Origin of the sequence: uncultured Flavobacterium sp. (assembly GCF_937967675.1) — a bacterium.
Classification (GTDB): Bacteria; Bacteroidota; Bacteroidia; order Flavobacteriales; family Flavobacteriaceae; genus Flavobacterium.
In genome coordinates, this window is sequence record NZ_CALBSN010000068.1 from 1 (window position 1) to 52863 (window position 52863).

General features: G+C 32.6%; 46 protein-coding genes and 1 pseudogene. 24 read left to right on the top strand and 23 right to left on the bottom strand.

The genetic code is table 11. The features are described from left to right. Together Q0075_RS04645 and Q0075_RS04650 are read right to left on the bottom strand one after the other, a co-directional pair. A pseudogene (locus Q0075_RS04645) lies at nt 1–493 on the bottom strand (transketolase); the annotation flags it as partial. Between the two features lie 183 nt (nt 494–676). Then, nucleotides 677–3496, bottom strand: a complete 2820-nt coding sequence (locus tag Q0075_RS04650) for an aminopeptidase (RefSeq protein WP_366798173.1) — start codon at nt 3494–3496, stop codon at nt 677–679. A 163-nt stretch (nt 3497–3659) separates the two neighbouring features. Here Q0075_RS04650 and Q0075_RS04655 point away from each other — a divergent pair, with 163 nt between their 5' ends. Beyond that, nucleotides 3660–5657 carry an endonuclease gene (locus Q0075_RS04655; RefSeq protein ID WP_297868496.1) on the top strand — a complete coding sequence of 666 codons (1998 nt, stop codon included), beginning with the start codon at nt 3660–3662 and terminating at the stop codon, nt 5655–5657. 34 nt (nt 5658–5691) lie between these two features. On the opposite strand, the gene glmM is transcribed toward Q0075_RS04655, so the two are convergent. Next, on the bottom strand, nt 5692–7089 hold the full coding sequence (glmM, locus tag Q0075_RS04660; protein WP_297868497.1) for a phosphoglucosamine mutase: 1398 nt from the start codon (nt 7087–7089) through the stop codon (nt 5692–5694). A 137-nt stretch (nt 7090–7226) separates the two neighbouring features. Between glmM and Q0075_RS04665 the strand changes: the two genes are divergently transcribed. From Q0075_RS04665 to Q0075_RS04690, 6 genes are all read left to right on the top strand, one after another. Further along, nucleotides 7227–7823: an acyl carrier protein phosphodiesterase gene (locus Q0075_RS04665; RefSeq protein ID WP_291108848.1), complete on the top strand. Its 597-nt coding sequence runs from the start codon at nt 7227–7229 to the stop codon at nt 7821–7823. After that, nucleotides 7810–8475, top strand: coding sequence for a DNA alkylation repair protein (locus Q0075_RS04670; protein WP_297868498.1), 666 nt, complete (start codon nt 7810–7812; stop codon nt 8473–8475). The genes Q0075_RS04665 and Q0075_RS04670 overlap by 14 nt, the downstream gene beginning before the upstream one ends. A gap of 53 nt (nt 8476–8528) precedes the next feature. Next, nucleotides 8529–10346, top strand: a complete 1818-nt coding sequence (locus tag Q0075_RS04675) for a chloride channel protein (protein WP_297868499.1) — start codon at nt 8529–8531, stop codon at nt 10344–10346. A 483-nt stretch (nt 10347–10829) separates the two neighbouring features. Continuing rightward, a complete protein-coding gene (locus tag Q0075_RS04680) occupies nt 10830–11792 on the top strand; it encodes a Fic family protein (protein ID WP_297868500.1) in 963 nt (320 codons plus the stop codon). 82 nt (nt 11793–11874) lie between these two features. Then, a complete protein-coding gene (uvrA, locus tag Q0075_RS04685; protein WP_297868501.1) occupies nt 11875–14706 on the top strand; it encodes an excinuclease ABC subunit UvrA in 2832 nt (943 codons plus the stop codon). An 88-nt stretch (nt 14707–14794) separates the two neighbouring features. Continuing rightward, a complete protein-coding gene (locus Q0075_RS04690) occupies nt 14795–15520 on the top strand; it encodes a TIGR00730 family Rossman fold protein (protein WP_291108857.1) in 726 nt (241 codons plus the stop codon). A gap of 33 nt (nt 15521–15553) precedes the next feature. Here the strand turns inward: Q0075_RS04690 and Q0075_RS04695 are convergent, their stop codons facing one another. Next, on the bottom strand, nt 15554–16417 hold the full coding sequence (locus tag Q0075_RS04695) for an alpha/beta hydrolase (RefSeq protein ID WP_297868502.1): 864 nt from the start codon (nt 16415–16417) through the stop codon (nt 15554–15556). Between the two features lie 156 nt (nt 16418–16573). Here Q0075_RS04695 and Q0075_RS04700 point away from each other — a divergent pair, with 156 nt between their 5' ends. From Q0075_RS04700 to Q0075_RS04725, 6 genes are all read left to right on the top strand, one after another. Then, nucleotides 16574–17392 (top strand): M48 family metallopeptidase, encoded by an 819-nt coding sequence (locus Q0075_RS04700; RefSeq protein WP_291108861.1) that lies wholly within the window; start codon nt 16574–16576, stop codon nt 17390–17392. Nucleotides 17393–17457: 65 nt separating this feature from the next. Then, on the top strand, nt 17458–18747 hold the full coding sequence (locus tag Q0075_RS04705; RefSeq protein WP_297868503.1) for an MFS transporter: 1290 nt from the start codon (nt 17458–17460) through the stop codon (nt 18745–18747). A gap of 150 nt (nt 18748–18897) precedes the next feature. Next, entirely contained in the window at nt 18898–21360 is a 2463-nt protein-coding gene (gene lon / locus Q0075_RS04710) for an endopeptidase La (protein WP_297868531.1), read from the top strand. A gap of 129 nt (nt 21361–21489) precedes the next feature. Then, nucleotides 21490–22509 (top strand): type IX secretion system protein PorQ, encoded by a 1020-nt coding sequence (porQ, locus tag Q0075_RS04715; protein ID WP_297868504.1) that lies wholly within the window; start codon nt 21490–21492, stop codon nt 22507–22509. Nucleotides 22510–22732: 223 nt separating this feature from the next. Continuing rightward, on the top strand, nt 22733–23416 hold the full coding sequence (gene cmk / locus Q0075_RS04720) for a (d)CMP kinase (protein WP_297868505.1): 684 nt from the start codon (nt 22733–22735) through the stop codon (nt 23414–23416). Nucleotides 23417–23434: 18 nt separating this feature from the next. Next, nucleotides 23435–23899 (top strand): hypothetical protein, encoded by a 465-nt coding sequence (locus tag Q0075_RS04725; protein WP_297868506.1) that lies wholly within the window; start codon nt 23435–23437, stop codon nt 23897–23899. A 44-nt stretch (nt 23900–23943) separates the two neighbouring features. Here the strand turns inward: Q0075_RS04725 and Q0075_RS04730 are convergent, their stop codons facing one another. The 7 genes from Q0075_RS04730 to truA all read right to left on the bottom strand — a co-directional run bounded on the left by Q0075_RS04730 (nt 23944) and on the right by truA (nt 32304). After that, complete coding sequence (locus Q0075_RS04730; protein WP_297868507.1) at nt 23944–24921, bottom strand: MlaD family protein; 978 nt, start codon at nt 24919–24921, stop codon at nt 23944–23946. 8 nt (nt 24922–24929) lie between these two features. Next, nucleotides 24930–25676 carry an ATP-binding cassette domain-containing protein gene (locus Q0075_RS04735; protein WP_297868508.1) on the bottom strand — a complete coding sequence of 249 codons (747 nt, stop codon included), beginning with the start codon at nt 25674–25676 and terminating at the stop codon, nt 24930–24932. Between the two features lie 2 nt (nt 25677–25678). Continuing rightward, entirely contained in the window at nt 25679–26464 is a 786-nt protein-coding gene (locus Q0075_RS04740; protein WP_297868509.1) for an ABC transporter permease, read from the bottom strand. Between the two features lie 423 nt (nt 26465–26887). Beyond that, nucleotides 26888–28009, bottom strand: coding sequence for a hypothetical protein (locus tag Q0075_RS04745; RefSeq protein ID WP_297868510.1), 1122 nt, complete (start codon nt 28007–28009; stop codon nt 26888–26890). 94 nt (nt 28010–28103) lie between these two features. Next, nucleotides 28104–29492, bottom strand: coding sequence for a dihydrolipoyl dehydrogenase (lpdA, locus tag Q0075_RS04750; protein WP_297868511.1), 1389 nt, complete (start codon nt 29490–29492; stop codon nt 28104–28106). A gap of 240 nt (nt 29493–29732) precedes the next feature. Further along, nucleotides 29733–31553 carry an ABC transporter ATP-binding protein gene (locus Q0075_RS04755; protein ID WP_297868512.1) on the bottom strand — a complete coding sequence of 607 codons (1821 nt, stop codon included), beginning with the start codon at nt 31551–31553 and terminating at the stop codon, nt 29733–29735. Continuing rightward, the gene (truA, locus tag Q0075_RS04760) at nt 31546–32304 is read right to left on the bottom strand and encodes a tRNA pseudouridine(38-40) synthase TruA (protein ID WP_297868513.1); all 759 of its coding nucleotides are present in this window, start codon (nt 32302–32304) and stop codon (nt 31546–31548) included. The genes Q0075_RS04755 and truA overlap by 8 nt, the downstream gene beginning before the upstream one ends. Before the next feature lie 118 nt (nt 32305–32422). On the opposite strand from truA, the gene Q0075_RS04765 reads away from it, so the two are divergent. After that, entirely contained in the window at nt 32423–32917 is a 495-nt protein-coding gene (locus Q0075_RS04765; RefSeq protein ID WP_194096676.1) for a metallophosphoesterase family protein, read from the top strand. A 107-nt stretch (nt 32918–33024) separates the two neighbouring features. Here Q0075_RS04765 and Q0075_RS04770 read toward each other — a convergent pair whose 3' ends face one another. Then, nucleotides 33025–33435, bottom strand: coding sequence for a DUF4293 domain-containing protein (locus Q0075_RS04770; RefSeq protein ID WP_291109900.1), 411 nt, complete (start codon nt 33433–33435; stop codon nt 33025–33027). A 185-nt stretch (nt 33436–33620) separates the two neighbouring features. On the opposite strand from Q0075_RS04770, the gene rho reads away from it, so the two are divergent. Beyond that, nucleotides 33621–35399: a transcription termination factor Rho gene (rho, locus tag Q0075_RS04775; RefSeq protein WP_291109898.1), complete on the top strand. Its 1779-nt coding sequence runs from the start codon at nt 33621–33623 to the stop codon at nt 35397–35399. Nucleotides 35400–35501: 102 nt separating this feature from the next. Here rho and Q0075_RS04780 read toward each other — a convergent pair whose 3' ends face one another. The 6 genes from Q0075_RS04780 to Q0075_RS04805 all read right to left on the bottom strand — a co-directional run bounded on the left by Q0075_RS04780 (nt 35502) and on the right by Q0075_RS04805 (nt 39799). Then, on the bottom strand, nt 35502–36197 hold the full coding sequence (locus Q0075_RS04780; RefSeq protein WP_297868514.1) for a hypothetical protein: 696 nt from the start codon (nt 36195–36197) through the stop codon (nt 35502–35504). A gap of 23 nt (nt 36198–36220) precedes the next feature. Then, nucleotides 36221–36613, bottom strand: coding sequence for a DUF1801 domain-containing protein (locus Q0075_RS04785; protein ID WP_297868515.1), 393 nt, complete (start codon nt 36611–36613; stop codon nt 36221–36223). A gap of 136 nt (nt 36614–36749) precedes the next feature. After that, the gene (gene tpiA, locus Q0075_RS04790; RefSeq protein WP_297868516.1) at nt 36750–37499 is read right to left on the bottom strand and encodes a triose-phosphate isomerase; all 750 of its coding nucleotides are present in this window, start codon (nt 37497–37499) and stop codon (nt 36750–36752) included. A gap of 110 nt (nt 37500–37609) precedes the next feature. After that, on the bottom strand, nt 37610–38110 hold the full coding sequence (locus tag Q0075_RS04795; protein ID WP_297868517.1) for a TlpA disulfide reductase family protein: 501 nt from the start codon (nt 38108–38110) through the stop codon (nt 37610–37612). Between the two features lie 3 nt (nt 38111–38113). Continuing rightward, nucleotides 38114–39199, bottom strand: coding sequence for a MauE/DoxX family redox-associated membrane protein (locus Q0075_RS04800; protein WP_297868518.1), 1086 nt, complete (start codon nt 39197–39199; stop codon nt 38114–38116). A 60-nt stretch (nt 39200–39259) separates the two neighbouring features. Further along, complete coding sequence (locus Q0075_RS04805; protein WP_291109881.1) at nt 39260–39799, bottom strand: DUF1599 domain-containing protein; 540 nt, start codon at nt 39797–39799, stop codon at nt 39260–39262. Between the two features lie 89 nt (nt 39800–39888). Here Q0075_RS04805 and folP point away from each other — a divergent pair, with 89 nt between their 5' ends. Then, entirely contained in the window at nt 39889–40710 is an 822-nt protein-coding gene (gene folP / locus Q0075_RS04810; RefSeq protein WP_297868532.1) for a dihydropteroate synthase, read from the top strand. A gap of 3 nt (nt 40711–40713) precedes the next feature. Further along, nucleotides 40714–41451, top strand: coding sequence for a hypothetical protein (locus Q0075_RS04815; RefSeq protein ID WP_297868519.1), 738 nt, complete (start codon nt 40714–40716; stop codon nt 41449–41451). Nucleotides 41452–41514: 63 nt separating this feature from the next. Here the strand turns inward: Q0075_RS04815 and rlmH are convergent, their stop codons facing one another. Together rlmH and Q0075_RS04825 are read right to left on the bottom strand one after the other, a co-directional pair. Beyond that, nucleotides 41515–41988: a 23S rRNA (pseudouridine(1915)-N(3))-methyltransferase RlmH gene (gene rlmH, locus Q0075_RS04820; RefSeq protein ID WP_297868520.1), complete on the bottom strand. Its 474-nt coding sequence runs from the start codon at nt 41986–41988 to the stop codon at nt 41515–41517. Nucleotides 41989–42042: 54 nt separating this feature from the next. After that, a complete protein-coding gene (locus Q0075_RS04825; protein ID WP_297868521.1) occupies nt 42043–43518 on the bottom strand; it encodes a TonB-dependent receptor in 1476 nt (491 codons plus the stop codon). A gap of 116 nt (nt 43519–43634) precedes the next feature. Here Q0075_RS04825 and Q0075_RS04830 point away from each other — a divergent pair, with 116 nt between their 5' ends. Genes Q0075_RS04830 through Q0075_RS04840 form a run of 3 tightly spaced genes read left to right on the top strand, consistent with a single transcriptional unit; the run spans nt 43635 to nt 46401 of the window. Further along, a complete protein-coding gene (locus Q0075_RS04830) occupies nt 43635–44399 on the top strand; it encodes an MBL fold metallo-hydrolase (RefSeq protein WP_297868533.1) in 765 nt (254 codons plus the stop codon). Nucleotides 44400–44404: 5 nt separating this feature from the next. Further along, nucleotides 44405–44899 (top strand): hydrolase, encoded by a 495-nt coding sequence (locus tag Q0075_RS04835; protein WP_291109867.1) that lies wholly within the window; start codon nt 44405–44407, stop codon nt 44897–44899. Nucleotides 44900–44913: 14 nt separating this feature from the next. After that, complete coding sequence (locus Q0075_RS04840) at nt 44914–46401, top strand: aminotransferase class V-fold PLP-dependent enzyme (protein WP_297868522.1); 1488 nt, start codon at nt 44914–44916, stop codon at nt 46399–46401. An 18-nt stretch (nt 46402–46419) separates the two neighbouring features. Here Q0075_RS04840 and Q0075_RS04845 read toward each other — a convergent pair whose 3' ends face one another. Continuing rightward, entirely contained in the window at nt 46420–47301 is an 882-nt protein-coding gene (locus Q0075_RS04845) for a lysophospholipid acyltransferase family protein (protein WP_297868523.1), read from the bottom strand. Nucleotides 47302–47380: 79 nt separating this feature from the next. On the opposite strand from Q0075_RS04845, the gene Q0075_RS04850 reads away from it, so the two are divergent. Together Q0075_RS04850 and Q0075_RS04855 are read left to right on the top strand one after the other, a co-directional pair. Further along, a complete protein-coding gene (locus Q0075_RS04850; RefSeq protein WP_297868524.1) occupies nt 47381–48007 on the top strand; it encodes a rhomboid family intramembrane serine protease in 627 nt (208 codons plus the stop codon). Between the two features lie 56 nt (nt 48008–48063). Then, nucleotides 48064–48756: an SIMPL domain-containing protein gene (locus Q0075_RS04855; RefSeq protein WP_297868525.1), complete on the top strand. Its 693-nt coding sequence runs from the start codon at nt 48064–48066 to the stop codon at nt 48754–48756. A 133-nt stretch (nt 48757–48889) separates the two neighbouring features. On the opposite strand, the gene Q0075_RS04860 is transcribed toward Q0075_RS04855, so the two are convergent. Both Q0075_RS04860 and Q0075_RS04865 read right to left on the bottom strand, forming a co-directional pair. Beyond that, nucleotides 48890–49459, bottom strand: coding sequence for a hypothetical protein (locus Q0075_RS04860; protein WP_297868526.1), 570 nt, complete (start codon nt 49457–49459; stop codon nt 48890–48892). Between the two features lie 14 nt (nt 49460–49473). Then, entirely contained in the window at nt 49474–50010 is a 537-nt protein-coding gene (locus Q0075_RS04865; protein WP_297868527.1) for an outer membrane beta-barrel protein, read from the bottom strand. Between the two features lie 321 nt (nt 50011–50331). Here Q0075_RS04865 and Q0075_RS04870 point away from each other — a divergent pair, with 321 nt between their 5' ends. After that, the gene (locus Q0075_RS04870; protein ID WP_297868528.1) at nt 50332–50913 is read left to right on the top strand and encodes a transposase; all 582 of its coding nucleotides are present in this window, start codon (nt 50332–50334) and stop codon (nt 50911–50913) included. A gap of 129 nt (nt 50914–51042) precedes the next feature. Next, a complete protein-coding gene (locus Q0075_RS04875; RefSeq protein WP_297868529.1) occupies nt 51043–51906 on the top strand; it encodes a transposase in 864 nt (287 codons plus the stop codon). Nucleotides 51907–52863 lie beyond the last annotated feature (957 nt).

A 52863-nucleotide genomic window follows, 5' to 3' on the forward strand; every position in this document is an offset into this window, starting at 1 on the left:
AAACATTTCTGTATATTTTTGAAGCTTGAGCCAATCCTAACAAACGCGGCATTTGTCCGGCAGTAGGAGAGATGTCAGAACTAGAATTTTTTTGTTGGGTTAAATTTTTCCAATTTCCGTTTTCGTCTAATGAATGCGTTGCGAAGTGACCGCCCATTTGACGTCCAGCACTCATTGGATCAAAATTAATATCGGTATGGCCATATAATCCAGCGAAAAATTGCTCGATGTTCATAGCTCCAATTGCCATCATAAACGTTTGGTCACGATAATATCCTGAACGGAAATCTCCGTTTTGAAATGCTTTTGCTAATGCTAATTGAGGTACTTCTTTACCATCGCCAAAAATTCCGAATTTGGCTTTACCCGTAAGTACTTCTTTTCTTCCTAGAAGGCTACATTCTCTACTAATTCGGGCGATTTTATAATCGTTAATGACTTCTTTTTTAAAATCTTCAAAAGAAACTACTTCCGATGTTGTTGCTGTTTTCATAAGACGTTTGTACGAAATTGATAATTCAACAAATTTAATTAAAACGACTTATAAAACAATACAAGGTGTAATATTTTTTTAATTATTATTAAATTATCAATGATTTTGATTTGAAAAACGCAATGAATTCATTGAAAAACGATTTTTAATTATTGAATTGTTAAATAAATGAACAAAAATCTATTAAAACCATTTTCTTGTAAATAGTGAAACTAATGTTTTAGGACTTAGAGTAACAACAAAACGAATTTGTTGTCCATAATTTGTATCATTCAATGCATAACCGTTTGAGGAATAAACAGGTAAGAACAGTTCAAAATAATCAGGAACTAAGTTTAAATGAAATCCAGAATCAAAAACAAATTTTGGATCGGAGTATTTGTTTTTAAACATTCCAGCATCACCATAAATTTGAATCCAATTCCATATATTGAATGTTCCATTAATAGTAGTCATCCATTGGTTTGCAAATCGGGTATCTAATTTAGATTTGAATCCACCTTCTGCGTAAACGTATTGTTGACTGTAAATTCCTGTTATTTCACTTCTTCCTAATAAATTGTAATCGAACATATAATCGTTAGGTCGATCTAATCCAAAACTGAAAAAGTCGGAATTAGTGCTTCTGAACATAAAAGCTCCTGCGAAAAGGCGTAGACTTATTTGGCGATTGTTTTCAAATAGTTTTCGGAAATGCACTTCGGTTGCAACTTTTCCAAAGGAATTTGCTATTTGTAAATCATTTAAAATGGAAAAATGTTTCGTACCTTCAGATTGATAATTTCCATATTTCGCGTTGAAGATATTATAGTTTTCTGTTTTCGTATCAATGATTAGATTCGATTTGTCTCTCTGAACGTATACTTGTCTTAATTGAATAAATTCATTTTTATTAGTTCTGAAGTTTCTATCTCTAAATTTAAATTGGATTACAGGACTTATATTGGTGTAAAAGGCATCACTTGTGTAATGAAAACGATTTCCTGTAATAAGATATCTTATGTGATATAACTTTCCATCTTCTCTAATATTATCATCAACAAATGCAGTAAATTTTCCAACAATAGTCCCTGTATTACTTGAATACATTGGGGTTGTACTAAAAGTAAATGGTTTGTTAAGTATGGATTTGTTGTGTAATCTCATTCCTACAGCCACTCCATCATAAATATTGAATTCTACTTCTGGAACGTAAAAAATTTGATTGTAATGGGGATCTTCTAGATCTTTTAGAAAAATAAATTTGAAAGGTCTATTGTTAAAATAGAATCCTTTTAATGATTTCCAATTGTTTCTGAGGTTATATTCTGGTATTTCATTATTATAATTTAGTGTTAATTTATCAGCGTCTAATCTTGGAATAACAATTGTTGAGTCTGTTGAAATATTGGTTATCCAACTTTTTTTGATAATCTCATTGTTTTTCAAATGGTACAATGAAATAGGTACATTAGTTCCTGTTTTATTAATAATTTTTACAGATAAAGAATCGTTTGATTTTTTTACTTTACCAAATTTAAAATCAATTAATTTACGAGTTTCTACAACGGTACGGAAAAACCAATCAATATTTTTTGGACTATTTTTTTCTAAAACTGTTTCCAATTGTCTTGAGTTTGTTCCAAAATTTTGATTTTCTTGAATGAACTCTTGTATAGAATTTTGAACAATTTCATTTCCTAAGTAATCATCTAAATATTTTAAGCTCAAACCAGCTCTATATTTACTAGCAATATGTTCATTGAATTTGATGAGTTTGTTTTTAGGTTCATTTAATGGTTGATCAAGATTTTTTCTTGCCATTAGAATATACAAATAATTGTATTGCTCATTGAAATTAAGATTGATAAAGTTGTATGATTTGAGTAGTTTAATATTTGCTAAATTCCCTGTCATTTTTAAATCAGGATAATATTCCTCAATATATTTCATCATCAAAAAAACTTGAACTCCATCATAAACCCAATAGTCTCTTCTTTGATTCAAATTGAAATTTTCTTTCAAATAAATTCCTAAATAAGTTTTTAAAAATTTTAATTCAAACATTAAATCATTTGGAAAAGGACTTAAAAAACTAGGAAGCTGATTTAATCCATAAAATGGCTCTCTATTGTAATCTTCTTGATTAAGTATTATTTTTGGAGCAATCGGTAATCCTAGTTTAGATGCGCTAAAACGAGCAACTTTATCAAAAATTAAAGCCTTAGAAATATTGGTAATTTTATTATCTTCAATTCCACAACTAACTTCAATGATTTCATTTTTAAAATTTTGATAGGTGTTTTCCAGTTCTAAAGCTATTATGGCATCACTTTTATTTTTAGATTTTAACGTAATTCTTTTGTTTGCATCAAGTTCAATTGTACTAATTTCTTCAAGATTACTATGTACATAATATTTTTTTGGTAATTCTAATTCAATTTCAAAATCGGAAAAAGCATTAGGGATATCATCTAAATTTTCATTACTATATTGAATAAATTGTTTGTATTCGTATCTAGAAGGGTTTAAATACCAGTTTTTTAAGACTATTTTTCCGAAATTTGTATAACCAAACTTTGTGAATTTTGCATCCGGAATTTTTACAACATAGGTTAATGTAAAAGTTTGCTTTGAGCATGGTAAAATAGGTTGATTTAAATCTAATTTAACTAAATCAATTTTACCATTAGGTCGCTGCCATGATATGAATTGAAATTTTTCATCTGTTATATTTTTTATATCAGTGAAACCTCTTTCCTTGTAGCCAGCCAAATGAAAAGATCTATTGAATTCGTCTGAGAATCTTCTTGCTAGTGCTGAGGATTTTGAGGAAAAAGCATTGTTCCAATCGTTTAGAATAATGTGTTTGAGGGTATCGTTGCTAGAATTATTATAAGTTAATTCTTGTTTAATCAATAGTGTTTTCTCTTCTGTATTTATTCTAACAGATATCCTTGAGGAATGCTGAGAATACATAAGAATTGGGAAAAGAAATAAAACTATTTTGATTAAATGCTTCAAATGGATTCTATTTTATTACTACAGATGCTATTAAAGCAAAAAAGTTGCTTAAATATCGGCAAAATATAAAATTATTATTACAGTTAGCTTAATTTTTAATTAAAAAAAATAAGTAATATGTAAAATAAGATAAATATTAGTAAATTTGATAAATTTAGATATTATGCCCCAAAAAATATTTACAATATTATTCCTTTTAGTGGGAATGTTTTCTCATTCACAAATTGTTATTAATGAAATTGATTCAGATACCCCAGGAACAGATCAATTGGAATTTGTCGAATTAAAATCTGATACTCCTAACTTTTCTTTGGATGGTTATGTTTTAGTTTTTTTTAATGCAGGAAGTACTGCTCCTTACTCAAACTCTGTTAGTTATTATGCAATTGATTTGGATGGATATGAAACAGATTTTAATGGGATCTTTCATATAGGAAATAATTCAGTTTCACCAGCACCTTTAAAAATTTTTCCCAATAGTACTGTTCAAAATGGACCAGATGTTGTAGCATTGTATTTGGGAAATGATAACGATTTCCCGCTTAATACGACAGCAACTACAACAAATTTGATAAATGCATTGGCTTACTCAGGTAATTCTACACAGCCTAGTGCTATGATGACCACTTTAGGCATTACAGTTTGTACAAATGAAAATATTAATGGTTTGGTTACTTCTCAATCTATTCAAAGAAAAAATGATGGAACTTATGAAGTAAAAGCGCCAACTCCAGGAATGAATAATGATGGAAGTGGTATTACACCAAATTATATAACCGTTTCTACTTCTCAATCTAGTTATAATGAAGGGGATAGTTTTAATTTTATTTTTACTACAAGTCAACCAGTTCAAAACCAGAATTTGATAATGAATTTTACTTTAAATAATGGTAATTTTACAATGTCTGATTTCTCAGGAGGTTTAACAGTTATGATTCCTGTTGGAGAAACAACTGCTCAAACGGGTATTATATTAATTAATGATGGAATTGATGAAGGTGATGAAGAAATGAAATTTGTTTTACAATCGCTACCAATAGGGTATGTCTCTTATAATAACAATACCATTTTCAGAGTTTATGATGCTAATTTCACAACAGACCCATGGGGTACACCTTTAAATCCTACTTATAATATTGTAGCACCAACTATTCCAATAGGATATTATGATTCCTTAGAAGGTTTGGCTGGTAATGCATTAAAACAGGAATTGCAAAATATTATTGCTAATCCAACAGTGGTAAGACTGCATAGTTATGCTGATATTTGGGAAATTTTAAAGAGTTCAGATAGAAATCCACAAAATAATAATCAAGTTTGGTGTATTTATACAGAAGTTCCATATGCTAAATTAGACCAACAGAATACAAGTAGTATAGTTGGGAAATGGAATAGAGAACATATCTTTTGCCAATCAAGAGGTGGTTTTGAAGTGGCAAATGGAGATACTGCTGATGGGATTAATGTATGGTTGCCCACTAGTGCTTCTAATACAGTTGATGGTGTCTCTGACGCGCATCATATAAGAGCGGTTAGCGGTCAAGAGAATTCATCAAGAAACAATAAAAATTATGGTTCTGTAAATACATCTACTGTTTATGCAGGTCCAGATGGAACTCAAGGTTCTTGGCGTGGAGATGTAGCTCGATCTTTATTTTATATGGCCGTTCGTTTTGAAAGTTTGAATGTGGTTAATGGAGATCCAATAGAGCTTAGTAGTGGAAATCCATCCTATCAAATAGGCGATTTAGCCACTTTATTAACTTGGAATACTTCAGACCCAAGAGACGATTTTGAAATGAATCGTAATAATTATATCTACACTTGGCAGATGAATCGTAATCCATTTATAGATTATCCTAGTTTAGCAGATTATATTTTTGGAGCTAATTTTGGTCAGCCTTGGTCACGAACTTTATCTACTCAAACTCCAATTGAAAATAGAGTAGCTGTTTATCCAAATCCAGCTTCTGAATTCTTAATTATTTCTGGATTAGAAGGAACTTCAAAAGTAGAAATTTTTACGGTTACTGGGCAGTTACTTCAGACAGAAAATTTTGAAAACGAAACTCGTGTTAGGTTAGACTTAAGTGCAGGAATGTATTTAGTAAAATTATCAAATGGAACTCAAACTACAACAAGAAAGATAATTGTAAAATAAAAAAAGGTCAGATTTAAATCTGACCTTTTTTGTTTTATATTCCTGCTATTTCTTTTAATTCTTTGACAAATCTTTCTGCTAAAACATCCGCTTCTGATTGTGTTGGAGCTTCGGTATATATTCTGATAATCGGTTCTGTGTTTGATTTTCTTAAATGTACCCATTCTGTTGGGAAATCAATTTTTACTCCGTCAATAGTTGAGATGTTCTCTGTTTTGTATTTTTCGGTTAGCGTAGCTAAAACATTATCAACATCAATTTGAGGTGTTAACTCAATTTTGTTTTTACTCATATAATATTGTGGAAAACTAGCTCTAATTTCAGCAATCGTTTTATCTTGATTGGCTAAATAGGTCAAAAACAAAGCAACACCCACTATACTATCTCTACCATAGTGCGATGATGGATAAATAATTCCTCCATTACCTTCACCACCAATGATTGCGTTAGTTTTCTTCATTAATTCTACCACATTTACTTCTCCCACAGCACTTGCTTGATACGTTCCGCCGTGTTTTTCTGTAATATCGCGCAGAGCACGAGAAGACGACATATTAGAAACTGTATTTCCAGGAGTTTTTGATAAAACATAATCAGCAACAGCTACTAAAGTATATTCTTCACCAAACATTTCACCATCATTTGAAATGAAAGCTAAGCGATCTACATCAGGGTCAACTACGATTCCGAAATCAGCTTTTTCTTCTACAACTAATTTACAAATATCACCTAAGTGTTCTTTTAAAGGTTCTGGATTATGTGGAAAATGACCGTTTGGTTCGCAATATAATTTTACTACTTCAACGCCCATTTGTTCTAATAAATTTGGGATAATAATTCCACCTGAAGAGTTTACACCATCCACAACTACTTTGAATTTCTTAGTTTTTACCAAATCAGCATCTACCAAAGGCAATTCTAACACTTCATCAATGTGAATATCCATGTAAGCATTGTTTTCAGTAACCTCGCCTAAATTATCAACCTCTGAAAAATTAAATGCTTCGTTTTCTGCAATTTGTAAAATCAATTCACCTTCTTTTCCACTTAAAAATTCACCTTTTTCGTTTAATAATTTAAGTGCGTTCCATTGTTTTGGATTATGAGAAGCGGTTAAAATAATTCCACCATCTGCCTTTTCCATTGGAACTGCAATTTCAACTGTAGGAGTAGTGGATAAACCTAAATCGATAACATCAATTCCTAATCCAACCAATGTATTCATAACTAAATTGTGAATCATGGGTCCTGAAATCCTTGCATCTCTTCCGATTACTACTTTTAAGCGTTCGTTACCTTTTGAAGCGTGTCTTATTTTTAAAAATGTTCCATAAGCCGATGCAAATTTTACCGCATCAACTGGTGTTAAATTTTCGCCAACACCACCGCCAATGGTTCCACGAATTCCTGATATTGATTTTATTAAAGTCATTTTTTTGTTTAAAAGGTTATAGGTTTAAAAGGTTAATAGTAAACCAAATTCAACACAAATATAAAAAGTTCAGCATTGGTATGCTATAAAACTTGTAAAGATTTTTATATATTTACGGAAACAACTATTAGTTCTAAATGAATTTTCTCGCTCATATTTATTTGTCTGGTGAAAATGATTTTGTCAAAATTGGCAATTTCATGGCAGATAGTATTCGCGGTTCCCAATATTTAGATTATCCAAATTCCCTTCAAAAAGGGATTTTGTTGCACCGGCATATTGATAGTTTTACGGATTCACATCCAATTTATCGCAAAAGTAAACATCGTTTACATGAAAAATACGGACATTATTCCGGTGTTATTATGGATATTGCTTACGATCATTTCTTAGCGAAAAATTGGAGTAAATATTCCAAAGAAAATTTAGAAGATTACGCTGCTGATTTTTATCAATTGATGCAAGATAACTATGAAATTCTCACCGAAAGAACAAAAGGAATGTTACCTTATATGATTGGACGAAATTGGCTAGTAAGTTATGCAACAATCGCAGGGTTGGAAATGATTCTTTTTCAAATGGATTATAAAACCAAGCATCGTGCACACATGCAAGAGGCTATTGTGGAAATTCAAGATTTTTATACTGAATTTGAATCGGAATTTTTTCAGTTTTTTGAAGAATTAGTATTTTCGTGCCAACAAAAATTAAAGGAACTCAATGAAATTTTGTAGTGATTTAGAAGCTGATTTTCGAAAAGCATCCAATAGCGAATTGGCAATTCCAATGGAAAATTACATGAAGAATAATTTTACCTATTTTGGAATTAAAACCGAGAATAGACGAGCAATTTTCAAGTCAAATTACGAACAAAATAAAGCAGAAGTAAAATCTAACTTTAGGGCAATTGCTTGGGAATTGTTCCAAATGAAAGAACGAGAATTTCATCAAACAGCAATTGATTTATTGGTAAAAGAGTTCAAGAAAAGCTTTGTTTTAGAAGACATTCAATTGATTGAAAAACTGATAATTACCAATTCTTGGTGGGATTCAGTTGACACAATTGCAAAATATTTATTGGGTGGTTATTTGTTACAATTTCCATCGGAAACTTTAAAAGTAGTTGAGCGTTTTTCCAATTCCGAAAACATGTGGTTAAATCGAAGTTCTATTTTATTTCAATTGAGTTATAAAGAAAAAAACAATTTCGAAATTTTAAAATCGGAGTGTGAAAAACACAAAGATTCCAACGAGTTTTTCATTCAAAAAGCAATTGGTTGGGCCTTACGAGATTATAGTAGATTCAACCCAAAAGGAGTCGAATCTTATGTAAATTCTACCAATTTGAAACCATTAAGTAGAAGAGAGGCCTTACGTTTGCTCTAATTTTGTTTCATTTTTCAGATTAAAGATTTACCTTCGTAAAATACTTCAAGACAATGCCAAGAAAGAAATCTTTTTCCTTAAAAACGTTTTTACATAAAACTTTCCGACGTTTAGAGCGATTTGTTTTTCTTTTGAAATCGTTACTAACACCACGGCAGTTTATTTATTTTTCGTGTGTTTTAGTTGGAATTTCATCGGCATTAGCGGTAATTATTCTAAAAACATTTGCGCATTGGGTTTATAAATCGGCTCAAAGATTAGATGATATTTTTCATCTTCCTTACAGTAATAGTACGTTACCAATTATTGGAATTATAATAACAGTAATTATTGTTAAAAAGGTTTTGGATGGATCTATTGAAAAAGGAACTTCTCAAATTATGTATGCTGTCGCCAAAAAGCGCGGAATTATGCCTAGAAAACAAATGTTTGCCCAAATCATTACAAGTTCGTTTACGGTAGGTATGGGTGGAAGTGCAGGTTTAGAGTCGCCAATTACCGTTACGGGGGCTGCTTTTGGGAGTAATTATGCGCAAAATTATCGTTTAAGTTACAAAGATAGGACGCTTTTGTTAGCCTGTGGTGTCGCTGCCGGAATTGGTGCTGCTTTCAACGCCCCGATTGCTGGAGTATTGTTTGCCATTGAAGTGGTACTAGCTGAAATTAGTATTACAGCCTTTATTCCGATTATGATTAGTGCAGCAACAGGTGCTTTGGTTTCAACGGTAATGTTGAATGAAAACATCTTGTTTTCGTTTAAAAAAGTACAATTTTTCGATTATCATAATTTACCCTATTATATTTTACTAGGCGTTTTAAGTGGCCTAGTTTCCATAAATTATGCGAGAACTTTCAGAAAGATTGAGCATTATTTCAGTGGACTAAAATTTAATATCATCAATAAAGCATTGTTTGGAGCCGGAATTTTAGGTGTCTTGATTTTCTTGTTCCCTTCTTTATTTGGTGAAGGATATGAAAGTATTAAAACGCTAGCTGATAGTAATCCTGAGGGGTTGGTTCAAAATACTATTTTTGAACGTTTTCAAGAATCCAAATGGATTCTGTTGTTGTTTGTTGGAGCTACGATGTTGATAAAAGTTTATGCTACAAGTTTGACATTAGGTGCTGGTGGAAATGGTGGAAATTTTGCACCTTCACTTTTTGTAGGTTCGTATTTAGGATTTTGTGTGGCTTATTTTTTCAATATAATTGGTTTCGCCAAGTTACCAATTGGAAACTTTACTCTTGTAGGAATGGCTGGAATATTGAGCGGATTATTTCACGCACCACTAACCGCAATTTTCCTTATTGCTGAAATTACGGGAGGTTATAATTTGATGGTTCCTTTAATGATTGTTTCTTCGGTAAGTTTTGCAATTTCAAAACGTTTTGAGCCTTATTCCTTCGATATTAAAAATTTAGCAGATAAAGGTGAAGTCTTTACGGATAATCGTGATGCTAATATTTTGAATTCTATTGATGTAGCTAAATTAATTCAAACTGATTTCAAATCCATTTCGGTTAGTAATAATTTGGAAGAATTAGTTGAGAAAATCCAACAATCAGATGCTGATATTTTTCCTGTCTTGGATGAAAAAAATACGCTTTTAGGCTTGATATTGTTAGATGAAATCAGACCAATTGTTTTCTCACAATTCAAAGTAAAATACACTTCAACATATGAAGTCATGCAACCTCCAAAAGAAATTATTTTCTATGATGAAACTTTAGAAACCATTATGGAGAAATTTGATACATCAGGTTGTAAAGTCTTACCAGTTTTAAAAGATGGCATCTTCCTTGGATTCATATACAAACAACTTATTCTAGAAAAATACAGAATGCGTTTGAAATCGATGATTATTGAATAAATTATGAAAAATATAACCATATCAATATTATTAATTCTAGCGGGAATATTTATTCTCTTTATCACTTTAAAAGATAACAAATCTAGAAAACCAGAACTAACAACATCTTACATCATGCATCTGAAAGGATTTATTGGTGGCTTTGTTTTAATTATAATTGGGATCTTAATTTTATTAAAATAATTTTAATTCTAAACCTAAAAACTTTATCTAGATTTTAAAATGATGTTATGAATGATTATTCTAATCATAAAATATTATTTATTTGAAAAACAATTCCAATAAATTTCTTAGTAGGAATGTCCCCTTGAGGGGACTTTAGGGGTGTTTATTACTTTTTGGAATACATATTTTAGAAATTACAGAAATTTTAAGAATCTTTCATCTAAAATCTAATTTCTATTATTAAATATTTAAATATCGGATAAAATATTTTTTTATTCTATCCGATATTAATACCTTTGTGTTGAGAATAAAATAAATATGTGGAATATTGATTTATCCTATCGAGAAGAATTTCAATCAACATTCGAAAGATTGTATGATAAATTGGCTGTGCTCAATCAAAATAGGCCGCTGCCATATTCTGCTATATCAAAAATTAAAGAGTCGCTTTCAATTGAGTGGACTTATAATTCGAATAGTATTGAAGGAAATACACTATCCCTTCGAGAAACACAAATGGTACTTCAAGATGGAATTACCGTGAAAGGAAAATCATTGCGAGAACATTTTGAAGCTAAAAATCACGAGCATGCGATTAATTATTTATATCAAATCATCAATGATAATTATTTGTTAAGAAGTATTGATATTTTATCGCTTCATGGTTTAGTTTTGCGCACCATTGAAGATGATTTTGCAGGAAGAATTAGAAATGCTGGCGTTCGAATCACTGGAGCAAATTTTGTTCCGCCAAATGCAAATAAAGTTTCAGATTTGTTAGATGAATTAATTCAATTTGTAAATGAAAATCCGTTGCAATTGAATGATATTGAATTAGCTACTATTTTTCATCACAAATTAGTTTGGATTCATCCCTTTTTTGATGGAAATGGAAGAACCGTTCGTTTAGCAATGAATTTATTACTCATGCGAAGAGGTTTTCCGCCAGCCATCATCTTAAAAAATGACAGAAAAAAATATTACGATGCTTTAAATCAAGCTAATAATAATAACTATCAAAAGTTAACGTTATTAATGTGTCAAGCTCTAGAAAGAACGGTTAATATCTATTTAACTTCAATTCCAAGTGATAATGATGATGAATATCAATCTATTGCTAATATTGTAAGCGAGCCTAATACTCCATACAGTCAAGAGTATGTTAGTTTATTGGCACGCCAAGGAAAAATTGATGCTTATAAAGAAGGAAGAAATTGGGTTACCACAAAAAAAGCTATTAACGATTACATCAATAATAGACAAAGAAAGCGTTTATTATAGCGCTTTCTTTTTTTAATTTCTTCACATTTGTCTACCACAAAAATTGAATTGAAATCAGTATCTTTGCGTTTTGCCAAAAAATATGCAACACACAGAAGAAACAATCGAAATTATTGGAGCAAGAGCCCATAATCTTAAAAATATTGATGTTACAATTCCACGAGAAAAACTAGTGGTTATTACAGGTTTGTCGGGTTCTGGAAAATCTTCATTGGCTTTTGATACGATTTATGCCGAAGGACAACGAAGATATATAGAAACGTTCTCTGCTTACGCTCGACAATTTCTTGGAGGATTAGAACGACCTGATGTGGATAAAATCGACGGACTTTCGCCTGTGATTGCTATTGAGCAAAAAACGACTAGTAAATCGCCTCGTTCTACTGTAGGAACGATTACTGAAATTTATGATTTCTTACGTTTGTTGTACGCTCGTGGTGCCGATGCTTACAGTTACAATACGGGCGAAAAGATGGTTTCGTATTCGGATGAACAAATCAAGCAATTGATTTTAGAGGATTTTAATGGAAAACGCATCAATATTTTAGCACCAGTTGTTCGTTCTCGTAAAGGTCATTATCGCGAATTATTTGAGCAAATTGCCAAACAAGGTTTCTTAAAAGTTCGAGTAAATGGCGAGATTCGTGATTTAGAATACGGTATGAAAGTTGATCGTTATAAAACGCATGACATCGAAATAGTAATTGATAGAATGGCGATTGACAACGAAGAAGACACCGATAAACGCTTATCAGAAAGTATCAAAACCGCAATGTATCATGGGGATGATGTAATGATGGTGATTGAACAAGAAAGTCAAGAAGTACGTTTTTACAGTCGTAATTTAATGTGTCCTTCTTCTGGAATATCCTATCCAAATCCGGAACCCAATAATTTTTCATTCAACTCTCCAAAAGGTGCTTGTCCGTGTTGTAACGGATTAGGAACGGTGAATGAAATCAACTTACAAAAAATTATCCCAAATCCGAAATCATCAATTAAAAATGGTGGTTTTGCTCCTTTGGGTGAATATAAAAGTTCGTGGATTTTTAAGCAATTGGAAATTATCGCACAAAAATATGACTTCAAAATAACCGATGCCATCGAAACCATTCCGCAAGAAGCAATGGACATGATTTTGTATGGTGGAAATGAAAAATTCTCAGTCGTTTCAAAGGTTATGGGAATTACTAAAGATTATAAAATTGATTTTGAAGGAATTTCTAACTTCATTAAAAATCAATACGATAATTCCGATTCGGCAAGTATCAAACGTTGGGCAAAAGAATTTATGGATGAAAACGATTGTCCAGAATGCGAAGGAACGCGTTTGAGAAAAGAATCGTTATATTTTAAATTAAACGGAAAAAACATAGGTGAATTAGTCCAAATGGACGTAGCTGAATTATCCGAATGGTTTGCCGATTTACCAAATCATCTTTCTGAAAAACAACAAGTTATTTCAACTGAAATTTTAAAAGAAATTACAGCGAGATTGCAGTTTTTGTTGGATGTTGGTTTGAACTATTTATCCTTAAACCGAAGTTCAAAATCGCTATCTGGTGGTGAAGCGCAACGTATTCGATTGGCAACGCAAATTGGTTCGCAATTGGTTGGTGTTTTATATATTTTAGATGAACCAAGTATAGGTTTGCATCAAAGAGACAATGAGCGTTTGATTAAATCGTTAGAAAGTTTGCGCGATATCGGAAACTCAGTAATCGTGGTTGAACACGACAAAGACATGATTGAACGTGCTGATTATGTTATTGATATTGGTCCAAAAGCAGGTCGTTTTGGTGGACAAATCATCAGTAAAGGAACACCAAAAGAATTGCTAAAAGAAAATACGATTACGGCTCAGTACATGAGTGGTAAAATGCAGATTGAAGTTCCAAAATCACGTCGTGAAGGTAATGGTAAATACATCAAATTATCAGGTGCTACGGGAAATAACTTAAAAAATGTTTTGATTGAAATTCCGCTAGGAAAATTGGTTTGTGTTACCGGAGTTTCTGGAAGTGGAAAATCGACTTTAATTAACGAAACCTTGTATCCGATATTAAATGCGCATTTTTTCAATGCTGTTAAAAAGCCACAACCTTACAAGAAAATCGAAGGTTTAGAACATATCGATAAAGTAATCGACATCGATCAAAGTCCGATTGGAAGAACACCGCGTTCTAATCCAGCGACTTATACAGATGTGTTTTCAGAAATTAGAACTTTATTTACTCAAGTTCCAGAAGCGATGATTCGTGGTTATAAACCTGGAAGATTCAGTTTTAATGTAAAAGGCGGTCGCTGTGAAAATTGCGAAGGTTCTGGAGTTCGAACTATCGAAATGAGCTTTTTACCAGACGTTTACGTGGAATGTGAAACCTGTATGGGAAAACGATTCAACAGAGAAACATTGGAAATTCGTTACAAAGGAAAATCAATTTCTGACGTGTTAAACATGACGGTTGATGAAGCTGTGGATTTCTTTGAAAATATTCCAAAAATTTATCGAAAAGTAAAAACCATTCAAGATGTTGGATTGGGTTATATCACATTAGGGCAACAAAGCACAACGCTTTCAGGTGGTGAAGCACAGCGTATCAAATTAGCAACTGAACTTTCTAAAAAAGATACGGGTAATACGTTTTATATTTTAGATGAACCTACAACAGGATTACATTTTGAAGATATTCGAGTTCTTATGGATGTAATCAATAAGTTAGTTGATAAAGGAAACACCGTTTTAATTATCGAACACAATTTGGATGTTGTAAAATTATCGGATTATATTATCGACATTGGTTACGAAGGTGGAAAAGGTGGCGGAGAAGTTGTAGCTAAAGGAACTCCAGAGGAAATCGTGAAAAATAAAAAAAGTTATACGGCGCAGTTTTTGAAAAAAGAATTATCTTAGCAACCTAATTACTACACACGACAACACTGCTAAAACTTTATTATTTAATCGTAATAGTTTGTTTACAAACAAATTAACTAAAATTACTATGGCAGCAGATCAGTACGAAAACGAAGAACACAGAATTCAAGAGAAATTCAAGCAAAAGACTTGGAATGAAATAAGAACTAATGATTCATGGGCAATTTTTAAAATCATGTCAGAATTCGTAAATGGTTACGAATCCATGGGAAGAATTGGTCCTTGTGTATCTATTTTTGGTTCGGCAAGAACAAAACCAGAAGACAAATATTATTTATTAGCCGAAAAAATCGCGTATAAAATTAGTAAAGCAGGTTACGGAGTAATTACTGGTGGTGGTCCTGGTATCATGGAAGCAGGAAATAAAGGAGCTCATTATGGTGGAGGAACTTCAGTAGGTTTAAACATCGAATTGCCTTTTGAGCAACACTTTAATCCGTATATCGATAAAGATAAAAACTTAAACTTTGATTACTTCTTCGTAAGAAAAGTAATGTTCGTAAAATATTCGCAAGGTTTCGTGGTAATGCCAGGAGGTTTTGGAACCTTAGACGAATTATTTGAAGCGATAACATTAATTCAGACTAAGAAAATTGGAAAATTCCCAATTATTTTAGTGGGAACAGAATTCTGGTCAGGTTTATTAGATTGGATAAAAAATGTAATGATTGACAAAATGAAAAACGCCAATCCAGAAGATATGAACTTAATCAAAGTCGTTGATACAGAAGATGAGGTATTGGAAGCGTTAGATAACTTCTACAAAAAATACAATTTGTCTCCAAACTTCTAAAAAAGCAAAAGTCCTTCAAATCGAAGGACTTTATTATTTTGAAATGAATTCTTTGATTTTGTTTATCACAGCTTCATCGCCAAGAATTTTACGATGTCCCAAACCTTCTGTAATTACAAGTTCGGAACCTTCTAAATGTTGGTGAATATGATAAGCCGCTTTCACGGAAACATCATCATCTTCTTTATCGTGCATGATTAAAACTGGAATTTTAATTTCTTTAGCTGCTTTGTAAGCTGAATAATCATCCATTTTTCCAACAAAACGTTTTTCGAAATGATCTCGTAATTTGATTCCGTATTCAGGTTTTAATTGTAATTTTTTGATAAAATCATCAATAATGTCTTGAATAATATCTCCAGCTCCAATGGTTACTGCTTTTTTAACATTCAGATTTTGTTTAATCGCATTCAAAACCGACATACCACCAAGCGAATGTCCAATGGCAAATTCAAAAGAACCGTATTGTTTTTCCAATTCTAAAATGGAAGCAATAAATTCGGTCATTATCGAATAATTTCCTTTTGATTTCCCATGTGCTGGTGCATCAAAACTTATCGTCATGTAGCCCATTTTTAGTAATTCATCAGCAATTTTTACTAATTGCGTTCCTCTACCAGACCATCCGTGAACTAAAAGTACTTTTTTATCGCTTTTGCCATATTCATACAATATGATTTCTTTATTTATGGCACGGACTAAAATACTTTTTTGAAGACTTTCGCGTTCCATGTGTAATTCGCGCTTTGGTAATTTATGGCGAATTGGAGTGGTAAAAAGTTTAGCCGCAAATTTAGTTGTTAAACTAGGAGAAATAGCTTGCAAAAATTTTGCTGTATACAAAATAATTTTAGGTATTTCTATAACTTGTGATTGCTTTTGTTTCTTTTTTGGCATTATTAAATTTTTTTGCGAAGTTACAAATAATGGAGTTTCAGGATGAAAATTTCCATATAAAATAAAGTTAAATTACGTTTTTAAATTGTAATAATTTTGATGTTGGATTTTTAAAATTTAAAAGTATAAATCGTATTTTTGTTAAAAATTAATCTTATGAATAATAAAACTAAAATTATCACCCTAGCACTTTTAGTAATCGTAATATCATGTGCAAAAAACCCTTTTACAGGTAAAAATACTTTAGCTCTAGTCCCTAATAGTGAAATTTTACCATCTGCTTTTCAGCAGTATAATCAGTTTCTATCTGAAAATAAAGTAATTACAGGAACTAATGATGCTAAAAAAGTAGAAACTGTTGGTACAAAAATTAAAGTAGCAGCTGAACGTTGGTTAAATGCAAACGGATATGCTACTTATTTAAATGGATATGCATGGGAATATAAATTAGTTGAGAGTAAAGAAGTTAATGCATGGTGTATGCCTGGTGGTAAAATTGTTTTTTACACTGGAATTTTACCTATTTGTAAAGATGATGCAGGTATGGCTACTGTTATGGGACACGAAGTGGCTCATGCTTTAGCTAATCATGGTCAACAAAGAATGAGTGCTGGAGTATTGCAACAAGCTGGTGCTGCTGGTGTTGCAGTCGCAACAGGAAATAAATCCAAAGAAACACAACAAATTGCAATGACAGCTTATGGAGCTACTACTCAATTTGGTGGAATGTTACCTTTTAGTAGAGCACATGAAAGTGAAGCCGATATGATTGGATTAACCTTAATGGCAATTGCAGGTTATAATCCTGATACAGCTGTTGCTTTCTGGGAAAGAATGGCGGCGCAATCTGGAGGGCAAGCACCACCAGAATTTATGAGTACGCACCCTAGTAATGCTACTCGTATCGCTAAGATTAAGGAATTAATTCCAAAGGCTAAAGCCGAAGCCGCTAAGTTTGGTGTAACTTTTAAATAATTAAAAAATTACTATTATATTTGAATCCCGACACTGTCGGGATTTTTTATTTAAAAACAATTGCTATGCAACAACTTCAAAAAGGAGATTCAAAACTTTTAAATGCTTGGGCTTTTTACGATTGGGCCAATTCGGTATATGCTTTGGTGATTTCTTCAACTATTTTTCCGTTATATTATGGAGCTTTATTCCGTCAAAAAAATATAGAGGAAATTGGTTTGTTTGGACTTTCAATTCGAAGTGAAGCTTTAATAAGTTATGTTACTGCTTTAGGATTTTTAATCATTGCTTTTATATCGCCATTATTATCAGGAATTGCCGATTATTTAGGAAATAAGAAGTTTTTCTTGAAGCTTTTCTGTTATGTTGGCGCTATTTCATGTATGAGCTTGTACTTTTTTTCGTTAGATACGGTAATTTTGAGTTTGGTTTCCTATTTATTAGCTTTAATAGGTTTTTGGGGAAGTTTAGTTTTCTACAATTCCTATTTACCCGATATTGCTCACAAAGAGCAACAAGATAAGATCAGCGCAAAAGGATTTAGTTTGGGTTATGTGGGTAGTGTTGTTTTGTTATTGATTTGTTTAGCTATGGTTATGTTAGTAGCGGATAACCAAAAATTACAAATGATGCGTTATTCCTTTCTTTTAGTAGGAATTTGGTGGTTAGGCTTTAGTCAATATACTTACTACTACTTACCAAATAATAAAAACGAAAACAAACTGCATAAGAATGTACTATTCAATGGTTTTAAAGAGTTACGAAAAGTTTGGCAACAAATAAAAGAATTGAAATCCTTACGACGTTATCTAGGAGCATTCTTCGTTTATAGTATGGCAGTGCAAACGATCATGATTATTGCAGCTTATTTTGGAGAAAAAGAAGTGCAATGGGGAAGTGATAGTAAGCGAACCATGGGATTAATTGTGAGTATTTTATTAATTCAATTAATTGCAGTTTTAGGGGCTTGGCTAACATCAAAACTTGTTGCTAAATATGGAAATATTATAGTTTTAATTGGTTTAAATTTCTCCTGGATTTTAATTTGTACATACGCCTATTTTGTAATCACTCCAAACGATTTTTATATTGCTGCCGCTTTCGTAGGATTAGTAATGGGAGGAATTCAATCGTTATCGCGTTCTACTTATTCTAAATTTATTCCTGAAGGAACGAATGACACTACTTCGTTCTTTAGTTTTTACGATGTAGCAGAGAAAATCGGAATTGTTATCGGAATGTTTACTTATGGTTATATTGCAGATGTTACGGGCAAAATCCAAAATGCTATCTTATTTTTAATCTTATTTTTTGTTGTAGGATTGCTTCTTTTGTTGCGAGTTCCTAAAAAGTAATGTTCTTGGCATACATCTTGAGCTATTACTTCTGAAATTGCTATTTAAAATTATTTTATGATTTGATTATCAATAAAATAGCGCTTTTCTGCGTACCTTTGAATGATATTTCAAATGAATATTACTGACAAAAAGACCATAAATATTATTATGCCGAATCAAAAAATACTAGCGCTTGACAATTTGTCACTTCAAGAAATGGATCCAGATGCGGAATTGATTCCGTTAATGACGCCTGAAGATGAAGAAGAAATGAACAACGAGGCTTTGCCTGAAGATATTGCCATTTTACCATTAAGAAACACCGTTTTATTCCCTGGAGTAGTAATTCCAATTACTGCCGGAAGAGATAAATCGATTAAATTAATCAATGATGCCAATGCCAAAGGTAAAATCATTGGTGTGGTGGCTCAAATTGATGAAAACGTTGAAGAACCAACACCAAACGATGTACATCATATTGGAACAGTAGCTCGTATCATGCGCGTTTTAAAAATGCCCGATGGTAATACAACGGTTATTCTTCAAGGTAAAAAGCGTTTTGAAATTGAAAATTTTACTCAAGAAGAACCTTATTTAAGAGCTACAATTAAAGAGGTTGCAGAGGAACGCCCTGATGTAAAAAACGTAGAATTCAAAGCAATTGTAGAATCAATTAAGGAATTGGCAATCCAAATTATCAAGGAGAGTCCAAGTATCCCAACAGAAGCTACTTTTGCAATCAAGAACATCGAAAGTAATCCGTTTTTAATCAATTTTGTTTCTTCTAATATGAATCTTTCGGTAGAAGAGAAACAAGAATTATTATCGATTCCAAGTTTAAAAGACAGAGCGCTTGAAACTTTGCGTTTCATGAACTTAGAGCTTCAAAAATTAGAAGTTCGCAACGATATTCAATCGAAAGTTCGTTTTGATTTAGACCAACAACAACGCGAATATTTCTTGCAGCAACAGATGAAAACCATTCAAGAAGAATTGGGTGGCGTTTCGTATGAAGCGGAAATTGAAGAAATGCGTGCCAAAGGGAAAAAGAAAAAATGGGACGATAAAACAGCGCAACATTTCGAAAAAGAATTGTCTAAATTGCAACGTACCAATCCAAATTCGCCTGATTTTGGGATTCAAAGAAATTATATCGAGTTGTTTTTAGAATTGCCTTGGAACGAATTCACCAAAGACAATTTCGATTTAAAACGTGCACAAAAAATTCTTGACAGAGACCATTATGGTTTAGAAGATGTAAAGAAACGTATTGTCGAACATTTAGCAGTTTTAAAGCTTCGTAACGATATGAAATCGCCAATTTTATGTTTGTACGGACCTCCAGGGGTTGGTAAAACATCAATTGGAAAATCTATTGCAGAAGCTTTAGGAAGAGAATATATTAGAATGTCACTTGGTGGTTTACGTGATGAAGCGGAAATTCGCGGTCACAGAAAAACCTACATTGGTGCAATGCCAGGACGAATTCTTCAAAATATTAAGAAAGCGAAAACATCAAATCCCGTATTTGTTTTAGATGAGATTGATAAATTATCTTCAAGTCATAACGGTGATCCATCTTCGGCTTTATTGGAGGTTTTAGATCCGGAACAAAACAAAGAATTCCATGATAATTTCTTGGAATTGGGTTACGATTTATCAAAAGTGATGTTCATTGCTACTTCAAATAGTTTGTCAACCATTCAGCCAGCACTTCGCGACCGTATGGAAATTATTGAAATGACAGGTTATACGATTGAAGAAAAAATCGAAATTGCCAAAACACACTTATTACCAAAACAATTAAAAGAGCACGGATTAACGGCAAAAGATTTACAAATTGGTAAAAAACAATTAGAAAAAATCGTTGTTGGTTATACGCGTGAATCAGGTGTGCGTGGTTTAGAAAAGAAAATTGCTCAAATGGTACGTCATGCTGCAAAATCAATTGCTATGGAAGAACCATACAACGTAAAAGTAACAGATGCCGATATTTTAGAAGTATTGAAATCGCCAAGAATGGAGCGCGACAAATACGAAAATAACGATGTGGCTGGAGTAGTTACTGGTTTAGCATGGACATCTGTTGGTGGTGATATTTTATTCATCGAATCTCTAATTTCGAAAGGAAAAGGAGCGATGACGATGACCGGAAATTTAGGAACGGTTATGAAAGAATCGGTTACGATTGCTTTGGAATACATTCGTGCTAACGCTGAATTTTTAGGAATCAATCCAGAAGTTTTGAATAATTATAACATTCACATTCACGTTCCAGAAGGAGCAACGCCAAAAGACGGACCAAGTGCTGGAATTGCGATGCTAACTTCTATGGTATCTTCTTTTACTCAAAAACGAGTTAAAAAACACATCGCCATGACGGGAGAAATTACCCTTCGAGGCAAAGTATTACCGGTGGGTGGAATCAAAGAAAAGATTTTGGCTGCGAAAAGAGCAAACATTAAAGAAATCATTTTGTGTAAAGAAAACAAACGTGATATCGAAGAAATCAAACCCGATTACATAGAAGGATTAACGTTCCATTACGTAGACAGAATGAGCGAAGTTTTAGATATTGCTATTACCAATCAAAAGGTGAAAAATGCTAAAAACTTGGAAAGTAAAAACTAAATTTTCCAATTTTAATACGATTAATTTAAGAACTCTCAATAATTCATTTATTGGGAGTTCTTTTTTTGTTTCCTAACCGATATAATTTTATCTTCGCAGTTGCGTTATAAGTAAGATTAACAACAAAAAATGCTAAGAAAACTCGTATTCCTTTTATCCCTGCTGCTATCGGCTACTACTTTTAGCCAAATAGGAGGTAAGAGCGTATATCAGTTTTTAAACTTAGCACAATCGCCTAGGCAAGCGGCTTTGGGTGGAAAAACGGTTACTGTTGTAGATTACGATGTTAACCAAGCCTTTTATAATCCGGCTACGATTAATGAAAAAATGAGCAATCGTTTATCAGCTAATTATGGTAGTTATTATGGTGAAGTTTCCTATGGAACAGCGGCTTATGCCTATACTTATGATCAGCATTTGCAAACTTTTCATGCAGGAATTAGCTATATCAATTATGGTACTTTTGAAGGAAGAGATGAACTTGGAAATTTAACTTCTGATTTTACAGGAAGTGAAGCGGCTTTATCCCTGGGTTATGCCTATAATTTGCCTTGGACTGACATGTTTGTTGGTGCTAATGTTAAATTGATTTCATCTACTTTAGAAAGTTATAATTCGTGGGGAGCTGCTGTAGATTTGGGATTTTTGTATGTTGATGTTGACAACGATATCAATTATGGATTGACTGTTCGAAATTTAGGATTTCAAATAAAACCTTATCAAGATACGAATGAAAAACTTCCATTGGCTATTGATGCTGGTATTTCGCAATTAATGGAGAATGTGCCCATTCGTTGGCATGTTACATTAGAGAATTTGCAACAGTGGAATATTGCTTTTTCTAATCCCAACAGAGCACAAGGAAGTTTAGATGGTTCTTCTAAAGAAGAAAAGGTGTCCTTTTTTAATAACGCATTGCGCCACGTAATTTTAGGAGCCGAATTATTTCCAGAAAAAGGATTCAACTTAAGATTAGGATACAACTTTAGACGAGGCGAAGAATTACGAATCGTAGACAAACGTAATTTCTCTGGAATATCAGTTGGTTTTGGAATTCGATTTGGAAAAGTGAAATTCGATTATTCGTATTCGAGATACACCATCGCTGCTAATACGAGTTTATTTGGTTTAATGATTGATTTGAATTAGTACAAAGTGAAAAGTTAAAAGTAAAAAGTGAAAAGTGAAAAAGTAAAAAGTAAAAAGTGAAAAGTAAAAAATGAGAAGTAAAAAGTGAGAAGTGGTTAGCTTAAATGAACTTGATTATTCACAAAGTATTACTTAAGAAAAACTTATATGACTTATATGTTTAAAAAAAGTCAATAGATTTAATAATAAAAAACTTAGCGCCTTGGCGTCTTCGTGGCAACATATGAAAAAAATTACCATAGCAATAGACGGTTTTTCGTCAACAGGAAAAAGTACATTAGCTAAGCAATTGGCTGCAGCATTAGGTTACGTTTATGTAGATACGGGTGCGATGTATCGTGCAGTGGCTTATTATGCGATGCAACATAATTTGGTTTCTGAAACGCATTTAGATGCAGCAGGTTTGGTGGCGCAATTACCGAATATTAATTTGCGTTTTCAATTCAATCCTACTTTAGGATTTGCTGAAATGTATTTGAACAACGAAAACATCGAAACACAAATCAGAACCATCGAAGTTTCTCGCATGGTGAGTAAAGTAGCTGAGATTTCAGAAGTTCGTGCCAAATTAGTAGAGCAACAACAAGCTATGGGTAAAGACAAAGGTATTGTAATGGATGGGAGAGACATTGGAACTGTTGTTTTTCCTGACGCCGAGTTAAAATTATTCATGACAGCAAGTTCAAAAACCAGAGCGCAACGTCGTTTTGATGAATTAGTAGAAAAAGGGCAACATATCACCTTTGAAGACGTACTTCAAAACGTAGAAGAACGCGATTACATTGATACCCACAGAGAAGATTCTCCTTTAGTTAAAGCAGTCGATGCTATTGAAGTAGATAACTCAAGTTTAAATAAAAAAGAGCAATTTGAATTGGTCTTGAAATTAGTAAATCAAAAATTGTAAATAACTAAACTAAACATTATGAAATTTTTAAAAAAATCTCTCAAAGTAACATTTTTAGCCTTGTCTTTATTGTTTTTAAATGCTTGTAGTAGTGATGAGGATAGCGACAAAACAGTTGCAAACATCGAAGGAGTATGGCAATTAGGTAGAATGTATGGAAAAGCTAAATACACAGGAATGAATGCCACTTTAGAAGGTGATTCTGAAGGAACCATGGAGTTTAAAAATGATGGCACCTATGATAGTAATATTATTAGTGCTTATTTAACAGTATCCATTCCATCCATAAATTATTCTGAAACGACACCAATTGATCCAGCTATGGATTCAGGTGTTTATTTTTATGATGAAACTAATGATAATTTAGAAATTGATGGGCAAATATCTAAAGTTGTTGTTTTAAATGAGACTTTTATGAAAGTAAAAACTTTAATTAACGACAGCGGTGTTACAGGTGAACTTTATACCGAATATCATCGATAAACGATTTAAAAAAAAGGCTGTCATTTTAATTTGACAGCCTTTTTTTATTTAATGTTCTTTTTCGCTTTTTCTTTTTCTTGTTTTTTAAAATAACCTCTAAACAAGAAATTATGTTTCAAAGCCTCTAAATCTTCATTCAATTTAATGCTTGCTTTATTTACATTGGTTATGGTCGAATCAATTTGTTTTACCAATTTTGGATCATTTGAAAGATAATTTAAAGCGCCTTTTCCGTCCTTTACATTGGTAATGGTGGCATTTAAATTGGTTACCACTTTATTAATTTCATTACTTGATTTCTCTAAATTAATCACGATATTTTTCATTCGATTGGCTACAACAGTATCGTTTAATGTACCAATAACATTGTCTTTTCGATTTAATTCGGTGATTAACTTATTCAAATTTGCTACCGATTCTGAAGTTCCTTTACTTGTAATGCGTAAATAGTTCATCGTTTCTTGAAGATTTTTCGACATTACCGTATCGCGAATTAACATCCCAACGGTTCCTTTTCCTTGCGTGATTTCTTGAGTAATTTTTAATAAATCAGCCGTTAACATAGCCGCATTTTCATTGGTTACATTTAAAGTCTCAAGCATCGCATCAGTACCAATTCGGCTGTAAGATTGAATGGTGTCGCCATTTTCAACTTTTTTAGCAACTCCTTTTCCAGGAATAATATTGATAATCATGTTGCCCACCAAACCATCGGAACTAATCGTAGCAATAGCATTCTTTTTGATGTGTTCCATAATTTTGTTATCGATAATCATGTGTACATTTATGGTAGTATCGTTAATCATTTCAATGGTTTTTACCGTGCCAATATCAATTCCAGCATAGCGAACATTGTTTCCAGGTTGCAATCCGTTTACATTGACAAAAGTGGCTTTCAAATGTGAGGTATTACCAAACATGTTCTGCTTGTTTCCAATAAAATAAATCGCAGCTAAGAACACTAATGTTCCAATGATAACAAAGATTCCGAGTTGTATTTTTTGTGAATTTGATTTTTCCATTGATAAAACTATTTAAAAAATGCTTGCACTTTTGGATCGGTTGAATTGGCTAACTCGTCAAACGTTCCTTCTATATAATTTTTACCATCTATCAATAAAATCATCCTATTGGCAATAACTTTTGCGCAATCCACATCATGCGTAATGATAATTGATGAGGTGTTGTATTGTTTTTGTATCGAATTCATCAAAAGTACAATTTCTTTTGATGTAATTGGGTCTAAACCGGTTGTGGGTTCGTCGTATAAGATGATTTTGGGTTTTAAAATCAAGGTTCTGGCTAATGCAATTCGTCGTTTCATACCTCCTGAAAGTTCGTTGGGCATCAAATCAATTGCATGAGCTAAACCAACACTTTCCAAGGCTTCCATTACCAGAGGTGTTGTGTCTTCAATAACGCCAAATTTTTTAGTGTGACGACGTAACGGAAATTCTAAATTCTCACGAACGGACATCGAATCGTACAACGCACTTCCTTGAAATAAAAAGCCTATTTCCGTACGTAATTCGTCTAAATCTTCTTGTTCTAGCTTGTTGATTTCTTCATTCATGACTAAAATCGAACCGCTATCAGGTTGCTCTAAGCCTATCACACATTTAATCATCACCGATTTTCCCGAGCCCGATTTTCCCATTACCACTAAATTTTCTCCTTCAAAGAGTTCCAAATTGAAACCATTCAAAACCACATTGCTGCCAAATTGCTTGTGCAAGTCTTTGATGGTAATAATCGCATTTTTAGTTGGAGTTGTCATGGTTATAAATCGTAAAAAATGTTCGTTACAAAAACCGCTACAAAGTCAATAATAAAAAGCAACATTGAAGTATAAACTACCGCTGCATTGGCAGCTTTTCCTACGCCAGCCGTACCTTTTTTACAGTTGTAGCCTTTGTAGCAACCAACTAAACCAATTGCAAACCCAAAAAAGAAGGTTTTGATGGTAGCCGGCACAATATCGCTGTATTCTAAAATATTAAAAACCTGATTAAAATATAAGGTAAACGACACATTTCCTTTGATGTTTTCTACTAAATACGAACCGTAAATCGCAATGAAATCCCCTAAGATTACGAGTAACGGCAACATCAAGGTAGTCGCTAAAATTCGTGTAATGACTAAATATTTGAAGGGATTGGTTCCCGAAACTTCCATGGCATCAATTTGTTCGGTTACTTTCATAGAACCTAATTCGGCACCAATTCCTGAACCAATTCTTCCAGCGCAAATTAAAGCGGTGATGATGGGACCAATTTCGCGAATAATAGAAACACTCACCATAGATGCCATCCAAGAAACAGCACCAAATTCCTGCAACGTAGGGCGCGATTGTAAGGTAAATACCAATCCAATGATAAAACCTGTAACACTTACCAACAACAAAGAACGGTTTCCGATGTAAAAACATTGACGCAACAATTCTTTGAATTCGTATGGCGGTTTCCAAAATTCTTTGAAAAAACGTCCAGCAAAGTAGGAGAGTTCACCTACTTCGATGAGGAAGTTTTGTAAAGCTTCAGTAACATTAGTAAAGTATTTTTTCATGAAGCAACTTAATTACAACCAAATATAGTAATTTTTAATGAGATACTACATGACATTAGTGGGATGTGTAGTAAATAAACCGACTTGTGGTGGAGTGGGATTTGGTTTGGGTTATGGATTGTAAATTTGTGCTATTAGAGTGGAGGAATCGAATTGTTTTTTCTTCATTTCTGTATTTATAAGTAAAAAAAATAATTTCCCTAGGGAAATTGTTTGTTTTCTGTACAGCAATTATATAAATGCCTTAGGGAAAATAAAATAATAACAGTAAATAATTGAAATATTAACACTGTTTGTTACGCATAAAGCTTCTTAATTGTGAATAGTATTAAATAATAAAATCCGACTTGTGGTGGAGTCGGATTTTGGTTGTTTTACTTTGTGGGCACGGATTGTAAATCCGCGCTATAGGGTAAATAGATTTTAGTAATATTCAATTTCTCGTGTTCTTTTATAGCGTTCTTTGCCATCAACTAATTTAATAATTTCTGTCCAATTGTTTTTGGCGTCATATTTATATTTAAAATCAATTTTTTGAATTTCAATTTTTCCGTTGTCTTTTGTAATAAGCTTACCTGAAACTATTTTGTTATTTTTGTATGAATATTCTTTAATTATATTTGAATCAGAAATAGTATCACTACAACAAAAATATTTAATTATTCTGTTTTGATTGTCATAAATATAATCATTAGATGAAATCATTCCTGATTCATAAATTGTTTTTACTGTTGTTTTATTCTTTTCATAATTATATAAAACTTGATGCAATAAAATAGGTTCTTTATAATTATTCTTATCAGAATAATTATATACTAATGATTTTAGAATTCTATTTTTTTCATCATATTCATTAATTCTACTTTTGAAAACATTTGGAATAGAATCATGAACGCCATACGACCAATCTCCTTCTTCATTTTTACGCCAAGTTTCGGGTGTTTTTGTAGTTGTTGATTTTAATTTTCCGTTTTGATTATAATTATTGATGTATTCTGTTATGTTGCCTAATTCATCAATTTGTTTCACACTTATTACTTTATTGTCTTCATATTGTTTTATTGTATGTTTAAAGTAGTCAGAGTCAAAACTTAAAGAAATAATATTTTCATTGGTAAACTCATCGAAATCTTCATAATAATGGTTTTCAATTGAAACAGAATTGTTTGTAGAATCTATTTTTCTGATTACTCTGTTTTTTTTATCATACATGTAAGTTGTTGATTTATAAAACTCGTCTTTTTTTACAAACCAAGTATGTTTTAAAATGTTGCCATTTTCATTATAGTAACGTTCATAATTTTCATATCCAATATTACTCCCTGAAAATAAAATATCATAAATATTGAGATTTAAACTATTTGGAATTAAAATCATGGAATCACTATATTCATCAATTTCTATTTGATATGGATTATCTTTATTACTAATATCAAAAACTTTTTCACGAACACGTTTAACCTTACCATATATAGAATCTATATTTGAAACTTGTGATTTTACAGTTGTAGTAATTAGCAAAACAATTAAAAAAGAAAATCTCATATCATTTTTTTTATAACAGCAATATAAAAAAAAATCCTCAACAAGTTGTCAAGGATTTCTGTATTTCTAAAATCTTTTTTCTTTATTCTAAAGACTACAAGTGAATTACTTCACCGTAAGCATCAGCCACCGCTTCCATAACCGCTTCACTCATCGTTGGGTGAGGGTGAACTGCTTTTAAGATTTCGTGTCCTGTAGTTTCTAATTTACGAGCTACAACTGCTTCTGCAATCATATCGGTAACACCGGCACCAATCATGTGGCAACCTAACCATTCGCCGTATTTCGCATCAAAAATTACTTTTACAAATCCGTCTGGAGTTCCAGCAGCTTTTGCTTTTCCTGAAGCTGAGAATGGAAATTTACCAATTTTCAATTCGTATCCTTTTTCTTTCGCTTGTTTTTCAGTCATACCCACAGAAGCAATTTCTGGAGTAGCATACGTACAACCTGGAATGTTTCCGTAATCTAATGGCTCAACGTGTAAACCTGCGATTTTCTCCACACACAAAATACCTTCTGCAGAAGCCACGTGAGCTAAAGCTTGTCCAGGAGTTACATCACCGATAGCGTAGTAACCTGGAACGTTAGTTTGGTAATATGCGTTTACTAAGATTTTATCTCTATCGGTAGCAATACCTGTTTCTTCTAATCCGATGTTTTCGATGTTGGTTTTAATTCCAACCGCTGATAATAAGATATCCGCTTCTAAAACTTCTTCTCCTTTTGCTGTTTTAACGAATGCTTTTACGCCGTTTCCAGAAGTATCAATTCTTTCCACAGAAGAATTCGTCATTACGTTGATTCCTGCCTTTTTCAACGAACGCTCAAATTGTTTTGAGATGTCTTCGTCTTCCACTGGAACTACGTTTGGCATGAATTCAACAATTGTAACTTCAGTTCCCATAGCATTGTAGAAATGAGCAAACTCAACTCCAATCGCACCCGAACCTACAACAATCATTTTCTTTGGTTGCTCAGGTAATGTCATTGCTTGGCGATATCCGATTACTTTTTTACCATCTTGCGGTAAGTTTGGTAATTCGCGAGAACGTGCTCCAGTTGCAATGATGATATGATCTGCTGAATATTCAGTAACTTTTCCGTCAGCAGCAGTAACGTCAACTTTTTTACCTGGTTTTACTTTTCCAAAACCATCAATAACGTCGATTTTATTTTTCTTCATTAAGAATTGAACTCCTTTGCTCATTCCTTCTGCAACCGAACGCGAACGTGCAATTACAGCATTGAAGTCTTTATCAAATTCTTTAACGGTTAATCCGTAATCTGAAGCATGTTTTAGGTAATCAAAAACTTGAGCTGATTTTAATAATGCTTTCGTTGGAATACAACCCCAATTCAAACAAATTCCACCCAAATTTTCTTTTTCGATAACGGCTACTTTGAAGCCTAATTGTGATGCTCTAATAGCAGTTACATAACCACCAGGACCACTTCCTAAAACTATGATATCGTATTTCATTTTTTATAAAGTATTTCAGTTTTATTTATAAGTTGCGAATTTAAGGAAATAAAATTAAATAAACTTCAAAATTCAAATTCCAAAATTCAAATAAATTATAAATTCGGAAACACAGATTTAAGAAATTTTAAAAATTACTGAAATTTCTTAAATCTGTGTTCCAAAGAAAAAATGCTAGTTCAAGAGATGCTTAGCAGCATGACAAACTGTGACTGAGACTGAATACTGCGACTATTAAAACTATTCAACCTCCACAGCAAACTGCGAATCGTATAATTTCTTATAATAACCATTTGGCTTATTCACCAATTCGCTGTGTTTTCCGAATTCAACGATTTGGCCTTTATCCATAACGATGATTTTACTCGCGTTGATAACGGTTGCTAATCGGTGAGCGATAACGATAGAAGTTCTATCTTTTGTAATGGTTTCGGTAGCTTTTTGAATCAATTCTTCTGAATGCGTATCGATTGACGAAGTAGCTTCATCCAAAATCAAAATACTTGGATTACTCACGTATGCTCTCAAAAAGGCAATCAATTGGCGTTGTCCCGAAGAAAGCATCACACCACGTTCTTTTACGTTATAATCGTAGCCTTCAGGTAAAGACATGATGAAATCGTGCACACCAATTTTCTTAGCGGCTTTGATTACATCTTCTCTAGTAATTGCGTCGTTATGAAGTGTAATGTTGTTGTAAATGGTATCAGCAAATAAGAATACATCTTGCAACACAATAGCAATTTGCTTGCGAAGACTTTCTAAAGTGTATTCGTTAATATTACGATTATCAATCGTGATTTCACCCGAATCAATTTCGTAAAAACGATTCAATAAATTGATAATGGTCGATTTTCCAGCACCGGTGCTTCCCACAATAGCAATAGTTTCACCGGGTTGGACTTCTAAATTGATGCCTTTTAAAACTTCTTCGTTTTTAATATAACTAAAACGAACGTCTTTCAATTGAATCAAACCTTTAAAATGCGTTGCTTCGACTGTTCCGTTATCTTGAACGTTTTCTTCTTTTTCTAGAATTTCGAATACTCTATCGGCAGCAACTATACCCATTTGCATTACATTAAATTTGTCCGCAATTTGACGTAATGGGTTATAAAGCATGGAAATATACATATTGAAGGCAACTAATTGCCCAATTGAAGTGTCTGCATCTCCGTTAATAATCCACAAAGCACCAAAATACACAACTAATCCAATGCTAATGTTTGAAATTATATCGGCAATAGGGAAGAAGATGGAGTTGTATAAAATGTTTTTCAACCATGCTACGTTGTGTTTCTGATTGATTTCTTTGAACTTCTCTAATTCAATTGCTTCTCTGTTGAATAATTGCACGATTTTCATTCCGGTTAATCGCTCTTGAACAAAAGTATTTAAGTTAGCTACTTCGTTTCGAACTTCATTAAAAGCGACTTTCATTTTTCGGTTAAAAATGTTTGTAGCTAATAAGATAACTGGCATGATAACGAGCACAATTCCTGTAATTTTCCAATTCACGACAAGCATGAAAATAATTACAATTATCATTTTTAATACATCACTGATAATCATAAATAAACCTTGACTGAAGATACTTGCAATGGATTCGATATCGGAAACCGAACGCGTAACTAATTTCCCAACCGGTTCATTATCAAAATACTTCATTTTGAATGAATTGATGTGATTATAAAGTTTATTTCGTAAATCTTTAATTACATCTTGTCCTAACCAATTGGCTATATAACTGAAGTAAAATTGTGAAATCGCTTCTAATAAAAGCGCCACAAACATTATAACTACTAATATTTTAAGATTAGAAAAATTATCGTTTCCAGGGAAAATGGAAAGCATTAAACCTTCAAAATATTGCTGAATTACGTTTGTTTCTTTTTTAACTTCAATTAGATAATTGTCAATAGTAAAATTTAACAAAAATGGTCTAAAAGCACTAATAATCGCTAAGGTTACAGCCCAAAAACACACAAAGAATAACTTTCCTTGGTGCGGTTTTGCATAAACTAGCAATTTATTAAACGACGATTTTTTTGTTTTACTCATTAATTTTTTCTCTTTCTTTTATGTAAGGATACCTAACATTCACCAAATACAATCCATGTGCAGGAACTGAAAATCCGGCTTTTCCTCTGTTTTTACTTTCGATAATGGTGCGTAAATCAGCGACTTCAATTTTTCCTAGACCGATATTTACCATAGTTCCCACAATCGCTCTTACCATGTTGCGCAAAAATCGATCGGCAGTGATGGTAAAGATAAGCTGATTTCCTGATTGTTTCCAATGCGCTTCCGTAATTTTACAATTAAACGTATTTACATCGGTATGTACTTTCGAAAAACATTCAAAATCAATGTATTCAAACAAAATTTTACAAGCTTCATTCATTTTCTCAAAATCCAAATGATGCGAATGATACCAACTTCCATCGGTAATAAACGCATCTTTAAATGTGTGCATGTAATATTCGTAAGTTCTCGAACTCGCATCAAAACGCGCATGCGCATCATCAGCTACTTTAAAAATTCGATACACTACAATCGACGGCGGTAAAAATGAATTCAATTTGTGTGACCAATAGTCGGAATCCAATTCCAATTCGGTATCAAAATGCGCATACATTTGTTTAGCATGCACGCCCGAATCGGTTCTTCCGGCACCTACAATTGCTATATTTTCTCTGAAAAGGGTAGAAAGCGCCTTTTCCAAAGTTTCCTGTACCGAAGCGGCGTCAGGCTGACTCTGAAATCCGTGGAAGTTTTTTCCGTTGTAGGCAAATTCTATGAAATATCTCAAAATATAGTGGTCAGTGTTCAGTAATTAGTGTTCAGTTTTTCTAGATAGCTTGCAAATTTACAAAATTCAAAGGCAATGACAATTTCAAATATTAATAATAAAAACTTAATTTTGTCTTATGAAGAAAATTCTGTTGTTATCCGATACGCACAGTCACATTGATGACGCCATTTTGAAATACGTCAACCAAGCCGATGAAGTGTGGCACGCGGGCGATATTGGGAATTTAGAAGTCACTGACACAATTAAAAAACTAAAACCACTTCGCGCTGTTTACGGAAACATCGACGATGAAAAAGCACGTTTAGAATTTCCATTAAACAATCGATTTTTCTGTGAAGGTGTAGATGTTTGGATTACACATATTGGCGGTTATCCCGATAAATACAATCAAGCAATTCGTGCCGAAATCACAAAGAATCCTCCGAAATTATTTATATGCGGTCATTCTCACATATTAAAAGTACAATTTGATAAGAAGTTGAATTTATTACACATGAATCCAGGAGCTTGTGGAAAATATGGTTTTCATCAAGTTAGAACCATGTTGCGTTTTGAAATCGATGGCGATAAAATCCAGAGTTTGGAAGTGATTGAACTAGGGAAGAAATAGTCTTAATTATTCAGTCGCAGTTTTCAGTCACAGTGTTCAGTTTAAATAAAAAAATCCGAAACTTTCGAATCGGATTTTTAACGCACTAATAAACTAAGATGATAGGTTTATCGTAATCGATCAACAGATTTTACGAGATCTTCGTCCTTTTTTATTGCCTTGTTGGCCAAGACTAATAAAACGATAGAAATTGCAGGAAGAAACATCCCAATACCCTTCTCAGAAACTTGAGTTTCTCCGGATAAGTTTAGCGAGCGATACACAAAAAATCCTAGTAAAATAAAGTTAAATATCATGTTCAATCTGTTTAAAACAAATTGATGTTGTCTCTTTTTAAAATTGATTATACTAAAAATTGCTAATAAAGCTGATACTACAAAAAACACTATATATAATAAAGAAGAGGTAAAAAACACTTCTTTTTTATCGGTTGTTGTCCATAAAGAAAACACAAAAGGCAAAGCGCCCATCGCAATTGCGCTGATAGCCATGTAAACCGTTTGAATTCTTTGTATCATTTTGATGTATTTATGGAACAAAAATAGTATTTCTTTTCAATAAAAACTATTGCTATATTCAAATTTATTCGTATTATTGCACTGTATTAGTCGTAAGTACTTCATTCTACGACACCTTACACTTCAAAAAAAATCTATCATTTTTTTATTTTAACTCAATCAACAATTTTATTCAACTTATATCCATGTTTGATATTGAAGTATTAAAGGAGATGAAACTCTCTGATTTGCAAGAGATTGCAAAAGTAGCTAAAATCAATAAATACCGCTCCTTAAAAAAAGACGATTTGGTATACATGATTTTAGATTTGCAAGCAGCAAAACCTGAAGTTATTAAATCAGATTTAGCTCCTGAATCAACAGCTGAAAAGCCTAAAGAAAAAAGAGCGCGAATTGTTCCTAAAAAAGAAGTTAGCCAAGCGCCAAAAATCAAAAAAGATTTGTTTTCGAAACCTTTGAAAGATTTACCAGAAGAAATTATTCCGGTTACAACTGAAAAAGTTGAAGAAGAAATTAAAGTTACAGAAAATAGAGAGCTAGCTCCAAAACGTAATGAGAAGTTACCTCGTAAAGAGTTTAAAAATAAACAATCTTTACCCGATACAAAAAAAGAAGTAACAACTTCAGAAGAAAAAGCAACTACCGAAGCTGTTGCCACCGAAACTACTCCAAAAGAAAAGACACAGCCTAAAAATCCAAATTACAAGGCCAATCAAAATAATCCCAACCATCCTGATTATAAAAAGAACGTTGCAACTGAAGCTACAAATGGTACTAATGGGAACGTTAATAAAAATCAAAACCAGCATCCAAACAAAAAGCAAAACTTCAGAGAACCTGATTATGAGTTCGACGGAATTATTGAAAGTGAAGGCGTTTTAGAAATGATGCCAGATGGTTATGGATTTTTGCGTTCGTCAGATTACAACTATTTAGCTTCACCAGATGATATTTATTTATCAACGTCTCAAATTCGTTTGTTCGGATTAAAAACAGGGGATACCGTAAAAGGAGTAGTGCGTCCACCGAAAGAAGGTGAAAAATATTTTCCATTAGTAAAAGTATTAAAAATCAATGGACATGACCCACAAGTGGTGCGTGACAGAATTGCTTTTGATCATTTAACGCCTATTTTTCCAAAGGAAAAATTCAATTTAGCGGAACGCAGTAGCACAATTTCGACTCGTATTATCGATTTATTTTCGCCAATTGGAAAAGGACAACGGGGTATGATTGTAGCCCAACCAAAAACGGGTAAAACCATGTTGTTGAAAGATGTTGCAAATGCTATTGCAGCTAATCATCCAGAAGTTTATTTAATTGTTTTGTTAATTGATGAACGTCCAGAAGAGGTAACCGATATGCAACGTAGCGTTCGAGGTGAAGTAATTGCTTCTACTTTCGACAGAGAGCCACAAGAGCACGTTAAGATTGCCAATATTGTTTTAGAAAAAGCAAAACGTTTAGTAGAATGTGGTCACGATGTAGTGATTTTATTAGACTCGATTACACGTTTAGCAAGAGCATACAATACAGTTCAACCAGCATCAGGAAAAGTATTGAGTGGTGGTGTTGATGCGAATGCGTTACAAAAACCAAAACGTTTCTTTGGAGCGGCTCGTAATGTAGAAAACGGTGGTTCGTTAAGTATCATCGCAACTGCATTGACAGAAACCGGTTCTAAAATGGACGAAGTAATCTTCGAAGAATTTAAAGGAACTGGTAACATGGAATTACAGTTGGACAGAAGAATTGCCAACAAACGTATTTTCCCTGCAATCGACTTGGTTTCTTCAAGTACACGTCGCGACGATTTGTTATTAGATGAAAACACCATTCAAAGAATGTGGATTATGCGTAAATACTTAGCCGATATGAACCCAGTAGAAGCTATGGATTTCATTCATGACCGTTTCAAGAAAACCAGAAACAACGAAGAATTCTTAATTTCGATGAATGAATAAAAATAGAAACTCCGATGAAAATCGGAGTTTTTTTATGGGTTTATTTTTGATATTTTTTTGCTAACGTTAGCTTGATACTAGTGAAAGATTGAGTTAAAAAAATTATTCTCTTTCTTGTAAAGGATTATAATTAATAAATCTTTTCATGTCTTCGGAATAGTCTTTTACTTTGGATAATTCTTTCCATTTTCCATTTTTTTCTAATACTTCAGAAGTTATTAATCTATCTCTTTGTTCTACTCTTGCAAATTCTTTTAAACTATCGTTTTCTATTTTTAAAAAGCAAGTTGTGTTTCCTCCAGTTAAAATAAATGAATCTAGACAATCAAGGTTTTTATTGTACATTAAGTTTGGATAATTTTCTGAATTTTTTATACATTTTAGTTTTTCATTTGAATATAACACTAAAGTTTGAACAACATTTCCTCTACGAGCAGCAGTTCCTGATACGAAGAGTAAATCTTTTAAATTATCATTATTAAAATCACTTATTTCGCAGTTTAATTTGTTTATAAAATCACCATCTACTTTAAGGCTATCATTTAGAACCCAAAGACTGTTGTCTTTTTTATATAAGAACAATTTAATAAATGTGTTTTGATTTGTAACAATTTTATAGATGTCTATTTTATTTTTTGTTTTGGCTCCAAAGTTGGTAGAATCAGAATAAAATTCAATAGTATCACAAATTGCGATATTTTCAACTTCATTTGAATGTTTTTTAAAGTTGTTTTCTTCATTTGATTTATTACAACAAATTAGTAAAACTGATAAAAAAGTTATCAATATTATTTTCATTTTTTTTAACCTTTAAATATAATTTACTTCAACCTTTCCAAAACGCCTTTTCGTTTTACAATATTCTTGTAATCCCACTGAATTTCTTTTGCTTTTTGAACCCAAATTTCTAAATCAGGAATATTAATTTCATTAACGGAATTATAAAAAATAGAAGCATCTTGAAATTTACCTCCTAAAACATTCAGTTTATTTTCATCAAATGATTGTCCGCTCCAAAACATCAATCGGATGCCTTTCTTTTGTTTGCTGTAACCTACAATTGGATTTCCATCTAAAAACCAAACCGGATGGGCATGCCAAATTTTATTTTCTGCTTCTGGTAAATGTAAGTTGATTTGTTCCGCTAATGCATCACAAATTAGCTTATCTTCTGTAGATTGCGAGTTGTTATATGTCTGAATATCTAAATTCATAAAACTATTGTTTCAACCAAATGTAATAAAAAACTCCGAGAAGTCTCGGAGTTTAATAATAGTTTTATTTTGAAATAACACATTTAAAAGATCGGTGAAAATCCGTTAAATCTGCGTTATCTGTGTTCCAAAAAAATTAAAACCCATTCACAATAGCCAAAAAGTCATCTGCTTTTAAAGCAGCACCACCAATTAAACCACCATCTACATCAGGTTTAGAGAAAATTTCTTTAGCATTATCAGGTTTTACGCTTCCGCCATATAAAATAGTCAAGTTGTCTGCAATATCGAAACCGTACACTTTTTCTACTAACGTTCTAATGAATTTATGCATTTCTTGTGCTTGTTCTGGAGAAGCCGTTTCGCCTGTTCCAATCGCCCAAACAGGTTCGTAAGCCAATACAATATTCGCCCAATCTTTCTTCTCTAAATGAAATAATCCATCACGAAGTTGATTTTCAACAATATTAAAATGATTGTTGGCTTGGCGGTCTTTCAATTCTTCACCAAAGCAGAAAATAATACGCATTTCATGTTTTAGCGCAGTATCCACTTTACTAGCTAATAAAGCATCGGTTTCATGAAAATAAGCACGTCTTTCGCTGTGACCTAAGATTACAGTTGTTACGCCGATATCAGTTAACATAGAAGCTGCAATTTCGCCTGTGAAAGCACCACCTTCTGCTTGGTGCATGTTTTGTGCGGCCACTGTAATTCCTTTTCCATTCGTAATCTCAACTGCTTTTGATAGGTTGACAAACGTTGGAGCTACAATAATTTCAGTAGTTGTATTTGTTTTTTTTGCAATAATCTCTTCTAATAATGCAACGGTCTCTTTTTGCGTTTTGTGCATTTTCCAGTTTCCGGCAACGATATTTTTTCTCATTGAAATTTCATTTTTAATAATTTCAAAAGTACTAATTTGTTTGTTTAATTAGTATTTTTTGGTCACCTCATTGTAATAAATTTACGCAAAGGTTTGCGAAGATTAGACTATTATTTAACCTTGTTTAATACCTCTTTTATTTTGTCAAAATCTTTTTCTATAGCTCTGTATAAAACAATTTTACCGGTTTTGTCTACTATTAAGTATCTTGGAATCCAATCTACATCTAATGATTTTCCAAATGTTCCTTTCATGTTATCACCAATGAAATAATTCTCACCTTCCACTTCATGTTTTTCGATTCCTTGAATCCATTTTTCAAATGTTTTGTCAAAGGATAAGTTTACAAAAACAACATCTTTACCATAGGTTTGGTTTATTTTTTTTACTTCTGGCATTGCTTTGATACAATCCGAACACCATGAAGCCCAAATTTCTATAAATATGGTCTTTCCTTCATGTTTTTTTACTACTTCTTGAAAAGTAATTGGCTGATCATTTGTTGTTTTTAAAACATAATCAAGACTTTCTTTTTTAAAAGTAGTTTCTTCTTTTTGTGCACATCCTAAAGTGCTGATTAGCATCGTTGCTAAAACAAATATTTTTTTCATAGCTTATTTTTTTAATTCCGAATAAGGCTTTTTAATTATTTTTTTGAATTCATTACTATTGAATTTATTTTCATTGATGCCGTAATAGTATTTGAATTCGTTACCATTCCATAAATATTTCACCCCTGGTGTGTCTTTTCCTGAACCTAATTCGGTCCAAAACGGAATCACATCAATCATTTTGTATGGAAATTTCGTTCCTGCGAATTCAAAAAAGGTTGGAATTTTCTCTGGTTCTTCATTCATGAAAATCACATAAATAGGAGGGAAGTTCTTATCTTTTTTACGCATTTCGTTCAATTCTTTTGCGGTATCCATACAATGGTCGCAACCCGGCACAAAGTAGCACAGAATCTTTTTATCAGTATCAATACCCGGAAAATATTTTTCATAACCCGATTTTACTTTTTTAGGAGCGTCTTCGGTTTTCTTTTCTGTTGGAATTTCTTTTCCATCTTTCAATTTAATGGAATCATTTCCTATTTTTATTTCTTCAGTTGTATAAATATAATCTGTAGAAGGTTTAATTTCAATAATACTATTTTTTGGACTAATTGGCTCTTCAACAATTTCCGCTACTGGTCGAATTGGAGCCAGCATAAAAAGTGCTAAAACACAACCCAAACCAACCGATTTCAACAACCAAAAATTCGATTTTCCATCAGCAGGTAGTATTTTGAATAACCAAATTAACAATCCAATCGCAATGATATTTTTGATAATAGCCTCAACAGGTGTCATTGGAATTAATTCTCCGAAACAACCACAATTTCCTGCATTTCCACTTACAAAAGTGGTGTAGCTTAAGTGAATTGTGAAAACCGCTAACAATAAAATCGTAGCTGGAATTGTGATTTTTTTTAAGTAATCTTTCAATAAAATAGCAATTCCAAGTGCGAATTCAATTCCGATTAAAATTCTCGAGAAATAAGGCGCAAAACCTTCTGAAAATCCTAATGGATACAATTGTTTTACTTCAAAAGTGGAAATCGCAAAATAAGGCGATGGATACAATTTAGCTACAGCCGAAACAATAAATAAGGCAGAAATAGTTAGGCGTAAAATCCAACTTAAGTTTTCTTTTTTCATGCTTTTTTTGATTTTTGATAAAAATACAATTTCCAAAAAAGGTAATGTGTTAACGACTTGTTATTTATTTTCCATTAAAATCAAAGCGAAAACCGAATAGTTAATCATGTCTTGGTAATTGGCGTCAATTCCTTCCGAAACTAATGTTTTACCTTTGTTGTCTTCGATTTGCTTCACACGAAGTAACTTTTGAATGATTAAATCGGTTAACGAACTGATTCGCATATCGCGCCAAGCTTCGCCATAATCATGATTTTTGTTTTCCATTAAGGCTTTGGTTTCAGCTATTTTTTCATCGTATAATCTAACGGCTTCATCAGCTGACATATCAGGTTGACTAGCAACTCCTTTTTCCATTTGAATCAATGCCATCGCACAATAATTGATAATTCCGATGAATTCTGATGCTTCCCCTTCATCCACTTTACGCACTTCGTTTTCTTGTAAACTGCGAATTCGTTGCGCTTTAATAAAAATTTGATCGGTTAAAGAAGGTAAACGTAAAACACGCCATGCGGTTCCGTAATCGTGTGCTTTTTTTGAAAATAAATCGCGACAAACCGCTATAACTTTATCATATTGTTGAGAAGTATTCGACATTATTTGCTTTATATTTGTGTGAAATTTTTCAAAAGTAAGCAATTAAGTGAAAAGTGAAAAGTGAAAAGTGAAAAGAAATACAAATTATGATGAATATCAATTGCAACGGAAATTTAATCGATTTATCAACTCCAAAGGTCATGGGGATTTTAAATGTGACGCCTAATTCGTTTTACGATGGTGGCAAGCACAAAGAAATCAATTCGATTATTCATCAAGTAGATAAAATGCTGTCGGAAGGTGCTGATTTTATTGATATTGGTGCCTATTCGAGTAAGCCAAGTGCCGAATTTGTCTCGGAAGAAGAAGAAATCAAACGTTTGGTTCCGATTGTGAAATCATTGGTTGAAACGTTTCCCAATATTATTTTATCGGTAGATACATTTCGAGCTCAAGTTGCGAAAGCTTCGGTAGAACATGGGGTTGCTATGGTAAATGACATTGCAGCAGGTTTGTTAGATGATAAAATGTTGGAAACCGTTGCCGAATTGAAAGTGCCCTACATCATGATGCACATGAGAGGCAATCCACAAACGATGCAAAGTCTAACCGATTACAACGACATTGTAAAAGAAATGATTTTCTATTTTTCAGAGCGAATTCAAAAGGCGAGAAGCTTTGGAATTTCGGATATTGTGATTGATCCTGGATTTGGATTTGCCAAAACATTGGAACAGAATTACGAAGTGTTGCATAAAATGGAGTTGTTTTCGATGTTAGAATTGCCATTGTTAGCGGGAATTTCAAGAAAATCGATGATTTATAAAGTGTTAGAAAGTTCGCCACAAGAAGCCTTAAATGGAACTTCGGTTTTGAATACAATTGCGTTACAAAATGGAGCTAAAATTCTTCGAGTTCATGATGTAAAAGAAGCAGTGGAGTGTATAAAATTAGTCAGTAAATTAAAATAAAGAATGAAGAAATTAGTTGCTATTGTTGCCTTGATAGGCTTGTTTTCTTGTAATGATGAAGAAGTGTTGTTGCCTCAAGAAAATGTTTCGGTTATGAAAGAAATGACAGACCATTCTCCCGTTTATATGTTCTTTAAAACCGAAGAAAATCCCGATGACAAAGAAAAATTAGATACGATTGTTGAAGTGAATCGCAAAAATTCAATTTCTTCTACCAATTGGGTGTTCAATATCGACAAACGTTTGCCTTTGAAATTAGTCATTCCAGAAGTGATGAATTTACAAGACAAAAAGAAACGCAGTTCACATTCGAAGGAAGGAACCATGAACGTTTTTACGTATTCGGATAGTGTGGCTAAGAATTTGGCTTTTTTCCCTTTTACAGATGTGGAGTTTAAATTCGGTAAACATTTTTCTAAGTTTTTCATTAAAAAACACGCCGAACATTACAGAGACTTCCACAATTTTACTGTAAATTTCAATAAAGACAATAAAATTACCGTTGATGGAAACGATGTTTCTAGAGAAGAATTTATCGATTTCATTAAAGAATTTGCAGACTTTACAAGCGACGGAAAAATCACGATGCTACATTTGAATTTCGACAATCGCTTAACGTATGACCAATACATTCAAAATAAGATTTTAGCATGGAAAGCAACGAATGATGAAATTCAATTGTCTTCTTTTGAATTTGTATATGATGAGAAGAAATTGCCGGAATGTGGGTGTAAGTTGTAAGCTGGGAGTTGGGAGTTGGGAGTTGGGAGTTGGGAATTGGATAGAGTAAATCCTTTTACCTTATTACTGATGATGATACGGTTCATTTCTCAAAATTGTAAACCCTCTATAAATTTGTTCGATTACAAACAATCGTACCATTTGATGAGAAAACGTCATTTCCGATAACGAAACTTTGCCTTGTGCTTTTTGATAAACGGTATCACTAAATCCGTACGGACCACCGATTACGAATACTAAGGTTTTAATTCCAGCATTCATTTTCTTTTGTAAAAAGTCGGAGAATCCTACGCTACTGAACGTTTTTCCGTTTTCGTCAAGTAGAATTAAATGGTCGGTTGGGGTGATTTTGGATAAAATCAATTCACCTTCTTTTTCTTTTTGTTGGGCTTCGGATAAATTCTTTACGTTTTTGATGTCGGGAATGATTTCCAAATCAAATTTCACGTAAAACGACAAACGCTTGGTGTAATCATCAATCAAGGTTTGTAGCGCTTTATTATCTGTTTTTCCGATAGTTAAAAGACGAATGTTCATGTGGTTTGTATTTGTGAAATGAAAAATCACTCTTTTTAGGAGTGATTTTCGATATTAGTTAATTTCTTCCGTTTGCTTCTCTTTGAAATCAATTTCGCAAGCGTAAGAAAATAGTTTTTCTTTTTTAATGATATCTGCAGTTCCTTTTGGTAGTAACTCTTCCCAACCAGCTTCTCCTCTGCAGATCATTTTTAATACATGTCTTGAAAATATATCCAAGTTCTTTTCGTCAAAATCTTTAATATCAATAACTTTTCCATTGAATTTGAAGAACTTATACAATTCTTTCATTCTTGGATGTACTTTTAAGTTTTCTGAAGTGATGATATTACCATTTTCATCTTTCATCGGGTACAAGTACACCTTTAAATCGCGATAGAATAATTTTCCAAAAGCCTCTAATATTCCACCTGATAAATGGCGGTAATATTTTTCATCGAAGATCTCGACTAAGTTATTTACTCCCATAGCTAATCCCATACGAGCTTTAGAATAATTAGAGAAATATTCTACTACTTTAAAGTATTCTTGGAAGTTGGAAATCATTACTGTTTGTCCTAATTTACAAAGTAGTTCGGCACGGTCTAAGAAATCGCGTTCATCAATTTCGCCTTCCGCTTTTAAGTTAGAAAGGGTGATTTCAAAAACTACAAAAGTATTTTCTTTATCTACTTTATTTTCTTGAATAAACATTTCATACGAACGCTCATACATGTCCATATTAACTTTAGTAACCGGTCTGAAACTTCCTCTTAAAGCCAAAATGTTCTTCTTATATAAAACAGCAGCTGGTAAAATGTTTTTTCCATCTGGACCAAACATTACGGCATCGGTCATTCCATTTTTCACTAATTGTAAACTCATCAAACGATTATCAACATCAGCAAAACGAGGACCAGAGAAGTTAATCGTATCAATTTCTAATTGGTCTTTATCTAAGTGGTCGTATAAGTAACGCAGTAATTTTTTCGGGTCATTATATTTGTAAAAAGCACCGTAAATTAAGTTCACTCCTAAAATTCCCAGTGTTTCTTGCTGAAGTTTAGCATCATTTTCTTTAAAACGAATGTGAAGTATAATTTCATTGTAAGCTTCATCAGGTTCTACTTGATAGACAATTCCAACCCATCCATGTCCTTTGTACTGTTTTGCAAAATCGATAGTAGCTACAGTATTAGCATAACTAAAGAACAATTTATTTGGATGTTTGTCTCTGCTTAAACGCTGCTCCACCAAATTAATTTCATGGGTTAACATTTTACGTAATCTACTTTCTGTTACATAGCGACCATCGGTCTCTTCTCCATAAATAGCATCACTAAAATCTTTATCGTAAGCCGACATGGCCTTTGCAATTGTTCCAGAAGAAGCACCAGCTCTAAAAAAGTTTCTAACCGTCTCTTGACCCGCCCCAATTTCAGCAAATGTCCCATAAATATTTTCATTAAGATTAATTCTCAATGCCTTATCTTTAATGGAAGGGATTTGCTCTATCTGTTTATCACCACGAACTTTAATATCTGTAACCATACTTTTCATCTGAAAAATTTATTTTGGGGGCAAATGTGAATAATTTAAGCCTATGCAAAGTTAATCATTTTATAAAAACAACCATAATTATTGTTATTTTTGTGAAAAACATAATTGTGAAAGTTTATTTTCTTGGAACAGGTACATCTCAAGGCATTCCAGTAATTGGAAGCCATCATTCTGTTTGTTTGAGTGCGGATGAAAAAGACAAGCGATTGCGGGTATCCGTTTGGGTTGAAACAGAAAAAGTTTCTCTTGTTATCGATTGTGGTCCCGATTTTAGGCAACAAATGCTAAATTCGAAATGCGAAAAAATAAATGCACTGTTATTTACTCACGAGCATTCTGATCATACAGCTGGATTAGATGATATTCGTCCGTTTTTCTTTAAGCAAGGTGCTATTCCTATTTACGCCCATCAACGCGTTTTAAAAAACCTTGAAAAAAGATTTGATTATATTTTTGAAACTGAAAACAAGTATCCAGGAGCACCATCAATTATTGAAAATGAAGTGGTAAATAATCAGCCTTTTACGGTGAATAACGAAACAATTGTTCCTGTTAATGCTTTTCACGGTTCGTTACAAGTTTTTGGATACCGCATCCAAGATTTTGTGTATTTAACGGATGTAAAAACTATCGAAACCTGTGAAATTGTCAAAATAAAAGATTGTAAAGTATTGGTAGTAAATTGTTTAAGAGAAGAACCACATGCAACACATTTTAATTTAGAAGAAGTGTTACATTTTATATCTTTGGTGCGTCCAAAAACAACTTATTTAACACACATTAGTCATTTGTTTGGTTTTCATGAAGAAATTCAGAAGAAATTGCCAGAAAATGTGTTTGTAGCTTATGATAATTTAGAAATTAATATTTAAGATTTATGAAGAACGTAATTTTGTATGCTTTGATTTTTTCGTTATTGTTTAATGTGTTTCAATACGTAAATGCAACAAAAATATTAGACGCTAAAGATAAAGAAGTACTGAAAGTAAAAGCAAATTTAAAAACCTCAAGAGATTCAGTAGCTTCATTAGCCAATGCTAATTATTTTGCATTAGAAAGTGATGAAGATGCGCAAGAATACTTTTATTCTAATAATTTAGATTATCAGAAAGTAGCAGTTAAAGTCAAAGAAGATTTAATTGCTTTAAATGAAAGTGCCAATGGAAATCCATTAGTACCGTATGAACCAATTGACGGAAAGCCTTTTTTAGTTAATTCGTCAAAAGTTTTAAATCATAGATGGATAATAGCTGAATTTTCTAATGGAGATTTATGGGGTCAAATTTTAATAAAATACTTTGTTTCTGAAACAAAACCAACAGACTTTGAAACTGTAGAAACGGTTTTATACGAAAGACAAACAAAAGAATAAATAAATTACAACGCATGGCAACTACAACAGCGAAAACCCAATTAGAATGTTATTTTGATGAATTCAGAAAGGATATAATTGGAATCAATCAAACATTTCAATCGCCATTTGGGGAAAAGAGAATTATTTATACCGATTGGACGGCGAGCGGAAGATTATATCGCCCGATTGAAGAAAAGTTGATGAATGAATTTGGACCATTCGTTGCCAATACACATACCGAAACTTCTGTGACCGGAACCGCGATGACAATGGCATATCATGAAGCGCGTCATATCATTAAGAAACATGTAAACGCTAGTGAAAATGATATTCTAATTACCGATGGAACAGGTATGACAGGTGTTGTAAATAAGTTTCAACGTATTTTAGGACTTCGTATTCCCGAAAATTTGAAAGAGTTTACAGCAATTCCAGATGCGATAAGACCTATTGTTTTTATTTCGCACATGGAACACCATTCGAATCAAACTTCTTGGTTGGAAACAATTGCAGATGTGGTTATTATTCCAGCAGATGAGAATGGGTTGTTTAGCATAGAAAATCTAAAAATATTATTAGAAAAATACCAAGACAGAAGTTTTAAAATTGCTTCTATTACATCTTGTTCAAATGTTACAGGAATTAAAACGCCATATCACGAAGTAGCAAAATTAATGCATCAAAACAATGGGGTTTGTTTTGCTGATTTCGCTTGTTCAGGTCCTTATGTAAATATCAACATGCATCCGGAAGATACAGAAAGTTATTTGGATGCGATTTTCTTCTCACCACATAAGTTTTTAGGTGGTCCTGGGACTTCGGGAGTTTTAATTTTTAATAAAAACTTATACAAAAATAACGTCCCTGATTGTCCAGGGGGTGGAACTGTAAGCTGGACTAATCCTTGGGGTGAACACAAATACATAGATAACATCGAAGATAGAGAAGATGGTGGAACTCCAGGGTTCTTACAAGTGATGAAAACTGCTTTGGCAATTCAGTTGAAAGACAAAATGGGAGTTCAAAATATTTTAGACAGAGAACATGAATTAATCGATTATGTATTTCAGAAATTAGGCAATATTGATAATCTTCATATTCTTGCAAATCAACAACAAGACAGATTAGGGGTTATTTCTTTTTATATTGATGATTTACATTATAATTTAGGAGTAAAACTATTAAATGATAAATTCGGAATTCAAACACGTGGTGGTTGTAGTTGTGCGGGTACTTACGGACATTATTTATTACATGTTGACCAAGAAACATCTCACAATTTGGTTTGTAAAATTACATCGGGAGATTTAATCCAAAAACCAGGATGGATTCGTATGTCGATTCACCCAACAACTACAACAGAAGAAATGGAATTCGTTTGCGAGAACATTAAAGCTTTAGCCGCTAATCATAAAGAATGGGGAACGGAATACGACTACAATCCCAAAACCAATGAATTTGTTCATAGAAGTTCCCAAGGTGAAATCAAAGAAATGGTTCATAATTGGTTTAATTTATAAAAAGAAAAAGCTCAGTATTTACTGGGCTTTTTCTTTAATATGTTTCCATCTTTTATGCGTCCACAAGTAAAATTCGGGAGCTTCGTAGATTTGTTCTTCTACTAATTTCAAGAATTTATCGGTAATCTCATAATTTGGAACTGATTTAGCGTCTTCAGAAAGTATTTCAAAACTTGCTTCGTAATAGCCTCTTTTTACTTTCTTAACTTTTAAGAAAATCACATTCATATCAAAGCGTTTGGCTAGCATTTCTGCACCCGTATGAACCGGAACTATTGGTCCCATAAATGGAGCCCAATGGTAGGCCGATCTAGCTTTTGGCGATTGGTCGCTAGCAAACCCATACAGGCTTAAAACTTTGTTACGGTAATTGTTTTCAATGGTGGAAATAGTCTCTTTTGTAGTTATTAATTCCGCTTTAAATTTTGATCGAATGCGTTTAACCAATTTATCAAAATAAGGATTAGCTAATTTTTTATAGATACCAATTCCTTTAAAATTCGTATAATAATTCATTGAAATTACCCATTCATAACTAGCATAATGGGCACACATCAAAGCAATACTTTTGTTTTTCTTTTCTAAATCATAGTAAACCTCCATATTCGTAAAAGAAAATCGTTTTTCCATTTCTTTTTGTGAAATGCTCATTGTTTTTATCATTTCTAAAAACATATCACACATATGACTGTAAAACTTTTTTTCTATTTGGAAGCGCTCTTCGTTAGACAAATGAGGTAACGCTAATTTGATATTATCTCGAACTACTTTTTTACGATAGCCAATTACATTATAAATTAAAAAACAAATAAAATCTGAAAACAAGTAAAATAAGGGAAATGGTAAAATTGAAATTACCCAAAGAATAGGATATAGGATAAGATAAATTAATAATTGCATTGCTAAATTTTTTACAAATATACTTTTTTACTTGGAAGTAAATTTGACAAAGTATTCTTAAATTTACAAAAAAAACTTTATGAACCTTGTTTTATTATTGATTTTAGCCGCAAATGCTTTAATTAGTTACAAAGCCTTTAACGATTCTTCTTTCTTTAGAAAATACGAATTTCACATCGGAAGTATTCGTTCAGGAGAACAATATAGAATGTTTTCTTCGGCATTTTTACATGTAGATCTTATGCATTTGGTTTTCAATATGTTCACACTGTACATGTTTGCGCCTTATGTAATTGATAGTGTGGGTGCCTTGTATTTTGCGTATTTGTATTTTGGGAGTTTAATCGCAGGAAATTTACTTACTTTATTTTTTCATAAAGACGATTATTATTACAGAGCAGTTGGTGCTTCTGGCGCCGTAATGGGAATTATTTACAGCGCAATTCTTTTAGAGCCTAATTTGTATATGTATGGAGTTATCCCTGGATATATATTCGGATTTGTGTATTTGTTGTTTTCAATTTATGGCATGAAAGCAAAAAGTGACAATATTGGTCATGTGGCGCATTTTGGAGGCGCAATTGGTGGATTTGTTATAACATTAGCCAAATATCCTTTTTTAAGCTATGAAGAACCTAAAACAGTAATAGCATTATTGGTACCAATAGTTATCTTAATTATTATGGCGAAAATGAAAAAAATATAAAGCTCTGTATTTTTGGCACAATACTTGAAAACTTCTAATTATAAAAATTTACCCATATGAAAAAAATAGTCTTATTATTCGCATTAGTTACTGCCACAATTCAGGCACAAGAACTAAAACAAGTACCACAAATCAGCGTTTCGGGAGAAGGAAAAATGAAAGTAACTCCAGACGAAGTTGTTATTACAGTGGCGGTAGAAAACATAGGTAAAGAGGCAGCCGAAGTAAAAAAGAAAAATGATGAAACCGTTGATAAAGTGTTAAAACTTATCAAACAACGAGGTATTCCAACAGCCGATTATCAAACACAACGTGTAAACTTGTATAAAAACTATGATTACAATACTAAAAAATACAATTATGTAGCCAATCAAACGATTTCTATTTATTTGAAAGATTTATCTAAGTACGATAAATTAATGATAGATTTAGTAGATAGCGGCATTAATACAATTCAAGGCGTAGAATTCAAATCATCTAAAATTAAAGAATACGAAAGTCAAGCTCGTAAAAAAGCAATGTTAGATGCCAAACAAAAGGCAGAAGATTACGTTTCCGTTTTAGTGGGACAAAAAGTAGGGAAGGTATTAGTGATTTCTGATAATTCATATACCAATTATCCACGACCAGTATTTGCCGAAATGAAAACCATGGCTATGGCAGACGGTGCTTCAACGCCACAAGAAACATTAGCAATAGGAGAAATTGAGATTGTTTCAAACATATCCGTTTCTTTTGTATTGGAATAAGAAAATAGGATAAAAAATAGAAAAGCCAGAATGTAAGTTCTGGCTTTTTTGTTTATATCTTAAAATGGCGAGTAGCCATAGGTTTTGGAAATATTTTTAAAACGTTTTGCAAACTGCTGTTAGGCGTTCAGTGTTATTGTTGGTTTTCTGTTTTAACTTCTTCCATTTTTATGAATTCAAACTTTTTATTTGCTTCGTTCCAATTCCAATATTTTTCAAGTGCTTCGATTCCTTCACCTAAATTCATTCCTGAAAGGCTTGTTATTAATAATGTACTTTCTTTGTCTGAATTAACCGAATTTCCAATTCCGTCCCATTCGTCATCAATTGGTAAATTATAAACCTTTCCATCTCTGACATCTACCATTGCTCCAGAAATACAAGATGTTCCGCAACCCCAAGTTGCAATTATATAATTTCCTGCGAAATTTACTTTTCCATCTTTATAAGTTTCTGAAATTGCAGTTTTGTACGCTTTAGCTGTCTCATTGCTTTTAAAATCTATTTTAACTTTTTCAGATGATTCTTTGAATTCAGTTTTATAATCTTCAAAAGTTATTTCTGATTTCTCCTCTTTAGTAGTGTCTTTAATTTCTGCATTAATTTCACTTTTCTCAGATGAGGCTGCATTAGGTTTTTCGGTGTTTTCTTTACAAGCAATTAAAGTCATTGTAATTATTGCAGACAAAAGAATTTTTTTCATAATTTATTTGATTTTTATTTCTCTAAGTGAATTTGGAGACCCAATCCTAGACTTAATATATTATAAGTTGTAGAAGAATTTAGGTTGTTAATATTATAATTAATTGTCATTTCGAAAGCAACACTACTATTAAAATAAACAACTGGACCAGCCTTAAAATCTAACGCAGTGCTTTTACTACTCGAATTATTACTGCCTGAAAATGAATATCCGACATGAGTCAAAACATTTACTCTTCTATCAGATTTGAGTAAATAATATCTTGCATATGGACCTATTCCATAGCTTGTCACAGAACTACCATTTTCTGGTTTATTATAAGCTATCAGTGGAGTTATACCAATGGCAAATTTATCCATTACAAAATATCCTAAATTCGGTCTAATTTCAAGTCCAATACTATTACTATTTGTATTATTGTCATCGTCTTTCAATTGAGCGCTGTAAAAACTCCCAGTTCCCCCAACTAACCAATTACCTTTAGTAATTTGGGCGTTTGAAGTAACAAAAGATAATAATGCAATAGCAATTAATAGTTTAAATGTTTTCATGTGTATAAATTTATAATGTTAAAAATGTAAATATAATCTTTCTTTTTTGGTGGGCTGTTGCCTTGAACTAATTTTGTTCTGATTAATTTCATAACGTTGTTTTTTAATTTTTTTGAGCCTTTGTTACTCAATGGTTTCATACAACGTTTTGTGGCTTAGCGAGGTGGCGAGCTTCGTAAGCTGATTTGTTAATATTTAATTTTATGTTTCTTGCGGTTTTGTTTTCCAAGATTCTCGCCATCTTGCTAAACCGCTGTGCTTGTTGCACAACTCAAATATACAAATACTTGCATAAAAACGATATAATTTGTAAATTTATTCATGCAAGGAAAGAAAAATTTTACTCCACAATTATTTGTTTCGGTTAATTTGTTGGATTTGGTTCCAGCGGATAATTTTTATAGAAAATTGTTAACCGAACTCGATTTACATTTCATTTATAAAGCTACCCAAAAGTATTATGGCAAAGAAGGACAGGAAAGTATTGATCCTGTTGTATTCTTTAAGATTTTGTTGGTAGGATATTTGAATAACATTAACTCTGACCGACAATTAATCGCTTTTTGTAGCGATAGTTTATCGATACGTTTGTTTTTAGGTTATGATGTTCATGAGCAATTGCCATGGCATAGCACCATTAGCCGTACACGAAGTTTGTATGACGAAGAAGTATTTTTGAGTTTGTTCAAAGAAGTCTTAAAAATGTGCGTAAATAAAGGCATGGTTCGTGGCAAACGTCAAGCGGTGGACAGTGTTTTTATTAAAGCCAATGCGAGTATGGATAGTTTGGTGGAGAAAGAAGTTTTGGAGGATGCTAGTGCTTTTGTAAACGAATTAGAAGAAAACAGCGAATTTAAAACTACCAGTACCAGAAAGAAATTGGTAGAACAACACCACGCTTGAAAAGAAGAAGCCTATAAAGGAATGCCTAACGCTACAGGAAAAGACAAAGTAGATGAATTTGGGAACATCATCCGACCAAAATAGGTATCCAATCATACACATTATTCTCCTACAGATAGCGATGCTAGAGTGAGTGTAAAACCAGGTAAAGCGCGACAATTAAATTATTTTGGACAAATTGCTGTAGACGATGCTCATCATGTCATTACAGGAGCCTGTTCTGATTTTGCCGACAAACGCGATAGTCAGTGTTTAGAACAAATTGTAGAGCTTACAGAGGAAAACCTAAACAAAAATGATATTGAATTAGAAGAACTTTTAGCCGATGGTGGTTACAGTAGCGGCGAAGCTTTAGCGTATCTACATCAAAAAAACATCAACGCCTACATTCCTAATTTCGGTCAATACAAACCCGAGCGAGAAGGTTTTACCTTCAACAAAGAAGAAAATTATTACCAATGTACAAAACCCGAAGGCAACCAAGCTAAACTACTGTTCAAAGGCGAAAAAACAGATAGTAAAGGCTACACCAAACGAACCTATAGAAGCAGTGAATCCGATTGCAAGCATTGTCCGCTAAGAGAACAATGTTGTGGCAAAAGCACCAAGTTTAAAAAAATCGACGATAGTATTCACAAAGAACATTATGACCGCATGCATCAAAAACTCACACAAAACGAGAAATATGCCAAGAAAATGTCGAGAATACGAAGTAAAACGGTAGAACCTGTGATTGGAACCTTGGTCAACTTTACCAATATGAAGCGAGTCAACACAAGAGGTATCAAAAACACAAACAAACACGTATTAATGGCAAGTTTAACCTACAACTTGAAGAAATACTTGCGCTTTACCATCAAAAAACCAAGTGTTTTAGCCCAAGTTATTGCCTTAAAACAGGGGAAGTGCTTTACTTTTGTAAAATCAGTCTTTGAAGACTTCAAAAACTCGATTGTAAGCTATTCCGATTTTAGAATTTTGTACTTCAACTAAAAAACAAACCTCGCTTAAATGTCCCGAAAATTCGAGATAAACGAGGTCAGAATTTTATTTTTTTTGAAATTTTATTTAAAAAATGGTAGTTGTGCAACAGTTACCGCTGTTAGCAGTAGCTTTTTATATTGGTTTTGTTATTAGAAAATAAATTATAGCTATTGCTAAAAATGATAACATTAAGTATAAAATTTGGTTAGCTATGTTTTCCTTTTTTCTGTTTGTGATAAATGTCAAAATTAAAAGAGTTACAAATGAAATAAATATTGTTTGATAAAAAAATAAACACGCCCAAGGATTTCCGTCTGAATTAATTCCAATTTTCCCAAACGAGCGTATCAATAATTCATTTAAACAAATTAAAAAAACACAATAAATTAATGTTTGAAAATAATTACGTTCAAAATTTCTTTTCAAAATTACAATTATTGGGATGAAATAATATCCACTAATTGCACCAATCATATTTTGGTGTTTTATAGAAAGTAGTCCAAAAAACAATACGATTGCAAAAGTCACAATGTGATAAACATTTATTTTAGGATTTCCATTTTCCATTTTTGAAGTACTTTCAACTTTCTGTTAAGTTATATTCTCGGATTCTCGAAGGTTCTCATAAAGTTACTGCTAACTTGTTTATATGTCTGACAAAATCATACATAGCTGCCCAATTTTGGGTGTATGTGTCTGATACATATCAGTTATATCCTTACCAAAAATAATAAAAAAATCTTACAAATCATTAAAAGGGCTTTTTATTTGTTGTATGCTTTTTGTGCTTACGTGAGTATGTATTTCGTTAGTTTTACTTCTATTTGCATGTAGTGTTTTAAGAAAAAGGTAAAGTATGTTTTAATCCTTTAAAACAACAAGAAACAAAAAAAGCACCTCGTTAAAGGTGCTTTTGTGGGGAGAGCAGGATTCGAACCTGCGAAGATGTAATCAGCGGATTTACAG

What these genes read in the sequence shown, in the direction of transcription:
- Q0075_RS04655 (WP_297868496.1), top strand. Translation starts at nt 3,660, where the DNA reads ATGCCCCAAAAAATATTTACAATATTATTCCTTTTAGTGGGAATGTTT.
- glmM (WP_297868497.1), bottom strand. Translation starts at nt 7,089, where the DNA reads ATGACTTTAATAAAATCAATATCAGGAATTCGTGGAACCATTGGCGGT.
- Q0075_RS04665 (WP_291108848.1), top strand. Translation starts at nt 7,227, where the DNA reads ATGAATTTTCTCGCTCATATTTATTTGTCTGGTGAAAATGATTTTGTC.
- Q0075_RS04670 (WP_297868498.1), top strand. Translation starts at nt 7,810, where the DNA reads ATGAAATTTTGTAGTGATTTAGAAGCTGATTTTCGAAAAGCATCCAAT.
- Q0075_RS04675 (WP_297868499.1), top strand. Translation starts at nt 8,529, where the DNA reads ATGCCAAGAAAGAAATCTTTTTCCTTAAAAACGTTTTTACATAAAACT.
- Q0075_RS04680 (WP_297868500.1), top strand. Translation starts at nt 10,830, where the DNA reads ATGTGGAATATTGATTTATCCTATCGAGAAGAATTTCAATCAACATTC.
- uvrA (WP_297868501.1), top strand. Translation starts at nt 11,875, where the DNA reads ATGCAACACACAGAAGAAACAATCGAAATTATTGGAGCAAGAGCCCAT.
- Q0075_RS04690 (WP_291108857.1), top strand. Translation starts at nt 14,795, where the DNA reads ATGGCAGCAGATCAGTACGAAAACGAAGAACACAGAATTCAAGAGAAA.
- Q0075_RS04695 (WP_297868502.1), bottom strand. Translation starts at nt 16,417, where the DNA reads ATGCCAAAAAAGAAACAAAAGCAATCACAAGTTATAGAAATACCTAAA.
- Q0075_RS04700 (WP_291108861.1), top strand. Translation starts at nt 16,574, where the DNA reads ATGAATAATAAAACTAAAATTATCACCCTAGCACTTTTAGTAATCGTA.
- Q0075_RS04705 (WP_297868503.1), top strand. Translation starts at nt 17,458, where the DNA reads ATGCAACAACTTCAAAAAGGAGATTCAAAACTTTTAAATGCTTGGGCT.
- lon (WP_297868531.1), top strand. Translation starts at nt 18,898, where the DNA reads ATGCCGAATCAAAAAATACTAGCGCTTGACAATTTGTCACTTCAAGAA.
- porQ (WP_297868504.1), top strand. Translation starts at nt 21,490, where the DNA reads ATGCTAAGAAAACTCGTATTCCTTTTATCCCTGCTGCTATCGGCTACT.
- cmk (WP_297868505.1), top strand. Translation starts at nt 22,733, where the DNA reads ATGAAAAAAATTACCATAGCAATAGACGGTTTTTCGTCAACAGGAAAA.
- Q0075_RS04725 (WP_297868506.1), top strand. Translation starts at nt 23,435, where the DNA reads ATGAAATTTTTAAAAAAATCTCTCAAAGTAACATTTTTAGCCTTGTCT.
- Q0075_RS04730 (WP_297868507.1), bottom strand. Translation starts at nt 24,921, where the DNA reads ATGGAAAAATCAAATTCACAAAAAATACAACTCGGAATCTTTGTTATC.
- Q0075_RS04735 (WP_297868508.1), bottom strand. Translation starts at nt 25,676, where the DNA reads ATGACAACTCCAACTAAAAATGCGATTATTACCATCAAAGACTTGCAC.
- Q0075_RS04740 (WP_297868509.1), bottom strand. Translation starts at nt 26,464, where the DNA reads ATGAAAAAATACTTTACTAATGTTACTGAAGCTTTACAAAACTTCCTC.
- Q0075_RS04745 (WP_297868510.1), bottom strand. Translation starts at nt 28,009, where the DNA reads ATGAGATTTTCTTTTTTAATTGTTTTGCTAATTACTACAACTGTAAAA.
- lpdA (WP_297868511.1), bottom strand. Translation starts at nt 29,492, where the DNA reads ATGAAATACGATATCATAGTTTTAGGAAGTGGTCCTGGTGGTTATGTA.
- Q0075_RS04755 (WP_297868512.1), bottom strand. Translation starts at nt 31,553, where the DNA reads ATGAGTAAAACAAAAAAATCGTCGTTTAATAAATTGCTAGTTTATGCA.
- Q0075_RS04765 (WP_194096676.1), top strand. Translation starts at nt 32,423, where the DNA reads ATGAAGAAAATTCTGTTGTTATCCGATACGCACAGTCACATTGATGAC.
- Q0075_RS04770 (WP_291109900.1), bottom strand. Translation starts at nt 33,435, where the DNA reads ATGATACAAAGAATTCAAACGGTTTACATGGCTATCAGCGCAATTGCG.
- rho (WP_291109898.1), top strand. Translation starts at nt 33,621, where the DNA reads ATGTTTGATATTGAAGTATTAAAGGAGATGAAACTCTCTGATTTGCAA.
- Q0075_RS04780 (WP_297868514.1), bottom strand. Translation starts at nt 36,197, where the DNA reads ATGAAAATAATATTGATAACTTTTTTATCAGTTTTACTAATTTGTTGT.
- Q0075_RS04785 (WP_297868515.1), bottom strand. Translation starts at nt 36,613, where the DNA reads ATGAATTTAGATATTCAGACATATAACAACTCGCAATCTACAGAAGAT.
- tpiA (WP_297868516.1), bottom strand. Translation starts at nt 37,499, where the DNA reads ATGAGAAAAAATATCGTTGCCGGAAACTGGAAAATGCACAAAACGCAA.
- Q0075_RS04795 (WP_297868517.1), bottom strand. Translation starts at nt 38,110, where the DNA reads ATGAAAAAAATATTTGTTTTAGCAACGATGCTAATCAGCACTTTAGGA.
- Q0075_RS04800 (WP_297868518.1), bottom strand. Translation starts at nt 39,199, where the DNA reads ATGAAAAAAGAAAACTTAAGTTGGATTTTACGCCTAACTATTTCTGCC.
- Q0075_RS04805 (WP_291109881.1), bottom strand. Translation starts at nt 39,799, where the DNA reads ATGTCGAATACTTCTCAACAATATGATAAAGTTATAGCGGTTTGTCGC.
- folP (WP_297868532.1), top strand. Translation starts at nt 39,889, where the DNA reads ATGAATATCAATTGCAACGGAAATTTAATCGATTTATCAACTCCAAAG.
- Q0075_RS04815 (WP_297868519.1), top strand. Translation starts at nt 40,714, where the DNA reads ATGAAGAAATTAGTTGCTATTGTTGCCTTGATAGGCTTGTTTTCTTGT.
- rlmH (WP_297868520.1), bottom strand. Translation starts at nt 41,988, where the DNA reads ATGAACATTCGTCTTTTAACTATCGGAAAAACAGATAATAAAGCGCTA.
- Q0075_RS04825 (WP_297868521.1), bottom strand. Translation starts at nt 43,518, where the DNA reads ATGGTTACAGATATTAAAGTTCGTGGTGATAAACAGATAGAGCAAATC.
- Q0075_RS04835 (WP_291109867.1), top strand. Translation starts at nt 44,405, where the DNA reads ATGAAGAACGTAATTTTGTATGCTTTGATTTTTTCGTTATTGTTTAAT.
- Q0075_RS04840 (WP_297868522.1), top strand. Translation starts at nt 44,914, where the DNA reads ATGGCAACTACAACAGCGAAAACCCAATTAGAATGTTATTTTGATGAA.
- Q0075_RS04845 (WP_297868523.1), bottom strand. Translation starts at nt 47,301, where the DNA reads ATGCAATTATTAATTTATCTTATCCTATATCCTATTCTTTGGGTAATT.
- Q0075_RS04850 (WP_297868524.1), top strand. Translation starts at nt 47,381, where the DNA reads ATGAACCTTGTTTTATTATTGATTTTAGCCGCAAATGCTTTAATTAGT.
- Q0075_RS04855 (WP_297868525.1), top strand. Translation starts at nt 48,064, where the DNA reads ATGAAAAAAATAGTCTTATTATTCGCATTAGTTACTGCCACAATTCAG.
- Q0075_RS04860 (WP_297868526.1), bottom strand. Translation starts at nt 49,459, where the DNA reads ATGAAAAAAATTCTTTTGTCTGCAATAATTACAATGACTTTAATTGCT.
- Q0075_RS04865 (WP_297868527.1), bottom strand. Translation starts at nt 50,010, where the DNA reads ATGAAAACATTTAAACTATTAATTGCTATTGCATTATTATCTTTTGTT.
- Q0075_RS04870 (WP_297868528.1), top strand. Translation starts at nt 50,332, where the DNA reads ATGCAAGGAAAGAAAAATTTTACTCCACAATTATTTGTTTCGGTTAAT.